Annotated in this window: 55 protein-coding genes (2 of these 55 cut by a window edge); 28 read left to right on the forward strand and 27 right to left on the reverse strand. The window is 72.4% G+C overall.

What is annotated here, in order from left to right; genetic code table 11:
- The 3 genes from AW271_RS04315 to AW271_RS04325 form a co-directional block, all read right to left on the reverse strand.
- Positions 1 to 269, reverse strand: the 5' end (the start) of a protein-coding gene (locus tag AW271_RS04315; protein ID WP_062332016.1) for an ATP synthase subunit B family protein. Its footprint begins 445 nt before the window's first position; only the first 269 of its 714 coding nucleotides appear in the window; its start codon is at positions 267 to 269; its stop codon lies off the left edge, out of view.
- 42 nt (positions 270 to 311) lie between these two features.
- Positions 312 to 764, reverse strand: a complete 453-nt coding sequence (locus AW271_RS04320; RefSeq protein WP_062332019.1) for a DUF4383 domain-containing protein — start codon at positions 762 to 764, stop codon at positions 312 to 314.
- 214 nt (positions 765 to 978) lie between these two features.
- Positions 979 to 1,488, reverse strand: a complete 510-nt coding sequence (locus AW271_RS04325; RefSeq protein ID WP_062332022.1) for a hypothetical protein — start codon at positions 1,486 to 1,488, stop codon at positions 979 to 981.
- Positions 1,489 to 1,778: 290 nt separating this feature from the next.
- On the opposite strand from AW271_RS04325, the gene AW271_RS39430 reads away from it, so the two are divergent.
- Positions 1,779 to 1,931 (forward strand): hypothetical protein, encoded by a 153-nt coding sequence (locus AW271_RS39430; RefSeq protein WP_157553892.1) that lies wholly within the window; start codon positions 1,779 to 1,781, stop codon positions 1,929 to 1,931.
- An 18-nt stretch (positions 1,932 to 1,949) separates the two neighbouring features.
- Complete coding sequence (locus AW271_RS04330) at positions 1,950 to 2,453, forward strand: hypothetical protein (protein ID WP_062332026.1); 504 nt, start codon at positions 1,950 to 1,952, stop codon at positions 2,451 to 2,453.
- On the opposite strand, the gene AW271_RS04335 is transcribed toward AW271_RS04330, so the two are convergent.
- The gene (locus AW271_RS04335; RefSeq protein ID WP_245652915.1) at positions 2,402 to 3,028 is read right to left on the reverse strand and encodes an alpha/beta hydrolase; all 627 of its coding nucleotides are present in this window, start codon (positions 3,026 to 3,028) and stop codon (positions 2,402 to 2,404) included. The genes AW271_RS04330 and AW271_RS04335 overlap by 52 nt on opposite strands.
- A gap of 37 nt (positions 3,029 to 3,065) precedes the next feature.
- The gene (gene map / locus AW271_RS04340) at positions 3,066 to 3,833 is read right to left on the reverse strand and encodes a type I methionyl aminopeptidase (RefSeq protein WP_062332029.1); all 768 of its coding nucleotides are present in this window, start codon (positions 3,831 to 3,833) and stop codon (positions 3,066 to 3,068) included.
- Between the two features lie 65 nt (positions 3,834 to 3,898).
- Between map and AW271_RS04345 the strand changes: the two genes are divergently transcribed.
- Together AW271_RS04345 and AW271_RS04350 are read left to right on the forward strand one after the other, a co-directional pair.
- Positions 3,899 to 4,153 carry a helix-turn-helix domain-containing protein gene (locus tag AW271_RS04345; RefSeq protein WP_062333087.1) on the forward strand — a complete coding sequence of 85 codons (255 nt, stop codon included), beginning with the start codon at positions 3,899 to 3,901 and terminating at the stop codon, positions 4,151 to 4,153.
- Between the two features lie 165 nt (positions 4,154 to 4,318).
- A complete protein-coding gene (locus tag AW271_RS04350; RefSeq protein WP_062332032.1) occupies positions 4,319 to 4,813 on the forward strand; it encodes a hypothetical protein in 495 nt (164 codons plus the stop codon).
- 87 nt (positions 4,814 to 4,900) lie between these two features.
- On the opposite strand, the gene AW271_RS04355 is transcribed toward AW271_RS04350, so the two are convergent.
- The 8 genes from AW271_RS04355 to AW271_RS43075 all read right to left on the reverse strand — a co-directional run bounded on the left by AW271_RS04355 (position 4,901) and on the right by AW271_RS43075 (position 16,984).
- Positions 4,901 to 7,255, reverse strand: coding sequence for a Tex family protein (locus AW271_RS04355; protein ID WP_062332035.1), 2,355 nt, complete (start codon positions 7,253 to 7,255; stop codon positions 4,901 to 4,903).
- The gene (locus AW271_RS42780) at positions 7,240 to 9,033 is read right to left on the reverse strand and encodes a WD40 repeat domain-containing protein (RefSeq protein ID WP_062332038.1); all 1,794 of its coding nucleotides are present in this window, start codon (positions 9,031 to 9,033) and stop codon (positions 7,240 to 7,242) included. Before AW271_RS42780 ends, AW271_RS04355 begins: the two co-directional genes overlap by 16 nt.
- A 29-nt stretch (positions 9,034 to 9,062) precedes the next feature.
- Positions 9,063 to 9,989 carry an NADP-dependent oxidoreductase gene (locus AW271_RS04365; RefSeq protein ID WP_062332041.1) on the reverse strand — a complete coding sequence of 309 codons (927 nt, stop codon included), beginning with the start codon at positions 9,987 to 9,989 and terminating at the stop codon, positions 9,063 to 9,065.
- Between the two features lie 115 nt (positions 9,990 to 10,104).
- On the reverse strand, positions 10,105 to 12,360 hold the full coding sequence (locus tag AW271_RS38230) for a glycosyl hydrolase family 18 protein (protein ID WP_083976061.1): 2,256 nt from the start codon (positions 12,358 to 12,360) through the stop codon (positions 10,105 to 10,107).
- Positions 12,361 to 12,485: 125 nt separating this feature from the next.
- Positions 12,486 to 13,058, reverse strand: a complete 573-nt coding sequence (locus AW271_RS04375; protein WP_062332044.1) for a TetR/AcrR family transcriptional regulator — start codon at positions 13,056 to 13,058, stop codon at positions 12,486 to 12,488.
- Positions 13,055 to 13,831, reverse strand: a complete 777-nt coding sequence (locus AW271_RS04380) for an SDR family NAD(P)-dependent oxidoreductase (RefSeq protein WP_062332047.1) — start codon at positions 13,829 to 13,831, stop codon at positions 13,055 to 13,057. The genes AW271_RS04375 and AW271_RS04380 overlap by 4 nt, the downstream gene beginning before the upstream one ends.
- A 27-nt stretch (positions 13,832 to 13,858) precedes the next feature.
- Positions 13,859 to 15,448 carry a RecQ family ATP-dependent DNA helicase gene (locus tag AW271_RS04385; protein WP_062332050.1) on the reverse strand — a complete coding sequence of 530 codons (1,590 nt, stop codon included), beginning with the start codon at positions 15,446 to 15,448 and terminating at the stop codon, positions 13,859 to 13,861.
- 30 nt (positions 15,449 to 15,478) lie between these two features.
- A complete protein-coding gene (locus AW271_RS43075; RefSeq protein ID WP_062332053.1) occupies positions 15,479 to 16,984 on the reverse strand; it encodes an IclR family transcriptional regulator domain-containing protein in 1,506 nt (501 codons plus the stop codon).
- Between the two features lie 95 nt (positions 16,985 to 17,079).
- Here AW271_RS43075 and AW271_RS04395 point away from each other — a divergent pair, with 95 nt between their 5' ends.
- The 7 genes from AW271_RS04395 to AW271_RS04425 are packed head-to-tail and all read left to right on the forward strand — an operon-like array spanning position 17,080 to position 23,596.
- Positions 17,080 to 17,892 (forward strand): CoA transferase subunit A, encoded by an 813-nt coding sequence (locus AW271_RS04395; RefSeq protein WP_062332056.1) that lies wholly within the window; start codon positions 17,080 to 17,082, stop codon positions 17,890 to 17,892.
- Positions 17,889 to 18,647 carry a CoA-transferase subunit beta gene (locus AW271_RS04400; RefSeq protein ID WP_062332059.1) on the forward strand — a complete coding sequence of 253 codons (759 nt, stop codon included), beginning with the start codon at positions 17,889 to 17,891 and terminating at the stop codon, positions 18,645 to 18,647. Before AW271_RS04395 ends, AW271_RS04400 begins: the two co-directional genes overlap by 4 nt.
- Entirely contained in the window at positions 18,640 to 19,383 is a 744-nt protein-coding gene (pcaH, locus tag AW271_RS04405) for a protocatechuate 3,4-dioxygenase subunit beta (protein ID WP_062332061.1), read from the forward strand. Before AW271_RS04400 ends, pcaH begins: the two co-directional genes overlap by 8 nt.
- Positions 19,380 to 19,925, forward strand: coding sequence for a protocatechuate 3,4-dioxygenase subunit alpha (gene pcaG / locus AW271_RS04410; RefSeq protein WP_218007933.1), 546 nt, complete (start codon positions 19,380 to 19,382; stop codon positions 19,923 to 19,925). The genes pcaH and pcaG overlap by 4 nt, the downstream gene beginning before the upstream one ends.
- Before the next feature lie 14 nt (positions 19,926 to 19,939).
- Entirely contained in the window at positions 19,940 to 21,367 is a 1,428-nt protein-coding gene (locus AW271_RS04415) for a lyase family protein (RefSeq protein WP_157553893.1), read from the forward strand.
- Positions 21,348 to 22,448 (forward strand): bifunctional 3-oxoadipate enol-lactonase/4-carboxymuconolactone decarboxylase PcaDC, encoded by a 1,101-nt coding sequence (gene pcaDC / locus AW271_RS04420; protein WP_062332067.1) that lies wholly within the window; start codon positions 21,348 to 21,350, stop codon positions 22,446 to 22,448. Before AW271_RS04415 ends, pcaDC begins: the two co-directional genes overlap by 20 nt.
- Positions 22,445 to 23,596 carry a 4-hydroxybenzoate 3-monooxygenase gene (locus AW271_RS04425; RefSeq protein WP_062332070.1) on the forward strand — a complete coding sequence of 384 codons (1,152 nt, stop codon included), beginning with the start codon at positions 22,445 to 22,447 and terminating at the stop codon, positions 23,594 to 23,596. The genes pcaDC and AW271_RS04425 overlap by 4 nt, the downstream gene beginning before the upstream one ends.
- Positions 23,597 to 23,623: 27 nt before the next feature.
- Here the strand turns inward: AW271_RS04425 and AW271_RS04430 are convergent, their stop codons facing one another.
- Positions 23,624 to 24,388 (reverse strand): class I SAM-dependent methyltransferase, encoded by a 765-nt coding sequence (locus tag AW271_RS04430; RefSeq protein WP_245652916.1) that lies wholly within the window; start codon positions 24,386 to 24,388, stop codon positions 23,624 to 23,626.
- Between the two features lie 71 nt (positions 24,389 to 24,459).
- On the opposite strand from AW271_RS04430, the gene AW271_RS04435 reads away from it, so the two are divergent.
- From AW271_RS04435 to AW271_RS04460, 6 genes are all read left to right on the forward strand, one after another.
- A complete protein-coding gene (locus AW271_RS04435) occupies positions 24,460 to 25,002 on the forward strand; it encodes a CGNR zinc finger domain-containing protein (RefSeq protein WP_062332076.1) in 543 nt (180 codons plus the stop codon).
- A 66-nt stretch (positions 25,003 to 25,068) separates the two neighbouring features.
- Positions 25,069 to 26,013 (forward strand): Ppx/GppA family phosphatase, encoded by a 945-nt coding sequence (locus tag AW271_RS04440; RefSeq protein ID WP_062332079.1) that lies wholly within the window; start codon positions 25,069 to 25,071, stop codon positions 26,011 to 26,013.
- Between the two features lie 255 nt (positions 26,014 to 26,268).
- The gene (locus AW271_RS04445; protein ID WP_275935747.1) at positions 26,269 to 27,057 is read left to right on the forward strand and encodes an SAM-dependent methyltransferase; all 789 of its coding nucleotides are present in this window, start codon (positions 26,269 to 26,271) and stop codon (positions 27,055 to 27,057) included.
- 577 nt (positions 27,058 to 27,634) lie between these two features.
- Positions 27,635 to 27,967, forward strand: a complete 333-nt coding sequence (locus tag AW271_RS39435) for a hypothetical protein (protein WP_169806279.1) — start codon at positions 27,635 to 27,637, stop codon at positions 27,965 to 27,967.
- Positions 27,968 to 28,298: 331 nt separating this feature from the next.
- The gene (locus AW271_RS04455) at positions 28,299 to 29,051 is read left to right on the forward strand and encodes an FHA domain-containing protein (protein WP_062332088.1); all 753 of its coding nucleotides are present in this window, start codon (positions 28,299 to 28,301) and stop codon (positions 29,049 to 29,051) included.
- 14 nt (positions 29,052 to 29,065) lie between these two features.
- The gene (locus tag AW271_RS04460) at positions 29,066 to 29,491 is read left to right on the forward strand and encodes a hypothetical protein (RefSeq protein ID WP_062332091.1); all 426 of its coding nucleotides are present in this window, start codon (positions 29,066 to 29,068) and stop codon (positions 29,489 to 29,491) included.
- Positions 29,492 to 29,594: 103 nt separating this feature from the next.
- Here the strand turns inward: AW271_RS04460 and AW271_RS04465 are convergent, their stop codons facing one another.
- Both AW271_RS04465 and AW271_RS42785 read right to left on the reverse strand, forming a co-directional pair.
- A complete protein-coding gene (locus tag AW271_RS04465; RefSeq protein ID WP_062332094.1) occupies positions 29,595 to 30,479 on the reverse strand; it encodes a helix-turn-helix domain-containing protein in 885 nt (294 codons plus the stop codon).
- A gap of 235 nt (positions 30,480 to 30,714) precedes the next feature.
- The gene (locus AW271_RS42785) at positions 30,715 to 30,846 is read right to left on the reverse strand and encodes a hypothetical protein (protein WP_275477740.1); all 132 of its coding nucleotides are present in this window, start codon (positions 30,844 to 30,846) and stop codon (positions 30,715 to 30,717) included.
- Positions 30,847 to 30,972: 126 nt separating this feature from the next.
- On the opposite strand from AW271_RS42785, the gene AW271_RS04470 reads away from it, so the two are divergent.
- Genes AW271_RS04470 through AW271_RS04485 form a run of 4 tightly spaced genes read left to right on the forward strand, consistent with a single transcriptional unit; the run spans position 30,973 to position 37,151 of the window.
- On the forward strand, positions 30,973 to 31,380 hold the full coding sequence (locus AW271_RS04470) for a PH domain-containing protein (RefSeq protein ID WP_062332097.1): 408 nt from the start codon (positions 30,973 to 30,975) through the stop codon (positions 31,378 to 31,380).
- 31 nt (positions 31,381 to 31,411) lie between these two features.
- On the forward strand, positions 31,412 to 35,164 hold the full coding sequence (locus AW271_RS04475; protein ID WP_062332100.1) for a glycoside hydrolase family 38 N-terminal domain-containing protein: 3,753 nt from the start codon (positions 31,412 to 31,414) through the stop codon (positions 35,162 to 35,164).
- Positions 35,161 to 35,688, forward strand: coding sequence for a DUF7158 domain-containing protein (locus AW271_RS04480; RefSeq protein WP_062332103.1), 528 nt, complete (start codon positions 35,161 to 35,163; stop codon positions 35,686 to 35,688). The genes AW271_RS04475 and AW271_RS04480 overlap by 4 nt, the downstream gene beginning before the upstream one ends.
- A 50-nt stretch (positions 35,689 to 35,738) precedes the next feature.
- On the forward strand, positions 35,739 to 37,151 hold the full coding sequence (locus AW271_RS04485) for a WS/DGAT/MGAT family O-acyltransferase (RefSeq protein WP_062332106.1): 1,413 nt from the start codon (positions 35,739 to 35,741) through the stop codon (positions 37,149 to 37,151).
- A gap of 627 nt (positions 37,152 to 37,778) precedes the next feature.
- On the opposite strand, the gene AW271_RS39440 is transcribed toward AW271_RS04485, so the two are convergent.
- The 4 genes from AW271_RS39440 to AW271_RS39450 all read right to left on the reverse strand — a co-directional run bounded on the left by AW271_RS39440 (position 37,779) and on the right by AW271_RS39450 (position 39,564).
- Positions 37,779 to 38,117, reverse strand: a complete 339-nt coding sequence (locus AW271_RS39440) for a hypothetical protein (RefSeq protein ID WP_157553895.1) — start codon at positions 38,115 to 38,117, stop codon at positions 37,779 to 37,781.
- A gap of 405 nt (positions 38,118 to 38,522) precedes the next feature.
- Entirely contained in the window at positions 38,523 to 38,837 is a 315-nt protein-coding gene (locus AW271_RS39445) for a hypothetical protein (protein ID WP_157553896.1), read from the reverse strand.
- Between the two features lie 21 nt (positions 38,838 to 38,858).
- Positions 38,859 to 39,200 (reverse strand): hypothetical protein, encoded by a 342-nt coding sequence (locus AW271_RS04490; RefSeq protein ID WP_062332109.1) that lies wholly within the window; start codon positions 39,198 to 39,200, stop codon positions 38,859 to 38,861.
- Positions 39,201 to 39,300: 100 nt separating this feature from the next.
- Positions 39,301 to 39,564, reverse strand: a complete 264-nt coding sequence (locus tag AW271_RS39450; RefSeq protein ID WP_157553897.1) for a hypothetical protein — start codon at positions 39,562 to 39,564, stop codon at positions 39,301 to 39,303.
- A 176-nt stretch (positions 39,565 to 39,740) separates the two neighbouring features.
- Here AW271_RS39450 and AW271_RS04495 point away from each other — a divergent pair, with 176 nt between their 5' ends.
- Together AW271_RS04495 and AW271_RS04500 are read left to right on the forward strand one after the other, a co-directional pair.
- A complete protein-coding gene (locus AW271_RS04495) occupies positions 39,741 to 40,667 on the forward strand; it encodes an ATP-binding cassette domain-containing protein (protein WP_062332112.1) in 927 nt (308 codons plus the stop codon).
- Positions 40,664 to 41,413: an ABC transporter permease gene (locus tag AW271_RS04500; RefSeq protein ID WP_062332115.1), complete on the forward strand. Its 750-nt coding sequence runs from the start codon at positions 40,664 to 40,666 to the stop codon at positions 41,411 to 41,413. Before AW271_RS04495 ends, AW271_RS04500 begins: the two co-directional genes overlap by 4 nt.
- Here AW271_RS04500 and AW271_RS04505 read toward each other — a convergent pair.
- The gene (locus AW271_RS04505) at positions 41,397 to 44,474 is read right to left on the reverse strand and encodes an AfsR/SARP family transcriptional regulator (protein ID WP_062332118.1); all 3,078 of its coding nucleotides are present in this window, start codon (positions 44,472 to 44,474) and stop codon (positions 41,397 to 41,399) included. The genes AW271_RS04500 and AW271_RS04505 overlap by 17 nt on opposite strands.
- Before the next feature lie 75 nt (positions 44,475 to 44,549).
- Between AW271_RS04505 and AW271_RS04510 the strand changes: the two genes are divergently transcribed.
- Complete coding sequence (locus tag AW271_RS04510; protein ID WP_157553898.1) at positions 44,550 to 44,960, forward strand: hypothetical protein; 411 nt, start codon at positions 44,550 to 44,552, stop codon at positions 44,958 to 44,960.
- On the opposite strand, the gene AW271_RS04515 is transcribed toward AW271_RS04510, so the two are convergent.
- The 3 genes from AW271_RS04515 to AW271_RS04525 are packed head-to-tail and all read right to left on the reverse strand — an operon-like array spanning position 44,954 to position 48,162.
- Entirely contained in the window at positions 44,954 to 46,588 is a 1,635-nt protein-coding gene (locus AW271_RS04515; protein WP_062333091.1) for a serine/threonine-protein kinase, read from the reverse strand. The genes AW271_RS04510 and AW271_RS04515 overlap by 7 nt on opposite strands.
- Positions 46,589 to 46,612: 24 nt before the next feature.
- Positions 46,613 to 47,434, reverse strand: coding sequence for an ABC transporter permease (locus AW271_RS04520; RefSeq protein ID WP_062332126.1), 822 nt, complete (start codon positions 47,432 to 47,434; stop codon positions 46,613 to 46,615).
- Complete coding sequence (locus tag AW271_RS04525; RefSeq protein ID WP_218007934.1) at positions 47,431 to 48,162, reverse strand: ABC transporter ATP-binding protein; 732 nt, start codon at positions 48,160 to 48,162, stop codon at positions 47,431 to 47,433. Before AW271_RS04525 ends, AW271_RS04520 begins: the two co-directional genes overlap by 4 nt.
- Before the next feature lie 101 nt (positions 48,163 to 48,263).
- Here AW271_RS04525 and AW271_RS42790 point away from each other — a divergent pair, with 101 nt between their 5' ends.
- Positions 48,264 to 49,358, forward strand: coding sequence for a zinc-binding dehydrogenase (locus tag AW271_RS42790; RefSeq protein WP_062332132.1), 1,095 nt, complete (start codon positions 48,264 to 48,266; stop codon positions 49,356 to 49,358).
- On the opposite strand, the gene AW271_RS04535 is transcribed toward AW271_RS42790, so the two are convergent.
- From AW271_RS04535 to AW271_RS04545, 3 genes are read right to left on the reverse strand one after another with little or no spacing between them, the layout of a single operon-like run.
- Positions 49,330 to 49,902 carry an HD domain-containing protein gene (locus tag AW271_RS04535; protein ID WP_062332134.1) on the reverse strand — a complete coding sequence of 191 codons (573 nt, stop codon included), beginning with the start codon at positions 49,900 to 49,902 and terminating at the stop codon, positions 49,330 to 49,332. The two genes, AW271_RS42790 and AW271_RS04535, sit on opposite strands and share 29 nt — an antisense overlap.
- A complete protein-coding gene (locus AW271_RS04540; protein ID WP_062332137.1) occupies positions 49,899 to 50,735 on the reverse strand; it encodes a hypothetical protein in 837 nt (278 codons plus the stop codon). Before AW271_RS04540 ends, AW271_RS04535 begins: the two co-directional genes overlap by 4 nt.
- A complete protein-coding gene (locus AW271_RS04545) occupies positions 50,735 to 51,898 on the reverse strand; it encodes a low temperature requirement protein A (RefSeq protein WP_062332141.1) in 1,164 nt (387 codons plus the stop codon). Before AW271_RS04545 ends, AW271_RS04540 begins: the two co-directional genes overlap by 1 nt.
- Before the next feature lie 79 nt (positions 51,899 to 51,977).
- Between AW271_RS04545 and AW271_RS04550 the strand changes: the two genes are divergently transcribed.
- From AW271_RS04550 to AW271_RS04560, 3 genes are all read left to right on the forward strand, one after another.
- Entirely contained in the window at positions 51,978 to 52,523 is a 546-nt protein-coding gene (locus tag AW271_RS04550) for a transcriptional regulator (RefSeq protein ID WP_245652917.1), read from the forward strand.
- Between the two features lie 5 nt (positions 52,524 to 52,528).
- A complete protein-coding gene (locus tag AW271_RS04555; protein WP_245652918.1) occupies positions 52,529 to 53,845 on the forward strand; it encodes a PEP/pyruvate-binding domain-containing protein in 1,317 nt (438 codons plus the stop codon).
- An 81-nt stretch (positions 53,846 to 53,926) separates the two neighbouring features.
- Positions 53,927 to 55,815, forward strand: the 5' portion of a protein-coding gene (locus AW271_RS04560; RefSeq protein ID WP_062332150.1) for a catalase. Its footprint extends 367 nt past the window's final position; 1,889 of the gene's 2,256 nt are visible here — the first part of the coding sequence; it begins with the start codon at positions 53,927 to 53,929; its stop codon lies beyond the right edge, outside the window.

Raw genomic sequence — 55,815 nt, forward strand, 5'->3', positions numbered from 1 at the left:
TGGAGCACGCCGTGGACGGGGCTGTCGGGCTTGCCGCTCTCGGTCATGCCGGACAGGTCGTCGGCCCACTGCCGCAGGCTCCGCGCGGCTCGCCGGGTCTGGGAGTCGGCCTCGTCGCGGACCCGTCCGCGCAACTGGTGCGCGGCCTGGCCCGCCTGGGTCCTGATCTCGTCGCCGACCTGGCGGGCCTGCTCCTTCGCCGTCCGCGCGGTGTCCGCGGTGGCCTCCTTGGCGCGGCCGACGGCGCCGGGGGTGGTCTGTTCACTCATGAGGGCTCCTGCGTCGTAAGTGGATCTCATCGAGGGACGCCTCTAGGCGCGGCCGCGTGTGCCCTCGCCCGCACGGGAGAGGACGACGCCGAGGGTGACCATGCCCAGGCCCAGTACGAGGTGCAGCCAGTTGTCGGCGGTGTTGAGAGGGACGAAGTTGGCGTCGCTCTCGTGTCCGACGAGGAGGCCGTACACCAGCAGGAGCAGGTAGACGACGCCGCCGCCGATCAGGAACGCCCGGGAGGCGGCCCAGGAGCGGTAGGCGGCGATGCCGGCCAGGCCGAACAGCAGATGCACGATGTTGTGCAGGATCGACACCTGGAAGACGCCGAGGAGCAGCGCCTCGGAGTGGTGCCCGGCGAATTCCATCGCCTCGTAGTTCGTGGTGACGCCCGGCACGAAGCCGAGCAGTCCCACCAGCAGGAAGACCACACCCGTGATGAGGGCGGCGCGGCGCAGCGGTAAGCGGGTGCGGGGGGAGACAGAGGTGTTCACGAGTCCTCCTACGACATGACGTCGATCGGACGGTCTCGACAGCGCGACTGATGTGCTGGTCCCCGAGCGCTACCCGGCGATGTCGGCCTCAATCGTCATGGCCCACATCCACCGGGCGGAGACCCGCCGCCAACACCGACCGTTCGGCGGGGCGTCTGGCGTAGCCGCGGAGGGGGTTCCGCGCTGTACGCCAGACAACTTCGCAGGTGGTGGGTCAGGACGGGAAGTCCTTCGGGTTGACGCCGGACGTGCGGGCGTTGCCGCCCTTGACGGGGTTGAGGGTGAGGGTCCAGATGGTCGACTGGGTGGCGGTCGTGCTGAACCTCAGGCGGTCGTTGAAGCGCTGGTAGGAGGCGCTCTTGGTGAACTTGCGCTTCGACGTGCTGAACCGGTAGCCGGTGGTGAAGTAGACGGTGTAGTTGCCGTCGTCGACCCGCTTGAAGCTCGCGGTCGACTTCGCGCGGACGTACAGGCTGAACGCCTTGGTCTTGCCGCGGACGAGCGTGACGACGCCGTCCTTGGCGGTGCCGTTCTTGATCTTCAGGACGCCCTCTCCGCCGCTGACGCGGTCGTAGAGGACCTTCCCGTTGCCCGGCCGCGCCGCGGCGGCGGTCTGGGAGACCGTGGCCGACTCCTGGACGGAGGCGGCGGCCGGCGTGACGGCGTAACCGGTCAGGAGAGCGGATGTCAGGATCGCTCCCGCGAGGGGACGTAATGAGAACATTGCGCCAGAATGGCGAAGTTCGGTCGGCCGGTCAACGCGCTTTCGGCCCGGGGAAACGCCCGGCCTGAACACGGAAACGACCTGCCCGGCGCGAGATTCTCGTAGGCCCACCTGCTCTGTCCTGCGCCGGAAATCCGCCGGGAAACAGGCACGGGCAGGACATCTCCCGGGTTCTCCGCGACAGCGGAAAAGATCGTCCGAACGGTGATCAACTCGTCGATCCATGGGCAGTACCGACGACCGTCGTCGTCCCGGGAAGTGGTCGGCGTTTCCGTCCGGAGGTGTCTGACATGGCCGTTTTCGAGCTGATCTGCTACCTGATCGCGTTCGTCCTGTTCATCCTGGCCGCGCTCAACGTCGGCGCGCGTTTCAACCTGGTGGCGGCGGGGCTCGCGGCGGCCGTCCTGCCGACCCTGGTCGACGCGTTCAACGCCCTGAGCTGAGCCGCTACGCTCGTCGGCGTGCTGACGCGGCTCCTTCGTCCCTGGTCCCTGATCGCGCTGGTCGCCGCCGTGGTGCCGATCGGTCTGCTGGCTCACGGCGAGGGGGGCGGATCGGTTCCGCCGATGCCCGTCGGCATGGCCGGCACGATCTTCCCGGGCAGCGGCCATCGGGGCCTGCTCTTTCCCGTGGACGTCTTCCTCATCGGCGTCATGCCGCTGCTGGTGGCGGTGGCCCTGCTGGTGCGGTCGCGGACCCCGGCCGTCGTGGTCGGGGTCGTCTGCGGGCTGCTGGGGCTGGGCCATCTCGTGGAGCTCGTCGACGCGTTTCCGTCCACCCTCGAACTGGCCGGTCTGCCCGCCGACGAGACCGCGGGCAGCCAGGCCGACGACTACTTCGGCACCCGCCCGGACGGCGCCTTCTGGGCGCTGGCCGTGGTCGCCTACGGGCTCATCGTGGCCGCGCTGCTGCGTCAGCCGGGCAGGAACGAGAGCACGAAGCCGGCCGCCAGGTCGTGCCAGTAGCGGGGGTCGCGCACCATCGCGTGGTTCTCCCCGGGCACGTCGAGCACCTCGACGTCGCGCGTCACCTCCCGGGCCCGCCCGGCGTAGTAGTGGGTGGCCCGGGGGGAGGTCATGCGGTCGTCGGTGCCGTGGGCGAGCAGCAGCCGCCGGTCTCTGAGCTGCTCGACCGGCTCTCCCTTGGGCAACCACGGCGCCAGCGCCGCGACGCCCCGCACGTTCGGGTGCCCGGCGGCGCGCAGCGCCGTGCGGCCGCCCATCGAGTGGCCGACCATGACGACCGGGACGTCGATCCCGTGCGCGAGCCGCGCCTGCTCCAGCACCCGCTCGACGTCGGCCACGGGGGAGGCGGCCGGGCCGTTCCAGCCGCGGACCCGGTAGCGCACCCGCCAGACCGCGACTCCGCGCCGCGCTCCGGCGTTCCGGATCGCCCAGGCGAACGGCACCATCCGCAGGACGGCCAGTTGCCACGCGCTCGTCGGGCCGGGCCCGACCTCGCGGCCGCCGTGCAGCACCAGCGTGACGAGCCGGGTCGCGCCCCGGGCGGGATGGATCGTCGTGTACGGCATGCTCTCCATGACATCTCATTCGGAGCGGTGCCCCGAACGGACGGGTCTAGACGAGGGTGAGCACGCGGGGGCCGTCGTCGGTGATCGCGACGGAGTGCTCGACGTGGACGGCCCGGCTGCCGTCGACGGTGTGCAGGGCCCAGCCGTCCTGGGCCGTCACGTAGCGGTCCCTGCCCCCGGCCGTGAACATCGGCTCCAGGGCCAGCGTCATCCCGGCCTTCAGCACCAGCCCTCTGCCCGGCCGGCCCTCGTTGGCGACGTGCGGGTCCTCGTGCATGTGCCGGCCGATGCCGTGGCCGCCGAAGTCGTGCGGGATGCCGTAACCGGCGGCCCGTCCGACCGCGCCGATCGCCGCGCCGATGTCGCCGAGCCGGTTCCCCGGGACGGCGGCGGCGATGGCCGCCTCCAGCGCCTTCTCCGCCGTGGCGACGAGCCGCTCGTCGGCCGGGTCGGCGGGGCCCACGATGACGGTGAACGCCGAGTCGGCCGCCCAGCCGTTCAGGTAGGCCCCGCAGTCGATGGAGACGACGTCGCCCTGGCCGATCCGGTAGCCGCCGGGGATGCCGTGCACGATCACGTCGTTCACCGAGGCGCAGATGACGGCGGGGAAGGGGGTCGGCGCGAAGCGCGGCTGGTAGTGCAGGAAGGCGGGCTTGGCGCCGCTGTCCCTGATGACGGTCGCGGCGATCTCGTCGAGCTCGACGAGCCGCACGCCGGGGGTGATCGCCTCCCGGACGGCCCGCAGCGCCCTGGCCACCACCCGGCCGGCCTCGCGCATGGCGTCCAGTTCGGCAGCGGTCTTGATCTCAACCATGGTGTACTCCCGTGGATCCAATACTTATACCGGTATTGTTATCACGTGTTGCTATGATCGCGTGCATGGTCCGACCACCGCTCACCGAACTCGACCACGAACGCGGCAACCGCCTGGGCGCCCTCCTCCGCCAGGCCCGCGGCGACCGCAGCATGACCGACGTCGCCGCCACCGCCGGCATCAGCCCCGAGACCCTCCGCAAGATCGAGACCGGCCGGGTCCCGACCCCGGCGTTCTTCACCATCGCCGCCCTCGCCGCCGCCCTGGGCATCTCCCTCGACGTCCTCGCCGAGATCACCACAGCGGAGCGCGCCGCCTGACCCCCGCCCGGCGCGGGCCTCCGGAGAAGTGGCCCGCCGCCGGAGTGGCCCGGGGTGTTCGCGCAGGTCGCGGCGGTCTTCCCGGGGCGGCCGGGCCGGGCGTCAAGCGGCTCGCAAGGTGGCCGTCCGACGGTGGCGTCGACTCACTCTGCAGGAGGAAGCGCGATGTCCCCGTACAAGAAGATCGCCGTCGGCGTGGCCGCCCTCGCGGCCCTGGTGTTCGCCGCGCCCGCCCAGGCCGCCGACGAACCCGGCAAGCTGACCGTGCGCCTGACCGTCACCGAGCTCAAGAACAGCAACGACTGCCGGGTGCTCACGGTCGGCAAGGTCGGCATGACCCACGCCCAGGCGCAGTACCTGGTCGACAACGGCGCGACGGCCCGGGTGGAGATCTGGGGGGAGGACGCCGTCTACGACAACCGCATGTACAAGGGGCCCAAGGCGACCCTGAGCGCGATCTCGGACAAGAACGGGGGCGGGCTCTTCATCGTCTCCGACCTCACCCTGTTCTGCGCGAAGTACCTCGACGAGGACGACATCCCGGTGTACGACACCGGCGACGAGGTCTACACGAAGATCATCTTTGAGGCGCCCGGCTACCCGAAGATGACGAAGAGCTCGAACGTCGTGCACGGCTCCTACGGGCTGTTCGGCACCTGATCCACCAGGTCGATCAGCCAGGCAGGGCGAGCCGGAACGGCGCGACGTCCGGGAACGTCGCGCCGGTCGTCGGCGGAGTGGCCCGGGTCAGCGCTTCTTGCGGCCGCCGTCGTCGGTCAGGCCCGCGCGGCGCAGCGCCTCGGCCATCGCGCCGCCCGGAGGCGGGGACGACTGGCGGCGGTCCTGCTGGCGCGGCTGGCGGTCCTGGCGGGGCTGCCGTTCGCCGCGTTCCTGGCGGGGGGCCTGCTGGCGGGCCGGTTCGTCCTGCAGGCGCAGCGTCAGGGAGATGCGCTTGCGGGGGATGTCGACCTCCAGCACCTTCACCTTGACGATGTCGCCGGGCTTGACGACGTCGCGCGGGTCCTTCACGAAGGTGTTCGACATGGCCGACACGTGGACCAGCCCGTCTTGGTGCACGCCGACGTCGACGAAGGCCCCGAACGCCGCCACGTTGGTGACCACGCCTTCGAGGATCATGCCCTTCTGCAGGTCGGAGATCTTCTCGACGCCCTCGCGGAAGGCGGCCGTCTTGAACGCCGGGCGCGGGTCGCGGCCGGGCTTCTCCAGCTCGCCGAGGATGTCGGTCACCGTCGGCAGGCCGAACACGCCGTCGACGAAGTCGGCCGGCTTCAGCGACCGCAACGCGGTGGTGTTGCCGATCAGGGTGCGCAGGTCGCCGCCGGTGGCGGTGAGGATCTTGCGGACCACCGGATAGGACTCGGGGTGCACGCTGGAGGCGTCGAGCGGGTCGTCGCCGCCGGGGATGCGCAGGAAGCCCGCGCACTGCTCGAACGCCTTCGGGCCCAGGCGCGGCACCTGCTTGAGCGACGACCGCGAGCGGAACGGGCCGTTGGCGTCGCGGTGCTGCACGATGTTGTCGGCCAGCGTCGAGCCGATGCCCGACACGCGCGTCAGCAGCGGGGCCGACGCGGTGTTCACGTCGACGCCGACGGCGTTCACGCAGTCTTCGACCACCGCGTCGAGCGAGCGGGAGAGCTTCTGCTCGGCCAGGTCGTGCTGATACTGCCCGACGCCGATCGACTTCGGGTCGATCTTGACCAGTTCGGCCAGCGGGTCCTGCAGCCGGCGGGCGATCGAGACCGCGCCGCGCAGCGACACGTCGAGGCCGGGCAGTTCCTGCGAGGCGAACGCCGACGCCGAGTAGACCGACGCCCCCGCCTCGGAGACCATGATCTTCGTCACGCCGGGCATCAGCGCGACCAGCTCGCCGGCCAGCTTGTCGGTCTCGCGCGAGGCGGTGCCGTTGCCGATCGCGATCAGCTCGACCCCGTGCTTCTGGCACAGCGCCCCGAGCACCGCCATCGACTGGTCCCACTGCCGCTTCGGCTCGTGGGGGTAGATCGTGGCGGTGTCGACGACCTTGCCGGTCGCGTCGACCACGGCCACCTTCACGCCCGTGCGCAGGCCCGGGTCGAGGCCCATCGTCACGCGCGTGCCCGCGGGGGCGGCCAGCAGCAGGTCGCGCAGGTTGGCCGCGAACACCCGCACCGCTTCGTCCTCGGCCGCCTGCCACAGGCGCATCCGCAGGTCGATGCCCAGGTGCACCAGGATGCGGGTGCGCCAGGCCCACCGCACGGTGTCGGAGAGCCACTTGTCGCCCGGCCGGCCCTGGTCGGAGACGCCGAACCGGGTGGCGATGCGCACCTCGAACGTGCTCGGGCCCTCCTGCGGCTCCTCGGGCTCCAGCGTGAGGGAGAGCACCTCCTCCTTCTCACCCCGGAACATCGCCAGGATGCGGTGGGAGGGCAGCTTGGCGAACGGCTCGGCGAAGTCGAAGTAGTCGGAGAACTTGGCCCCCGCCTCCTCCTTCCCCTCGCGGACGGCCGAGATCAGCCGGCCCCGGCTCCACATCGACTCGCGGAGGGTGCCGATCAGGTCGGCGTCCTCGCCGAAACGCTCGATCAGGATCGCGCGGGCCCCTTCGAGGGCCGCCGCGGCGTCGGCGACGTTCTCGCCGACGAAGCCGGCCGCCACCGTCGCGGGGTCGAGCGCGGGGTCGCCGAGCAGCTTGTCGGCCAGCGGTTCGAGGCCGGCCTCGCGGGCGATCTGGGCCTTGGTGCGGCGCTTCGGCTTGTAGGGGAGGTAGATGTCCTCCAGCCGGGCCTTCGAGTCGGCCGCCATGATCTGCGCCTCGAGCGCGTCGTCGAGCTTGCCCTGCGACCGGATCGACTCCAGGATCGCGGCGCGGCGCTCCTCCATCTCCCGCAGGTAGCGCAGCCGCTCCTCCAGCGCGCGCAGTTGCGCGTCGTCGAGCATTTCGGTCGCTTCCTTGCGGTAGCGGGCGATGAACGGCACCGTCGCGCCGCCGTCGAGCAGATCGACGGCCGCGGCGACCTGCCGCTCACGTACGCCGAGTTCCTCGGCGATCCGCTGGTTGATCGACTGGATCACGATCTTCCTTCTCCCTAGGCTCCGGCCCATTCTGCCGGACCGGCGTGCCCGCCGAGCCTGGTCGGCCACAGCCGGGTGGTGCAGTCGTCCGAGGTGGTGGCCAGCAGGTGGCCGTCGGGGTGGAAGGCGGCCCCGTTGACGGCGGAGGTGTGGCCGGTGAGCACGCTCAGCTCCGCGCCGCTCGCGGTGTCCCAGATCCGGACGGCCCGGTCGCCGCCCCCCGTGGCCAGCAGCTCGCCGGTGGCGTCGAACGCGACCGCCCGCACGTCGGAGGCGTGGCCGGTCAGCTCGCGCGCCGCGCCGGTCCGCCGGTTCTCCAGCCGGACCGCGCCGCCCGGCAGGGCGGTCGCCACGAGGTGGCCGCACGCGGCCGTGGCGCCCACCACGAGGTCGTCGCCCGCGAAGACGGCGCTGAGGCCCGGCTGCTCGCTCAGCTGACGGCCCATCACGGTGTCCCACACCCGGACCGTGCCGTCGGCGGCCGCGGTGGCGATGGTGTCGCCCGACGGATGGAAGGCGACGCAGGTCACCGGCCCGGTGTGCCCGATCAGGGGCTCGCCGAAGGAACGCCGTGTGCCGGGGTCCCAGAGCCGTACGGTGTGGTCGGCGCAGGCCGCCGCCAGCAGGTGGCCGCCCGGGTGGAAGGCCACCACCGGGCCGCCGGGCAGCGGGTCGCCGATCGGGTCGCGGGTCACCGGGTCCCACAACCGGACCGCCCGGTCGGCGGTGGCCAGCAGGTGGCCGCGCGGGTGGAAGGCCACCCCGTGGACCGGCGCGTCGTGGCCGGTCAGCCGCCGGGCGACGACCGCCGAGGTCATCCGGGTCTCCAGCTCGTCGACGCGGGCGGTGAGCCGGCGGACGAGGTCGTCGCGTTCTTCGAGGCGGCGGTGCAGGTCGTCGCGGACCCGCCGGGCCACCGCGTGGGCGTGCTGGAGGGTCACCAGCGAGCGGCGCAGCCGGGCGACCCGGTCGGCCGGCTCGTCGTCGGGCAGCCCCTCCACCCGCCACCGCCGGACCTCGCCCCGGTCGTCGACGCCGGCCAGGAGCGACCGGCCGAGGGCCACCGCCTGGACCGCCCCCGTGTGGCCGCTCACCCGGGCGAGGGGGGCGGCGCTCAGGTCGTACAGGGAAATGGAGTCGTCCCAGTTCACGGCGGCCAGCACGTCGCCTCGGGCGGCCAGCCCGGACACCGGCTCCGGCGTGATCACCTCGTCGTCGACGCGCGCGAGGCGGTCGGAACCGACGATCACCAGCCGTCCGGCGAGGAAGGCGACGCCCTCGCCAGGGACGGGGTCGCCGGCCGGCTGGCCGGTGCCGGCGTCCCACAGGCGGACCGTGCCGTCCTTGGCGGCGGTGGCCAGCAGGTGCCCGGCGGGGTGGAAGGCCAGTTCGACGATCCGGCCAGTGTGCCCGGTCAGCGGGTCGCCGACCGGCATCCGCGTCACCGGGTCCCAGAGGCGGACCGTGTGATCCCAGCCCGCGCTGGCCAGCAGGTGGCCGTCGGGGTGGAAGCCGACGGCGGTCACGAGGTCGTCGTGGCCCTTCAGCTCGCCGGCCGGCACCCCCGACAGGTCCCACAGGCGGACCACGCCGTCGTCGCCCCCGGAGGCCAGCAGGTGGCCGTCGGGGTGGAAGGCCAGGGTCATCGTGTACGAGGCCCCGCGCATCTCCACGCCCGTGGAGTAGCGGATCAGGCCCGTGTCGTCGGAGGTGGCGATCAGCTCGCCGCCGGGATGGAGGGCCACCCCGGCGACGGGGGCGGAATGGCCGGTCAGCGGTTCGCCGAAAGGCGTGACTCTAAGGCGCATATGACCGGCAGCATTCCAGATTGTCAGGATTACGGCAGGAGAACGAGCCGTCCCCGCAGTCCGCCCTCGGCCATCCGCGTGTGCGCGGCGGCGGCCTCGGTCAGCGGATAGGTCGCGGCGATCCTGACCCGGACCCTGCCCTCGTCCACCAGCGCCACGAGCGCCTCCAACTGCTCGCGGGCCGAGTGGGCCCACATGACCTGGGACTTGACGCCCCGGCCCTCCTCCGGCGCGCCGTCGACGACGACGGCCACGAACGCGCCGCCGTCGCGCACGGCGTCGTGGGCGGCCTGCACCAGCTTGGCCGGGTCGACGGCCGCGTCGACGCCCTCGGGCAGCAGCTCGCGGACCTTCGCGACGTCGTCGACGACGTACTGCGCGCCGAGCGCCCGCAGGTCCTCCTCGTCGGTGGAACGCGCCAGCGCGACGACCGTGAGGCCCCGGAGCGCGGCCAGCTGCACCAGCATGCCGCCCACGCTCCCGGCCGCGCCGGTGACCAGCAGGGTCGAGCCCTCCGGCAGGCCGAGGAGGTCGAGGCACTGCCACGCGGTCAGGCCCGGCAGGGGGAGTCCGGCGGCCCGTTCGGCGGGCCACCCGGCGGGCGCGGGGGCGATCTCGTCGACGGCGACGACCGCCTGGTCGGCGTACGGGCCGAAGTCGCGGTTGAAGCCGCCCCACGTCGAGGCGGCCAGGACGCGGTCGCCGACCGCGACGCCGGTGACGTCCGGGCCGAGGGCCTCCACGACGCCGGCGACGTCGCAGCCCATGCCGGTCTGCTCCCGGGCCGGGGCGCCGTGCATGAGCAGGCCGCCGCCGCGGATGAACAGGTCGACGGGGTTGACCGCCGCCGCCTCGACCCGGATGCGGACCTGGCCGGGCCCCGGCTCGGGAGCCGGCGCCTCCACGGTCTCGAGGGCCTCCGGGCCCCCGTAGTTCCTGACGACCACCGCGCGCATTGGTTCTCCTCCAGTGAGTCCGGGGGTCCCGAAGCTGATGATCGTAGTAGATATTTCAACCAAAAGATCAGAAAAGGAACCCCGGGCGAAACGCCCGGGGTTCCCGATTCACCGATTAGGCGAGGCCGTTTTTCATGGCCGTGATGAGTTCGCCGTTGCTCGTGTCACCGCTGAGCTCCCAGAAGAAGGAACCGCCGAGGTTCTGGTCCTTCGAATAGGTCATCTTCCCGGTGATCGTGGACGGGGTGTCGTAACTCCACCAGTTGCTGCCGCACTTGGCGTAGGCGGTGCCCGCGATGGTGCCGGTGGGCGGGCAGGTGTTCTTCAGGACCTTGTAGTCCTCGTTGCCGGCCTCGTAGGTGCCGGGCGCGGCGCCGGTCGCGCTGCCGCCCGGGGTGGCCTGGGTGACGCCGGTCCAGCCTCGGCCGTAGAAGCCGATGCCGAGCAGCAGCTTGGACGCCGGCACGCCCTTCGACTTGAGCTTCTGGATCGCGTTGTCGCTGTAGAAGCCGGCCGTCGGGATCCCGGCGTAGCTGTGCAGCGGCGAGTGCGGGGCGGTCGGGCCCTGCGCCGCGAAGGCGCCGAAGTAGTCGTAGGTCATGACGTTGTACCAGTCGAGGTACTGCGCCGCGCCGCCGTAGTCGGCCGCGTCGATCTTGCCGCCGGTGGTGCCGTCGGCGGTGATGGCCGCGGTGACCAGGTAGTTCTGGCCGAAGCGGGTGCGCAGAGCCTGCATCAGGTTCTTGAAGGACGCGAAGCCGGAGGCGTCACAGGACAGGCCGCAGGCGTTCGGGTACTCCCAGTCGATGTCGATGCCGTCGAACACGTCCGCCCAGCGCGGGTCCTCGACGAGGTTGTAGCAGGAGTTGGCGAAGGCGGTCGGGTTCTGCGCGGCCTGGCCGAAGCCGCCCGACCAGGTCCAGCCGCCGAAGGAGAACAGCACCTTGATGTTCGGGTACTGCTGCTTGAGCTTGCGCAGCTGGTTGAAGCTGCCGCGCAGCGGCTGGTCCCACGTGTCGGCCACGCCGTCGACGCTCTCGGCGGCGGTGTAGGCCTTCTCGTAGTCGGCGTAGCTGTCGCCGATGGTGCACTGCCCGTTCTGGACGTTGCCGAAGGCGTAGTTGATGTGGGTCAGCTTCGCCGCCGAACCGCTCGTGACGATGTTCTTCACGTGGTAGGCGCGCTGGTAGACGCCCCACTGGACGAAGTAGCCGAGCAGCTTCTTGTTCCCGCCCGTCCCCGTCTGCGAGGTGGTGCCGGTGACGCTGCCCGACAGGCCCGACTGGTTGTTGGCGGCGTCGCGGGCGCGGACCTGGTAGGTGTACGCCGTGTTCGCGGCGCGGCCGGTGTCGGTGTAGCTGGTGCCGGTCACGGTCGTGACGAGAGTGCCGCCCCGGTAGACGAGGTAGCCGGTCACGCCGACGTTGTCGGTCGAGGCGGTCCAGCTCAGCGAGACCGAGTTGCTGGTCACGCCGGTCACCTGCAGGCCGCCGGGCGTCGAGGGCGCGGTGGTGTCGGGGCCGCCCGTCCCCGAGGTGGTGCCGGTGACGCTGTTCGACAGGCCCGACTGGTTGTTGGCGGCGTCGCGGGCGCGGACCTGGTAGGTGTACGCCGTGCTGGCGGCGCGGCCGGTGTCGGTGTAGGTGGTGCCGGTCACGGTGGTGACCAGGGTGCCGCCCCGGTAGATCAGGTAGCCGGTGACGCCGACGTTGTCGGTCGAGGCGGTCCAGCTCAGCGAGACGCTGCTGCTGGTCACGCCGGTCACCTGGAGGTTGCCGGGCGTCGAGGGCGCGGTGGTGTCGCCGCCGCCGGTGCCGCCGGTGACCTGCACGGCCGCGACGATGGCGTAGTTGGCCCCGCCGTTCATGTTGAACTGCACGTTGAGCTGGCCGTCGGAGACGGTCGCGGTGTAGGTGCGGTCGCAGGCGGTCAGCGCGCCGCAGGAGGCGAACACGTCGAACGCCGAGGCGACCACGGTGTTCTCGATCCGGATGTCGAACTTCCGCTGCCCGGCGGCGTTCGCCCAGTCCTCGACCATCTTCAGGGTGACCTGGTAGGTGCCGTTGGCCACGTCGAACTTGTAGCCGCCCCACCCGCTGAACAGCTGGTAGTTCTGGTAGAGCGCGTCGTCGGTGGTGCCGGCGATCGCGCTGCCCGTGGAGCCGGCCCCGTAGGACGTCTCGTGGCCCCAGGTGCCGCTGGTGTACGCCTTGTCGGCGAGCCAGGCGTTGCCGCCGCCGTCGGTCAGGGCCGGTCCGTTCGCGTTGGCCCGGAGGGGCACGGTCACCGCGCCGTACGCCGCGGACTGCGCGAACATCAGTGGCAGGATCAGCGCACCGATCGCCAGTAAGAGGGTCAGGACTCTTCTCATCGAGCTACTCCACGTCCGGGGGGAAGGGGATGCGGCGGGACGCGCCGGGAACAGGGGGTTCCCGTCCAACTAATAGGAAGCTTTCCTTTTAATTAGGGCGAACGTAACCCGCGTCACAGATCCCGTCAATGGGCGCGCAGGGAACGCCAGATCGGGCCGGGCAGTGCGTCGGCGGCGGCGTCCAGGTCGAGGCCCGGCGCGCCCGCCAGCACCCGGCGCGTGGTCTCGGCGAGTGGCCCGATGAGCAGCATCTCGATCAGCGCCGGGGGCAGGTCGGCGATCTCCCCGGCCGCGACGCGCGGCCGGAACCAGGCGGTCAGCCGGTCGAGCAGCGGCGCCTTGCGGGCCGCGACGGCGGCGGCGTGCGGCTCGATGAGCGGAGCGGCGTGGATGAACCGGGCCCGCGCGGTCGCGTCGCGGGCGAAGGACAGGTAGGCGCGCACGATCGCGCGCACCCCCTCCTCGGTGCCCTCCGCCCGTTCGGCCGCCTCGATCAGGCGGGTCAGCAGGTCGTCCATGCACTCGGAGTAGAGCGCGGCGGCCAGCCCGTCGAAGCTGCCGAAGTGGTGGTAGAGGCTGCCCACGCTGACGCCGCTCCGCGAGGTCACCGCGCGCAGGGTGAAGTCGCCGTCGGTGAACGCCGTGAGGGCCGTGTCGAGCAGCCTGCGGATCGTGGCCTCGCTGCGGGCCTGCCTCACGCGACTCCCGACAGTTTCCCGGCCTGCTCCCACAACCGCAGGCCGAGGTCGCGGTCGACGGTCAACGGGATCTCCTTCAGCCCGTCGTAGTAGCGGCCCGTCGTGGACCCCGCCGTCAGCGCGACCACCGGGGCCGCGCCCTGGTCGGGAGTCTTCCAGAACCGCTTGGCCGCTCTGAGCAGCAGCCCGACCGGCCCGCCCCGCGCGCCCAGCCCGGTGTTGATCACCCCGGGGTGCACGGCGTCGATGGTGACGCCGCGCGTCCGCCAGCGCTCGGCGAACAGCGGCAGCAGGGCCGCGTTGCAGAGCTTGGTGTCGGCGTAGGTGCGCAGCGGGTGGAAGTCGAGGCCGTAGGCGGTGCGGGCGGGATCGGCCTTCCCCTTCACGTAGAGGCCCGCGCTGACCTGCACGACCCGCGTCAGGCGCTCTTCGAGCAGCCGGTTCAGCGTGTACGGGGCCAGGTGGTTGACCGCGAACGCCTCCTCCAGCCCGTCGGCCGTGCGGGTGAGCTTCGAGGGCCACAACCCCGCGTTGTGCACCAGCACGTCGATGCGCGGGCAGACCTCGGCCAGCCGCTCGGCGACGCTCCGCATGCCGGCGACGGCCGACAGGTCGCCGACGACGAGCTCGGCCTCGCCCGGCAGCGAGCGCACCGCCTGTTCTCCCCGCGCGGCGTCGCGCGCGACGACGACCACCCGATGTCCCCGCCGCGCCAGCTCGGCGCAGACGGCGTATCCGATTCCCCGGTTTCCTCCGGTCACCACCACGTTCATGGCGGGAGTATAAATTAGAGCACTTCTCTAAATCTTCTTCAGCAGGCCGTCGACGGCGGCCAGGGCCAACGTCTTGTAGCCGACCGAGTCGAACAGCACCGTCACCCGGTCGGGGTCGGCGCTCATCACCGTCCCGGCGCCCCAGGCGGTGTGCTCCACCTTCGACTGGAGCGGGAACGGGCCGTCGCCCACCTCCTGGACGACGCCCCGGCAGGTGTCGCAGGTCCCGCACGAGCGGCCGTACGGCTGGCCGAAGTACTCCAGCAGGAAACGGCGGCGGCAGCCGGTCGTCTCGGCGTAGGCGCGCATCATGTCCAGGCGCGACTCGTCGACGCGGTGGCGCACCTCGTCGAGTTCGACCGCCTTCTCGACCGCCCGCTCGGCGGTCAGCCGCTTGCGGGTCCAGCGCAGCTCGCCCGGGACCAGCGCGCCCGCCCGCTCCAGCAGGTTGGCCAGGGCGGTCAGCCGGGTGGTGCCGACGCCGAGCAGGTCGCGCAGCTCCCCGGCCGGGACCAGCCCGCCGTGCTCGCGGACCAGCACCGCGATGCGCAGCAGCAGGTCGGGGTCGGCCCGGCCGCCGGTCTGGAACCGGCGCAGGCCCAGGTCCTCGGGGCGGTAGAACAGCACCGCCTCGGCGGGCCGGCCGTCGCGTCCGGCGCGGCCGATCTCCTGGTAGTAGGCGTCGGGCGACTCCGGCGGGCCCGCGTGCAGCACTCGGCGCACGTCGGCGCGGTCGATGCCCATGCCGAAGGCCGAGGTCGCCACGACCACGTCGAGCTCCCCGGACGCGAACCGCGTGTGGGTGCGGTTGCGGTCGGCCGTCTTCAGCCCGGCGTGGTACGGCTCCGCCCGCTTGCCCTCCAGCAGCGCGCAGTACTCCTCGGCGTCCTTGCGCGTCGGCACGTAGATCAGCGTCAGCCCGTCGCCCGCCAGCGTGTATTCGACCAGGGCGCGGCGCCGGTCGTCCTCGCTGGTGAAGCGCCGGGCCGACAGGGTCAGGTTCGGCCGGTCGAAGCCGCGCACGATCTCCACCGGGTCCCGCAGCCCCAGCGACCGGACGATCTCGGCCCGCACGTTCGGCGCCGCCGTCGCGGTCAGCGCCACCACCGGCGGATGGCCCAGCTTCTCGATCACCTGGCCGAGCCGCAGGTAGTCGGGCCGGAAGTCGTGCCCCCACGACGACACGCAGTGGGCCTCGTCGATCGCGATCAGCGACGGCCGGGCCGCCGCGAGCCGCTCGACCACCTCGGGCTTGGCCAGCTGCTCCGGCGACAGGAACACGAACTCGGCCGTCCCGGCGGTGACCTGGTCGAGGCCCTTGTCGACCGACTGCGTCGAGTTGACCGCCACCGCGCCGGTGCCCGCCTTCAGCAGGCTCATCACCTGGTCGCGCTGCAACGCGATCAGCGGCGACACCACGATCGTCGGCCCGTCGAGCAGCAGGGCGGGCACCTGGTAGACGGCCGACTTGCCGCCCCCGGTCGGCATCACCAGCAGCACGTCGCGCCCGGCGACCAGATGCCGCATGGCCTCCTTCTGACCGGGCCGCAGCCCCTCCCAGCCGAACACGCGCCGGGCCGTCGACCCGAGCCGGAATCTCGCGAGCGCTCTCCTCATGGCCGCCCTCTATGCCCCGCAAGGGGCGGTTCAGGCCGGTCGGGGCGGGGTTCGTTCGCCGACCAGGGCCAGATCGGTCTCCACGGCGTGCGCGGTGGCCCGGAGGTGGGCGAGCAGACCTGGCCTGACCTGGCCGGTCGTGGCGACGTTCACCGCCGCGACCACCCGGCCGGCGCGGTCGCGGATCGGCACGGCCAGCGCCCGCAGCCCCTCTTCGAGCTCGTCCTCGACGATCGCGTGGCCGTCGGCGCGGGCCTTGCGGACCAGCGCCCGCAGCCGTTCGGGATCGGTCACGGTGTGCGGCGTCAGCGCCGTGAGCTCGCCCGGATCGGCGTCGTCGGTCAGCAGGACCCGGCCCATCGACGTGGCGTAGGCCGGGAACCGGGTGCCGACCGTGATGTCCACGCTCATGATCTTGTACGCCGGCGCACGCGCCACGTACCGGATGTCGGTCCCGTCGAGCACCGCCACCGACGCCGACTCGCCCACCGCCTCGGCCAGCGCGACCAGGTGGGGCGTGGCCAGCTCGCCCAGGGTCAGCGACGACAACCGGGCGTGGCCCAACTCCAGCACCCTCGGCAGCGCGACGAACCGGTTGCCCGCCTTCACCGCGTAGCCGAGTTCGACCAGGGTCAGCAGCGCCCGCCGGGCGGTCGCCCGCGCCAGCCCGGTGGCCTCGGCCACCTCCGAGAGCGTGCCGCCGAGCGCGGTCAGCACCGCCAGCCCCCGGGCCAGCGACTGGACCGGGGTGTCGCCGGGGATCTCGATCGGCGCCGGCGGCGCGGGCGTGGTGACGGCCAGCAGGTGTTCCATCCGGGCGGTGTCGAGCCGGGGGAGGGCCAGCGCGGCCAGCGACTCGACGGTGTGGCGGCTGCGGTGGGAGACCACGCTGACCGCGCACGCCACCCGGCCGCGTGCGCGCACCGGCACCGCGACCGCGATCAGGCCCGGTTCGATCAGCTCGTCGTCGCGGGCCCAGCCCGCCGCGAGCGCGGCCCTGGCCCGGTCGCGGAACTCCGGCTCGGCCGCCGGGTCGGCGGGCACTACGGTCTCCGGCCGGGCCGCCCGCCAGCGGGCCCACCCGGCCTCGGTCCACTCGGCGGCCATCAGCGCGCCCGCCGCGCAGCGTTCGGCCGGCACCAGGTCGCCCACCCGGAAGGTCAGCGAGCGGCTGCGCCGCCGGGGGAGCTGGGTGACGAACCGGACCGCCGTGCCGTCGGCCACCGCCAGCGACACCGACTCGTCGAGGTCCTCGGCGAGCCGGGCCGCCTCCGGGGCCAGCGCGTCGGGGACCCCGCTGCCCGACAGGTAGGTGTTCCCGACGGCCAGGACGCGGGGCGTCAGCCGTACCGAACGATCGGGCCCGGCCGGACGGGCCAGGCCCATCGCGACCAGCGTCGCCAGCACCCGGTCGACGGTCGAGCGGGCCAGCCCGGTGGCGCGGGTGAGCTCGCTCGGGCGGCACGGCTCGCCGTCCGCCATCGCCCGCAGCACGGCGAGCCCGCGCTCCAGCGGCCCCACGACAGCCTCGGTCATTGACACACGTCCAAAGGGGGTAGCAGACTCCTGAACTACGTCAAATGTGAACAATAGTTCATCAGGCGAACAAGTCCACTCCGAACAGGGAGAACATGGCGGAGATCCGTAGCCTGCGGGACGCGGTGGCCGGGCTCGTGCACTCCGGCGACACCGTGGCGATGGAGGGGTTCACCCACCTCATACCCTTCGCCGCCGCGCACGAGATGATCCGGCAGCGGGTGACCGATCTCACCCTCGTCCGGATGACCCCCGACGTCATCTACGACCAGCTCATCGGCATGGGCGCGGCCCGCAAGCTGGTCTTCTCGTGGGGCGGCAACCCCGGCGTGGGCTCGCTGCACCGCTTCCGCGACGCCGTCGAGAACGGCTGGCCGCGCCCCCTCGAACTCGACGAGCACAGCCACGCCGGCATGGCCAACCGCTACGTCGCCGGGGCCTCGCGGTTGCCCTTCGCGGTGCTGCGCGGCTACCGGGGCAGCGACCTGCCGTCGCGGTCGGCGACGATCTCGACCGTGGTGTGCCCCTTCACCGGCGAGGAACTGGCGGCGGTCGCCGCGATCAACCCCGACGTGACCGTCATCCACGCCCAGCGCGCCGACCGCGACGGCAACGTGCAGTTGTGGGGTCTGGTCGGCGTCCAGAAGGAGGCCGCGCTGGCCGCCTCCCGGGTGCTCGTGACCGTCGAGGAGATCGTGGACGACCTGACGCCCGCCCCCGGCGCGGTGGTGCTGCCGTCGTGGACGGTCGACGCGGTGGCCCTGGCCCCCAACGGGGCCCACCCCTCCTACGCGGCCGGCTACACCGTCCGCGACAACGGCTTCTACCAGTCGTGGGACGCCGTCTCCCGCGACCGCGACGCCTTCCTGCGCTGGATGGACGAGAACGTCCTGGAGGAGGCCCGATGACCTGGACCTCCGACGAGCTGATGACCGTCAACGCCGCCCGCGCCCTGGCCGGGGCCCGGACCTGCTTCGTCGGCATCGGCCTGCCCAGCGCCGCCGCCAACCTGGCCCGCCGCACCATCGAACCCGGGCTTGTGCTCATCTACGAGTCGGGCACCCTCGGCTCCAAGCCGTCGCGGCTGCCGCTGTCGATCGGCGACGGCGAGCTCGCCGACACGGCCGACGCGGTCGTGTCGGTGCCGGAGATCTTCAACTACTGGCTGCAGGCCGGGCGCATCGACGTCGGCTTCCTCGGCGCGGCCCAGGTCGACCGGTACGCCAACGTCAACACCACCGTCATCGACCGGGGACCGGGCCGTCCCGAAGGCCGGCTGCCGGGCGCGGGCGGCGCGCCGGAGATCGCGGCCAGCTGCGGGAAGGTGCTGCTCGTGCTGCGCCACTCGCCCCGGAACCTGGTCGGCGAGCTCGACTTCGTCACCACCGTCGGGCACGGCGACGGGCCCGGGTCGCGGGCCCGGCTCGGCCTGCCCGGGGCCGGCCCGGTCGCCGTGATCACCGATCTGGGGATCATGCGCCCCGACCCGGAGACCGCCGAGCTCACCCTCACCGACGTGCACCCCGGCACCACCGCCGGCCAGGCCGTCGCCGCCACCGGCTGGCCGCTGGCCGTCGCCGGCGACCTGCGTGTCACCGAACCCCCCACGGAGGCGGAGCTGACCGCGTTGCGCCGCCTCGCCCAAGGAGCACCCGATGCCTGAACCGCTGTCCCAGGAGACCATCTCCCGGGAGATCGCCGAGCTGGCTGCCAGATCAGACGGCGGCGACCACCCCTCGCGCGACTACCCGCCCTACCGCTCCAGCGGCCTCCGGCACCCGCACCGCCCGCTCGTCGCCCCGCCCGAGGCGTACGCGGAACTGCGCGGCCCCGTCTTCGGCGTGAGCGACGTGACCCCGCTCGACGCCGACCTCACCCGGCAGCACGCCGGGGAGCCGCTCGGGGAGCGCATCACCGTGACCGGCCGGGTGACCGACCGCGACGGCCGCCCGGTGCGCGGGCAGCTCGTGGAGGTGTGGCAGGCCAACGCCTCCGGCCGCTACCCGCACCTGCGCGACCAGCACCCCGCGCCGCTCGACCCCAACTTCAGCGGCACCGGCCGCTGCCTCACCGACGCCGACGGCCGCTACGCCTTCACCACGATCAAGCCCGGCGCCTACCCGTGGAAGAACCACGTCAACGCCTGGCGGCCGGCCCACATCCACTTCTCGGTCTTCGGCACGGCCTTCGCCCAGCGCCTGGTCACCCAGATGTACTTCCCGGGCGACCCGCTGTTCCCGTACGACCCGATCCTCCAGTCGGTGACCGACGACAAGGCCCGCGAGCGGCTCGTCGCGGCCTACGACCACGAGCTCTCCCGGCCCGAGTGGAGCCTGGGGTACAGATGGGACATCGTCCTCGACGGCCCGTCGGCGACCTGGATGGAGGAAGGCCGATGAGACCCACCCCTTCGCAGACCGTGGGCCCGTTCTACGGCTACGCCCTGCCCTTCCGCGGCGGCGGCGACCTGGTCCCGCCGGGCCGCCCGGGGGCGGTCGCCGTCCACGGGCACGTCTACGACGGCGCGGGCGACCCCGTCCCCGACGCGCTGCTGGAGTTCTGGCAGGCCGACGAGGCCGGGAACCTCGACGGGAAGCCGGGCTCGACGCGCCGCGACGAGGTCGACGGCTCCTTCGCCGGACGCGACGGGGTGACCTTCACCGGCTTCGCCCGCGTGGCCACCGACCTCGACGGACACTGGACCCTCCACACGGTCCGCCCCGGCGGGCCGCCCTACATCGCGGTCTGCGTGTTCGCCCGCGGCCTGCTGCACCACCTGTACACCCGCGTCTACCTGGAGGACGCCGGCGACGCGCTGCTGACGTCCCTCCCCGCCGACCGGCGCGCGACCCTGGTCGCCGCCCCCGAGCGGGACGGGGTGTACCGGTTCGACATCCGCCTCCAGGGCGAGGGCGAGACGGTCTTCCTCGACCTGGGCTGAACCCGGAGGCTCACGTGATCACCGGTGACGGCCTTCTCGGCCCGGCCTGGTCCGGCGCCCCGATCGACGGGGCGACCGCCGACCCGGCCGTCCTCCGCGCCCTGATCGACGCGGAGGCGGCCCTGGCCCGCGCCCAGAACCGCCCCGACCTCGCTGACGCCATCACGTCGCTCGCCGACGAGGCCTCCGGGCCCGGGGCAGCGAGCGCTGCGGCCGGCCGCGATGGGGACCCGGACGTTCCGGCCGGGGCCTGGCGCGATGGGCTCCACCTGGCCGGACATAGCGGTGGGAATCCCGTGATTCCGCTGGTCAAGGCGTTGCCCGAGGGGGCGCACGACGGCGCGACCAGCCAGGACATCCTGGACACCGCGCTCATGCTGGTCGCGGCGCGGGCGCGGCGGCTGATCCTGCCCGACCTCGCCTCGGCCGCCGGGGCCCTCGGCGAGCTGGCCCGGGAGTACCGGGACACCCCGATGCCCGGCCGCACCCTCACCCAGCACGCCGTGCCGACCACGTTCGGCCTGAAGGCGGCCGGGTGGCGGTCGCTGGTGCTCGACGCCTACGAGCGGCTCGGCGCGGTCACCCTGCCCGCACAGCTCGGCGGCGCCGGGGGCACCCTGGCCACGCTGTCGGTCCCGCTCATGGAGCGGTTCGCCCGGGAGGCCGGGCTGGCGGCGCCGCTGCTGCCCTGGCACGTGCTGCGCACCCCGGTCGCCGACCTCGCCGGGGCGCTGGCGTTCTGCTGCGGGGCGCTCGGCAAGATCGCGGCCGACGTCCTGGTGCTCTCGCGCACCGAGATCGGCGAGGTCTCCGAGGGCTCGGGCGGCGGCTCGTCGGCCATGCCGCACAAGAGCAACCCCGTCCACGCCACCCTGGTCGCCGCCTGCGCCCGCCAGGCCCCCGCCCTGGCCGCCACCCTCTACGGCGCGATGGCCGCCGAGGACGAACGCCCCGCCGGGGCCTGGCACGCCGAGTGGGAACCGCTCCGCGCCCTGCTGCGCCTGGCCGGGGGAGCGGCCTTCCACACGGCCGCGCTGACGGGCGGCCTCCGGGTGCACCCGGCCCGGATGCGGGAGAACCTGTCGCTCACGGGCGGCCTGATCGTGGCCGAACGCGTCATGGGTGAGCTGTCACGGCAGATCGGCAAGAAGGCCGCGCGAGACCTCCTCGAAACCGCCTCCCGCGACGCGGCCCGCCTCCGCATGCCGCTTCGCCAGGCTCTCGAACTCGCCTGCGCGAATGCCGAAATATCCGTCGAAATAGTCGGGGCACCCGTGATCCATCCCGACCCCGAGAACGAAAGAGAAGAGCGCCCGGGGACGATTCGCCTCCAGTCCGGGCTTTTCGAGCCGACCGGCTATTCCGGTGCGGCGGGGGAACTCGTCGATCGAGCTCTCGACCGTCACCTCAAGGAGATCGCCGATGTTGAACTTCCGCGTTGACGGGCCCGCGCACGCGCCCGTGCTGATCCTCGGGCCGTCCCTGGGCACCTCGCTCCGGGTCTGGGACGCCCCGGCCGACGTCCTGGCGCGGCACTTCAGGGTCGTCCGGTACGACCTGCCCGGCCACGGCGCCTCCCCGGTCGTCCAGGGGGCGGCCTCGATGGAGGCGCTGGCCACGCTGGTGACCGGGGTCGCCGACGCCGCGGGGGCGGACGCCTTCCACTACGCCGGGATCTCCCTCGGCGGCGCGATCGGCGCGTGGCTGGCGCTGCGGCACCCCGACCGGGTGTTGTCCCTGACGATGGTCTGCTCGGCGGCCAAGTTCGGCACCGAGGAGAGCTGGCACGAGCGGTCGGCGCTGGTCCGGAACCAGGGCACCCGGGCGATCGCCGACCTCGCGTGGGGGCGCTGGTTCACCCCGGACGCCGACAAGGCCGCCGCCCAGGCCATGATCGACGACCTGCTGGCCGCCGACGACGAGGGCTACGCCCAGTGTTGCGAGGCGCTGTCGGGCTACGACATCCGGGCCGAGCTCCCGGCGATCACCGCCCCGGCCCTCGTCGTCGCCGGCCGCGACGACCCCGCCGTCCCCCCGGCGGTGGCGCGGGAGCTGGCCGACGGCATCCCGGGCGCGGCCCTCCACGAGCTGCCCGGGGCCGCCCACCTGGCCCCGGTCGAGCGGCCCGGCGCGGTCGTGGCGGCGATGCGCGCCCACCTGCCGCAGGCCGACGGGATGACGGTGCGCCGCGCCGTGCTGGGCGACGACCACGTCGACCGGGCCGTCGCGAACACCACCGGCTTCACCGCCGACTTCCAGGACCTCATCACCCGCTACGCCTGGGGCGAGATCTGGACCCGCCCGGGTCTCGACCGGAAGACCCGCAGCTGCGTCACCCTCACCGCACTGGTCGCGGGCGGCCACCTCGACGAGCTCGCCATGCACGTCAAGGCGGCGGTCCGCAACGGTCTCACGCCCGATGAGATCAAGGAAGTCCTCCTCCAGACCGCGATCTACTGCGGCGTCCCGGCCGCCAACGCCGCCTTCGCCGTCGCCCAACGCACGCTAGGGAGCCTGGAATGACCCACACCACGGTCGCGATCATCGGCGGTGGCCCGGCCGGCCTGCTGCTGGCCCGGATGCTGCACAACGCCGGGATCGACTCCGTCGTGCTGGAGAGCCGCGACCGCGCCTACGTGGAGCAGCGCCAGCGCGCCGGCATGCTCGAACAGGGCACCGTCGACGCGCTGCGCGAGTGCGGCGCGAGCGCCCGCATGGACCGCGAGGGGCTCCCGCACAACGGCATCGAGCTGCGGTTCGACCGGCGGGCCCACCGCCTCGACTTCCCGGCCCTGACCGGCGGCAGCACCGTCATGATCTACGCCCAGACCGAGATCGTGAAGGACCTGGTCGCCCTCCAGCTCGACGAGGGCGGCCCTCTCCTGTTCGAGGCCCAGGCGACCGCCATCGGCGACGGCTACGTCACGTACCGCCACGAAGGCCAGGAGAAGACGCTGACCTGCGACTTCATCGTGGGGGCCGACGGCTTCCACGGCATCGCGCGGGCCGCCGTGCCGGCGGGCAAGGTCTACGAGGCCGACTACCCCTACTCGTGGCTCGGCGTGCTGGCCGACGTCGCCCCCTCGACCGACGAGCTCATCTACGCCCACTCGCCGCGCGGCTTCGCCCTGCACAGCATGCGCTCCCCGACGGTCAGCCGCCTCTACCTCCAGGTGCCCAACGACACCGACCCCGACGAGTGGGGCGACGAGCAGATCTGGGACGAGCTCGACCTGCGGTTCGCGATCGACGGCGACTGGAAGCTGGCCCGGGGGCCGATCACCGCCAAGGCCGTCACCCCGATGCGCAGCTTCGTCACCGAGCCGATGCGCCACGGCCGCCTGTTCCTGGCCGGGGACGCCGCCCACATCGTGCCGCCGACGGGGGCCAAGGGCCTCAACCTGGCCGTCGCCGACGTGGTGGTGCTGGCGCGGGCGCTGGAGCACTGGCGGCGTACCGGAAAGGAGGACCTGCTCGGCGACTACGGCGACATCTGCCTGCGGCGGGTCTGGCGGGCCGAGCACTTCTCCTGGTTCATGACCACGATGCTGCACCTGGCCCCCGGCCAGTCCGACTACGACACCCGGCTCCAGCTGGCCCAGCTCCACCGCATCGCGACCTCCGAGGCCGCGGCGGCGGAGCTGGCGCTCAACTACACCGGGACGGTCTGAGAAATACGCCCGATATACGGCCTCTGACTACGGTAGGAACGCGCAGAGCAGCCGGTCGTCGCCCTCCTGCCACAACGTGCCGATCTCGGCGAAGCCCGCCTTGGTCAGGGCGGTCACGTGGGTCTCCAGGTGGAGCGACTCCGAGCCGTGGTGCGCGGCCATCTCGCGGCGCTTCTCGCGGTCGGCGTGGAGGGTGGTGAGCACGGGGTCCCGCTCCACCGCCGCCCACCAGTCGGCCCAGTTCTCCGGGCGTCCCCCGGGGAACCGCCGGTCGGTGGCACGGCCGGCCAGGGCGCGCTCGAGGACGGCCAGGCGGGTGCCCGCGGGGGAGGCCATCTGGTCGCCGTTGAGGAACAGCCCGCCTGGCCGCAGCACCGTGGCCAGCTCCCGGTAGAGGTCGGTCAGGGGCCCTTCCGGGAGCCAGTGGAGCGCGGTCGTGCTGACCGCGGCGTCAGCGAGGCGGGGCAGCCCCGCGGCCGCGCTCCACCCCGGGGCGCGCAGGTCGGCGTCCACGAACCGGAGCCCGTCGTAGGCGGCCTGCCCGAGGGCGGTCAGCAGCGGGTCGGTGTCGAAGCCGATCACGGTCGCCTGTGGCAGCCGCTCTTTCAGCCGGACGCCGAGCGACCCGGGCCCGCAGCCGAGGTCCAGGACCAGCGGGTCGGGCCGCCCGGCCGACTCCACCACGGCGTCGATCAGGACCGCGAAGCGCTCCTCGCGGGCGGGGTGGTAGCCCTCCTGCTGGACGTCCCAGCGGTCGAGCCACTGCCGGGCGTGGTCACGGGTGAGTGTCACGGTCATCTCCCTTGTAACTGTCGTCTAGGCTTATGTCAGTTACCGTAATCACGAAGGATGTAACTGGTCAAGTGAACTTCAACAGTCACACCGACGCCGTTGTGGCCATGTTCGTGACCCTGGTGAACGTGCTGACCCCGGGGGAGCGGCGCGGGCGGCCCTACGTCGTGCCGACGGGGCCCGAGCTGGCCGCCGAAGTGGCCGCCGCGCTGCGCGAGCGTGGCGAGGTCGCCGAGGCCGACGTGGCCGAGCTGGCGGGCTACGCCGCCGATCTGCGCGCGGCCTTCTCCGGCGACCACGACCACGCCTGCAGGGTGGTCAACCGGGTGCTCGACGCCACCGACGCCCGCCCCCACCTCAGCGGCCACGACGGCGAGCCCTGGCATCTCCACTTCCACGGCACCAGCGGCACCTGGGCCGCCAACTGGGTCGCGTCGGGGGCCACCGCGCTCGCGATCGTGCTGGGCGGGGAGTTCCACGACCGCCTGGGGGTCTGCACGGCCGACCGCTGCGACCGCGTCTTCGTGGACGTCTCCCGCAACGGCACCCGCCGCTTCTGCTCCACGGCGTGCCAAAATCGTACGAAAACCGCTGCTTTTCGGGCCAGAGGGTGACTTTTCGTCATTCCGACGGGGTAACGACGACAGGAACGTTCCGTAAAGGGCGATACCGTCATTGGCATGCGACTAGGTGTCCTCGACGTGGGTTCCAACACGGTGCATCTCCTCGTGATGGACGCACACCGTGGGGCCCGCCCCCAGCCGGCGTTCTCCCACAAGGTCGACATGAGACTCGCCGAACACATCGACGACCACCACCTCTCGGAGCAGGGGGCCGGCAAGCTCCGCGACTTCGTCGAGGAGGCGCTGCGCTTCGCCGAGGACAAGGGGTGTGAGGACCTCGTGGCCTTCGCCACCTCCGCCGTCCGCGAGGCCCGCAACGGCGAAGAGGTGCTGGCCGAGATCAAGGGCCAGACCCAGGTCGACATCCAGGTCCTCTCGGGCGCGGAGGAGGCCCGGCTGACGTTCCTGGCCGTCCGGCGCTGGTACGGCTGGTCCTCCGGCCGCCTGCTGGTCCTCGACATCGGCGGCGGCTCCCTGGAGATCGCCTCCGGCATCGACGAGGCCCCCGACGCGGCCGTCTCGCTGCCCCTGGGGGCCGGGCGGCTGACCCGCGACTGGTTCACCGAGGATCCCCCCACCCCCGAGGAGATCCGCGCCCTGCGCCGCCACATCCGGACCGAGATCGGCCGCCGGGTCGGCGACGTCACCCGCTACGGTCCCCCCGACCACGCGGTGGCCACCTCGAAGACCTTCAAGCAGCTGGCCAGGATGGCCGGGGCCGCGCCGTCGAGCGAGGGCCCCTACATCCGCCGCAACCTCAGCCACGAGGCGGTCTCGACGTGGGCGGCGCGGATGGGCGAGATGTCCGCCGACCGCCGGGCCGCCCTGCCGGGGGTGTCGGCGGGCCGGGCCGGGCAGCTGCTGGCCGGCGCACTCGTGGCGGATGCGACGATGGACCTGTTCCAGGTGCCGGCGCTGGAGATCTGCCCCTGGGCGCTGCGCGAGGGTGTGATCTTCCGGCGGCTGGACGTCCTGGGGGGTTCTGACCTCGCCCCTGAGTAAGGAATGAGAATGGTCATACCGGGCAAAACGGCCGCATGATCGAGCTACTGGGTGTCGCCGCCATGCTCGCATCGATCCTGGCGATGGCGATCACGGCGCTTTTCATCATTTCCGTCCTGATGCTGCTGGGTCTGGCGCTGATGGCACTGAGTACGAAGTTGCCGTTCCGCCGCCGCCATCGGGAAATATCCGGACACCACTTGGAGTCGCCGGAAAACAGTAGGTTCTGGGGGAGCCGACCTGACAGGAGCACCGGTGAACGACACCAAGATCGACACGACCGTCCCCCATTCGGCCCGGATGTGGAACTACTGGCTGGGCGGCAAAGACCACTACGAGGTTGACCGCGTGGCGGGCGACCAGTTCGCCACGGCGTTCCCCGACATCGTGGCCATCGCCCGGTTGTCGCGTTACCTGCTGGCGCGCATCGTCCGCCACGTCAGCGCCGAGGGCGTCGACCAGTTCCTCGACATCGGCACCGGCCTGCCGACCGTCGACAACACCCACGACCTGGCCCAGCGCATCAACCCCAAGGCCCGGGTCGTGTACGTCGACAACGACCCCCTCGTGCTCTCCCACGCCCGCGCCCTGCTGGTGGGCACGCGCGAGGGCGTGACCGACTACATGGACGCCGACCTGCGCGACCCCGCCCGCATCCTGGCCGGGGCGGCCAAGTCGCTCGACTTCGACCGCCCCGTGGCCCTGATGCTGATGGGCATCCTCGGCTACGTGGGCCCCGACGAGGGCCCCTACGACATCGTCCGCACCCTGCTGGAGCCGCTGCCCTCCGGCAGCTACCTGGCCCTGTGGGACGGCTCCAACGTGGTGACGGGCGCGGCCCTCGACAAGGCCCAGGACGACCTCAACGAGGGAGCGGGAGCGCCGTACACACTGCGGAACCACGAGGAGTTCAGCCGCTTCTTCGACGGCCTCGACCTGGTCGAGCCGGGCATCGTGCCGATCACCCAGTGGCGTCCCGACCCCGACCCCTTCGGCCCACCGTCGCCGGTCGACGCGCTGGTGGGCGTGGCCCGCAAGCCTTAGGACCTGTCCGTCGGACCCTGACGCTCGAGACCGGACGACGGTCGTCTCGACGGCGGTCATGCCCAACTCGGCGGTGCGGACTGGGCGTCGGCCGCCGGCGGCAGGCGCAGTCGCCGGCCCTGCTGCCGGCACGCGTGGGCCATCCGGTCAGCACCGGCACGCTCGACATCATCCAGAAGTACGTCGGGGCCGCGGTCCCCGCGCGCGGCCGATGCCTACCCACACCTTCGCGGCGACGCGTACGTGTTCGGCGCCGGTTACGACTCGCTCGACCACTACGTCAGGGCCCTCGGCCTCTGGCAGGCCACGCGGGGGACGGACTGCCCTTCGGCGTCGATGGCACCGTTCCACGAACCCCGTGCATGCCGGCCTCATCGCCGCACTCGGCGCCGCGGGACGGCAGCGGGAGATGCTGTCGGCGTTCCACTCGTCGGCCTGGGCTTGCTGACAGACCATGGCGGCCTCGACGGCCGGTGACGCGCGACGGGTGATGTGGGCGGCCGAGCAGTGGATCGCAGCCGGCGCCGACCGATCCGGCGGCGCACGAGCATGGCATCCAGCTGGCCTGGCGCTGGGCTTGCGCGCTCACCGGCGACGACCCGCAGACGAGGCGGCAGAGGCCGGACGACGCCTGGACGCGACCCTCCTCGACCGGCCGCGATGGGGCATCGCCTACCACCACGGACCGATCGCCGAGATGTGGCCGGCCGCCGACCTCCCGGACCGGGCCGAGGCCGCGCTCGACCGCGCCGAACGGGCCCTGGAGGCCCACCGCCGGCGCTACGCCGAAGGACTGCTCCTGCCGCTGCGGGCGCGCCTGCTCCACACTCCTGGCGAACCCGCCGACGTCGCCCGAGCCGCTGCCGAGAAGGACCGCGACCGCTCCGGTGAACGTAGGTCCCACCTCTGAGCCCGCCGCGCCGAGAGAATCCGATCGCACCGCTCGACACCGGAACGCCGCCTGCGGGCCGGCGAGGTGTCGCCTGTCGATCGCGATGAAGCCGTCCTCCGCACCTGGGCCGACCGCGTCATGGCCGACACGGTTCCGGAGCGCAGGCCATTCCCGTGCCCCCGGGGGCGGAGGTGATTCTCGCCCGAAAGGCGCGAAGCGGAATTCTGCCCCTGGCTGGTTATTCGCAGAACCAGAAATCCGATTAGACGCCGGCCGCGATTGGCCGGCCCCGAATTACGCTCTCGAATTCGATGGCGGATCGGCATAATGGCGTACAGGGGAGGTGCGCATGTCTGGTGCTCCACGTCTCATCGTCATCAGCAGGCCGATCGTCGGCGTCACTTTCGACATTCCCGACGGGCATACGGAGATCGGCAGCCTCCCGGGTTCGGCGATCAGACTGGACATGGACGGAGTGAGCCGACGGCACGCGTCTCTTGATCGTGCCGGCGATCAGGTGGTTCTGAACGATCTCGGATCCCGCAACGGAACCAGGGTCAACGGCCAGAAGATCGGCAGGGCCTACGCGCTGCGGCCCGGAGACCGATTACAAATCGGTCTGGTGGAGTTGCAGTTTCTGCATGCGACCGCCCCTGCCTCGCCCGGCTCTTACGGATTCGGTGACGTACACGGTCCGGTCAACGCGGGCCGTGGCACGCAGTATGTCGGCGGACACCATCAGATCGCCGGGCGGGACATTTACGGCGACGACTACGCCATTCACGTAGACGGCGAATCCGACCCGATGGATGAGGTATTCGGAGGCCGCGGATTCGGTCGTGTCCTGGCGGCCCTGGGATGGATCGTCGCCCTCACCGGGTTCGGCATCTGGATGGCCCTGATCCTTGGGACCATGACGGGGGTCTTCCCGTCCGGCCCACGCGAGAATCCGTTCGCGCGGGAGGTGCTGGGCATACCGATGCCGATCGCCGGGTTCGGCCTGGCGGCGGCCGGAGGGATACTCGCCGGGATCGGCTCGTCCATGTCCAAGGCCGCCCGCAAGCGTTACGAGCGGAGAAATCGCCGCCGGCGTCCACACTAGAGGGAGAGATCGAAATGGCGGAGGAGACGTACCGCTTCGGGAATGTCACCGGGCCGGTGAACGCGGGCAGCGGAACGCAGAACGTGGGCGGGATCCACCAGCGGGCCGGACGGGACATCTACTCCGGAACGGGTCATCAGGTGGTGAACCAGGAACTGCACGCCGATCTCGACCGTCTCCGGCAGGCTCTCGGGGAACTGAAGCTGACCTCGGCCGAACGCCGGAGCGCGAACCGGGAACTGACCGCGGTGGAGGAGGCGATCCGGCGCGAGGAGCCGGACAGGCAGGAGGCCGGTCGCCATCTCGAGGTATTCGTGTCGGGGCTCGAGCGGGCCGGAGCGCTCGCCGGGGCCGGTACGGCACTGATCGACGCGGCGGCCAGGATCGCCGCCTGGCTGGGGCCCTTCGGTTACGCCGTGCTCGCCCTGCTCGGCCTCTGAGCCGCCGACGCGGTGAGGCGCGGCCTCTGCGCGGCTCCGGCATCGCGTCCGGGGAAGTGCGGACCGGCAGGCGCGCTGGATCGATGGCCGCAAGGAAAGCAGGTCAGAGGTCGTCCATGCAGCGCCGCAGGATCTCGCTCGTCGCGGTGGCCGGCTCCGCCTCGGTGCCGGCCTCGTTGAGCAGGTGCAGGTAGGGCTGCACCTCGTGGTCCTTGGTCAGGTACTGCGCGTCGCCGAGCCGCTCCAGGTAGATCACGTCGGGCAGGGCGCCCTGCGCCAGCCGCAGCAGCGTCACCGGCCCGATGCCGCGCGAGACGTAGCCCGAGTCGAGCGGGACGACCTGGAGGGTCACGTTCGGCAGCCGGCTCATCTCGTCGAGGTGGCGCAGCTGCTCGCGCATCACGGCCGGGCCGCCGATCGTGCGCCGCAGGGCCGCCTCGTCGACGACCGCCCACAGCTTCACCGGGGCGGCGCCGACCAGGATGCGCTGGCGCCGCATGCGCAGTTCGACGCGCTTGGCGACCTGGTCCTCGTCGTAGACGCGGTGGGCGTGGGAGACGACCGCGCGGGCGTAGCCGGGGGTCTGGAGGAGGCCGGGGACGAACTGGATCTCGTACGTGCGGATCAGCGCCGCGTCCTGCTCCAGGCCCAGGCACGCCTCGAACCAGTCGGGCACGACCTCGCGCAGCGGATGCCACCAGCTGGGCTCGTTGGCCCGCCCGGCCAGAATCATGATCGCCGACCGTTCTCTGTCGTCGGTGACGCCATAGAGGGTGAGCAGGTCGGCCACGTCGCGGGGCTTGAAGGTGGCCTGGCCCGTCTCCAGGCGGCTGATCTTCGACGCGGAGGCGCGGATGGCGAAGCCGGCGTCCTCCCGGGTGATCTGCCGCGTCTCGCGCAGCTCCCGCAACTGCCCGCCGACGAGCATGCGCAGGGCGGTCGGGCCGGAGGTGCGGACATCCTCGCCGGCTCCGTGAACAGGCGGCATCGCTCTTGATCCCCCAGACGCTGGCCAGCACGAACGGACCCGGCGATCGTGCCATGCCGGGCGGCACTCAGTATGACATTTCATGTCTTTTTCCGGTCGTGTCGGTAAATCGCCGACGAGATACCCGATGAATAACGGGGAATGGCCGGAAGAATGTGCCGGTTTCCGGCGGCCCGTCCGGTCGATGAGGGGAGCCCGGCGGACCGTCAAGAGGAGGGAGATCTCCCGGAGCGCGTCAGTCGCGTTCTTCGGTGAGGGCTTCCAGCATCTCGGTGAGATGGGCGACCTGCGTCTCCAGCCCCCTGACCCGCGCTTCGAGCTCCGCGACTGTCACCTGCTGGTACGCGCTGGCGATCTGCCTGCTCATGGTGCCTCCGGCGGGCGGAATATCGACTCGCACGCCGGGCGGCGCGCACATTCATCACTCACTTCCCTGTATATCCCGCTTCGCACCTAGGGAAGGCAAAGTCTCCCGCCGCAGTAACCTGCGGGGATGAACGTCTGGCAGGTCCCCACCAAAGTCGTCGCCGCGAAGGCCGCCGGAACCCTGATCTGCTTGCTCCTGGTCGTCTACGGCCTGCTCGCCGACGACCTGCGCGCCCTCATCCTCTCCGGCGTCGCCACCCTCGTGCTGGCCGCGTTCACGGCCCGCGACGTCGTCGCGCGCGTGCGCCTGAGCGCCGACCAGGGCGGCATCACGGTGGTCGAGGGCTTCGCCGGCCGCCGCCGCATCGCCTGGGACGAGATCGAGCGCATCAAGGTCGACGAACGCGCCCGCTACGGCCTGCGGTCGACCATCCTCGAGATCGACACCGGCGACGACGTCCACCTGTTCAGCCAGTACGACCTGGGCGAACCGGTCGTGCCGGTGGCCGAGGCCCTGATGCGTCTGCGCCCGTGACCGAAACCTCCCCATGTGTGATCATGGCCGCATGCGGATCGCCGAGATCGCCGGAACGGAACTGTTCGCCGAGGGGCCGCGCCAGATCGTCCGGGTGACCCTCGAAGAGGGCGCCCCGGCCGAGGTGGTGATCACCGGCGACGCGACGGGGTCCGCGACGGGCACGGGCGTGGTCGAGGTGCCCGTCGAAACCGGCAGAGCGCCGGGCGAGACCGCAGCGATCACGGTGACCGTGGGCGGCGACGAGCGGAGCGCCGAGTTCGTGGTGGCCGAGCCGGGCTGGACCGTCTGGATGGTCTCCCACTTCCACTACGACCCCGTCTGGTGGAACACCCAGGCCGCCTACACCACCACCTGGGACACCGCCGGCGAGGCCGCCCAGGCCAGCCGGTCGGCCTTCCAGCACGCGGGCTTCGAACTCGTCCACCTCCACCTGGAGACCGCGCGCCGGGAGCCCGGCTACAAGTTCGTGCTGGCCGAGGTCGACTACCTCAAGCCCTTCTGGGACGCCTGCCCCGAGCAGCGCGCCTACCTGCGGCGGCTCATCGAGGAGGGCCGCGTGGAGATCATGGGCGGCACCTACAACGAGCCCAACACCAACCTGACGAGCGCCGAGTCGACGATCCGCAACCTCATCCACGGCGCCGGCTTCCAGCGCGACGTGCTGGGCGGCGACCCCCGCACCGCCTGGCAGCTCGACGCCTTCGGGCACGACCCCCAGTTCCCCGGCCTGGCCGCCGCGGCGGGGCTGACGTCGAGTTCCTGGGCCCGGGGGCCGTTCCACCAGTGGGGGCCGATGCTGGGGGGCGGCGATCCGCGCCGGATGCAGTTCCCGGCCGAGTTCGACTGGGTCGCCCCGTCGGGCGACGGGGTGCTGACCCACTACATGCCCGGCCACTACAGCGCCGGGTGGTGGATGGACTCCTCGACGACCGTCGACGAGGCGGCCGAACAGGTGCACACCTGGTTCCTGGCGCTGAAGCAGGTCGCCGCCACCCGCAACGTGCTGCTGCCGGTCGGCACCGACTACACGCCGCCCAACAAGTGGATCATGGACATCCAGCGCGAGTGGAACGCCCGCTACGCCTGGCCCCGGTTCGTCTGCGGGCTGCCCAAGGAGTTCTTCGCCGCCGTCCGGGCCGAGCGCGCGGAGTTCCTGCCGCAGACGCGCGACATGAACCCGGTCTACACCGGCAAGGACGTCTCCTACGTCGACACCAAGCAGGTGCAGCGCCGGGCCGAGGTCGTCGTCGCCGACGCCGAGAAGTTCGCCACCCTCGCCTCGGTCACGAAGCGGGCCGACTACCCGTTCGCGCTGATGGACAAGGCGTGGCGGCAGCTCGTCTACGGGGCCCACCACGACGCGATCACCGGGTCGGAGTCCGACCAGGTCTACCTCGACCTGCTGACGGGGTGGCGGGAGGCGTACGAGATCGGCTCTAAGACCCTCGACGGCGCGTTGGCGGTGCTCGGCGCGGGGCTGAGCGGGGTGGTGGTCTGGAACCCGTCGTCGTGGCCGCGCACCGACGTCGTCCGGGTACGCCTGACGCTGCCGCCCGGCTGGCGCGGGATCGCCGAGCCGGTGGTGGTCGAGAACGCGGTCGTCGACGACGAGGGCTTCCTCGCCGAGGCCGACGTCGTGTTCCTGGCGGAGGACGTGCCGCCGCTCGGCTACCGGACCTTCTCCTTCACGCCCGGCGTGAACGCCGGGTGGTTGCCCGCCGGGGGCGTCTCGATCGCCAACGAGACCCACGCCGTCACCGCCGACCCGTCTCGGGGCGGCGGCGTGTCGAGCTGGGTCACCGGCGGGCGCGAGCTGATCCAGCCCGGCCAGGTGGGCAACGAGCTGGTCGTCCACGACGAATACCCGGCCCATCCGAAATTCCATGAAGGGCCCTGGCACCTGGTGCCCAAGGGGACCCGGACGGGCTCGTCGCAGAGCGCCGCCGAGGTGGTGGCCGAGCGGTCGGCCGCCGGGGAGCGGCTCGTCGTGCGCGGGGCCTTCGGGCCGGTGCGGTACGTCCAGGAGATCACCCTCTGGCACGGCCTGACGCGCGTCGACCTGGTCACCCAGCTCGACTTCGACGGGGCCGACCAGCTGGTCCGGCTCCGCTGGCCGGTGGCGGTCGATCACGCCCTGCCGGTCAGCGAGGTCGGGAACGCCGTGGTCGGACGGGGCTTCGCGCTCATCGACGCCGACACCGCCGACCATCCGTGGACCCTCGACAACCCCGCCCACAACTGGTTCGCCCTGTCGGCCACCTGCCGGATCGGCGGGCGGCCCGTCGGCGTGGCCGAGATCGTCGCCGGGCCCGACGTGCCGGTGCCGGCCCTGCGGGCGCTGGCGGTCGCGCTGGTCAAGCAGGGGGTGACGGCCACGGTCTCGCGCGCCGACGGCCCCCGCTACGGCGACCTCGCGGTCGACTCCAACCTGCCCGACGTCCGGATCGCCGTCGGCGAGACGCCCTGGCCGAAAGGCTGGCACCCGGCCGCCAGGCCGCTCACCGAGGTCTGGGTGCCGAGCGCCGACCTGACGGCGGCCGACGCGCTCCCGGTCCTGTCGATCGCCGCCGCCGACGTCGACGCGCTCATCGACGACCTGGCCGACGCCGTCGTCGAGGTCGGCGGGGAGAGCTACGAGCCCTACACCGTCGGGATGATCAACCGGGGCGTGCCCGGCTTCGCCGTCGAGCCCAACGGGGCCCTCAACCTGTCGCTGCTCCGGTCGTGCACGGGCTGGCCGTCGGGCATCTGGATCGACCCGCCGCGCCGGACCGTGCCCGACGGCAGCGGCTTCCAGCTCCAGCACTGGACCCACCGCTTCGAGTCCGCCCTCGTGGCGGGCCCCGGCGACTGGCGCGCGACCGGGCTGGTCCGGGAGGGCCACGACGTCAACCACCCGCTGATCGCCCGCGACCAGGGCGTGCGGGGCGAAGCCGCCGCCGAGTCGCTGCTGGAGGTGCCCCCGAACCTGGTGCTGACCACCCTGAAGCCCGCGGGCAACCCGATCGCGACGGGCCGGCTGCCGGGCCCGGTCTCCGGCCTGACGATGCGGCTGTACGAGCCGCATGGGCGTACCGAACAGATCGACCTGCCCGGATGGCGGCGCACCGACCTGCTGGAGACCCGCGAGCTGCCCGGCGGGCCGGTGACCGGCATGGACGTCGTCACCTACACGCGCGACGCCGAGGGCGGCGGGGCGGCCCCGGGGGCCGAGCCGTGCCAGCCGGTGTTCACCCGCTACTGGCTGCACAACACCGGCCCCGCGCCGGTCGGCGACCTGCCGGTCGCCGTGCACCTCACCGCCGAGACGGTGACCGTGGCGTCGTCGCTGACCAAACAGACGATCCACGGCGTGGTCACCCTCGACGGCGCGCAGACCCGCGCGTTCACCCTGACGCCGGGCGCGTTCACGGCCTGGCCCAACGAGGGCTGGACGACGGCCCGCCTGGAGTTCGACGGCCAGACCTTCGAGGACCGCCTCGGCCCGGCCACCCTGGAGGCGACGACGGAGCGCCTCCACGTCGCGGTGCGCGCGGGCGAGCGGTCGGCGATCGTGGTCCGGGTGACCTGCGACGCGCCGGTCCAGGCCCAGCTGATCAGCCCGTGGCACACCTACGACCTGCTGCCCGAGTGGCACACCGGCCTGGGCCCCGGCAACCACGAGCTGCGTTTCCCGGTCGTCGGCGGCCACACTCCGGGCACCTGGTGGGCCCTGGTCAAACTCGCGAGCGCCGGGCGGGTCCACTACACCGAGCCGGTCACCGTCGAGGTGCTCCCGTGATCGCCGCGACCGTCGGCGACGAGGTCGTCTCGGTCGCCGAGGTCGACGAACGGCTCTCGCTCCTGTACGACGGCCCGCTCGCCCCCCGGCTCCCGCACCCCGCCTCGCCCGAGGGCCGCAACCTGCGCCGCTGGCTGGTCCAGCTGATGACGATGGAACGGGTGGTCGCCCAGGAGTGCGACCTCGGCGGGGAGGCCGTCCCGGTGACGCTGCCGGTCGCGCTGCGGACCGGGGGAGTGGTCGCCGCCGTGCTGGCCACCCCCGCCGGGCAGGCCCTGTTCGCCCGCGTCGAGGCGGCGGTCCCGCCCGGCGAGGTGCGCGGCTACTACGACCGCAACCGCGACCGCCACCCCGGCCGGTTCGCGGAGGAGTCGCCCCGGATCGAGGCGCAGCTCGTCCAGGCGAGAAGGGAAACCCTGTTCGCCCGGTGGCTGGAGGGACGGCACCGTGAGAAGGTCACCCTGATGCCCGGTTTCGAGCATCCCGGCGACCCGCGCCAGCCGGATGCGACACACCGTCACTGACTCGTGCATTTCATGACTCGCCGCGCCCCCGGATGGGCAATGATCCCTGCATGGGACGGCAACTCAGCGCGCTCGACGCACAGTTCTTGAACTTCGAAACGGCCACGAACGTGGCGCACATCGCCAGCCTGGCGGTTTTGGAGGACGCGTCGGTCACGCGGGCCGGGATCATCGGCCTGCTCCGCTCCCGCCTCCACCTGGCGCCCCCGCTGAAGCGCCGGTTGGTCCGCGTCCCCTTCGGCCTCGACCACCCGTACTGGGACGAGTCGAAGGACGTCGACTTCGACTACCACGTGCGCGAACTGGCCCTCCCGGCCCCCGGCGACGACCACCAGCTGGCCGAGCAGGTGGCCCGCCTGCACGCCCGCCGGCTCGACCGCCACCGGCCGCTGTGGGAGATGTACCTGATCCACAACCTGGAGGGCGGCCGGTCGGCCGTCTACACCAAGGTCCACCACGCCGCCATCGACGGCATCGCCGGCGCCGAGGTGCTGGCCACCCTCATGGACGTCACCCCCGAGCCCCGCGAGGTGCCGCCCTCCGAGGAGCTCGCCGTCGTGGCCCCCGAACCGGCGATCATGCTGAGCCGGGGCGTCGAACGTTTCCTCGACAGCCCCCAGGCGCTGCTGCGGTTCGTGGCCGGGGCGATCCCGAGGCTCGACGAGATCCCGGTGGTGTCGCAGATCCCCGGCACCGGCATGGTGTCGCGCTTCATCCGGGGCGCGGGCTGGCCCGGCGACACCGGCTCGGTGCTGCCCGACCTGCCCAGGCTGACCGTGCCCGCGACCCCGTTCTCCGGCCCGGTCTCGCCCCACCGCCGCTTCGCCTTCGGCCGCCTGCCGCTCCCCGAGGTGAAGAAGGTCAAGAACGAGCACGGCGTGACCGTCAACGACGTCGTCATGGCCGTGGCCGCCACCGCGCTGCGCCGCTGGCTCTCCCAGCGCGACGAGCTCCCGGTGGAGCCGCTGGTCGTCGGCATCCCGTTCTCCTCCAACGTCCGCCCCGAACTCGGCAACCAGGTGCTGCTGGCCACCACGACGCTGCCGACCAACGTCTCCGACCCCGAGACCCGGCTGCGCATGATCAGCGCCAACATGGCGACGGTCAAGGAGCGCTTCTCGGTCGCCCCGGCCCGCTGGCTGCTCGACTTCAGCCAGGCCATGCCCGCCGCGCTCAGCGGCCTGGCCGACCGCGCGGCCTTCCGGCTGGCGTCGGGCACGGTGTCGGCGATGAACCTGATGGTGTCGAACGTGCCGGGCCCGCAGCTGCCGCTGTACATCCTCGGGTCGCGGATCGTCGCCCACTACCCGCTGTCGGTGATCACCGACGTGAGCGGCGGCATGAACATCACGGTGTTCTCCTACGACGGCTTCCTCGACGTGGGGATCGTGGTCGACCGCGAGATGGTCCCGGACGTCTGGGACTTCATCGACTACATGAAGGACGCCCTCGCCGAGCTCTAGATGATGAGTCCAAGGCGTAGCCGCGGAGATAGGGCGAGGGTGCCCACGCTCGCACTGTACGTGAAGGTTGATGACCTGCTGAAGGCATCTCCAGGCCCGGCACCCTGGCGGCCGGAGAAGGGAAGCCGGCCTCGCCGACCTCTCGGTTCGCGGGAGGTGCGCGCGTGAGGTGGAAGCCGGAGTTCATCCGGGGCGACCAGGCGCGCGGCCCCGGCGACGAGCCTCGCCCTGAGCGGGTCATGCCCCTGTCACCTGCACGAACGGCAACGGGGCCGGGTTGGTCGTCCGACCACAGAGGCAAGCCGGAGAACCGGCGCGTCCGCGGTCCATGTAACGGTGCCGGCCGGGTCACCCAGGCACCGGCGGGATCGCGGTGAACGGGCCGGCGCCCGACCCGGGCACGCGGGGGACGATCGGCGACGCCGAGTGGAAGAAGCTCCAGGACCGCGCCACCCGTTCGATCCCGAGGTGGTGCGCGAGCGCCTGGCCGCCCGGGAGCAGCGCAGCAAGAGGCGCTGGAGCTGACGCGGGCCGCACACGAACGGCCCCGCCTCCCGGGGGCGGCGGGGCCGTTGCGGCACGCTCGCGGGTCGCCGCCGACGTGCCGGACTCTGCCTACGTGAGCGCTTACCGAGGGGCGAGTGACCCCGGCCCCATGTCCTCGTAGGTGATGGAGCTCGTGTTCACGTAGGCCGACGGGTCGGTCTTGGACGATCGGCCGCCACCGTCGTAGTACTTGTTCGGACCGTAGCGCCACGCGCAGCCGCTCTGGACGCAGAACTGGGCCTTCAGCCGGAACATGCCCGTGGTGAGTCCGTTGTCGCAGTCGATCCAGGCCGTACGGAGGTCAGACGACCAGCCCTTGTTGCACGTGGGCGCGGCATGCGCAGGACCCGGAGTGACCAGCGTGACGCCACCTACGAGCACGAGGGTCGCGGCGGCACGGGCGAATCTTCCTAACTTCATGCAGTGTCCGTTTCTGGGAGCTTGAGGCATAAAAGATTACGTTTGGTAATGTTGATTGTTATATGTGGCTAGAAGGGGATCAAGGGTGGCTGATTTGCCCAGTTGTGCCACATTGACCCGATGTCGGACATTCGCCTCGCGTGGCGATCAGGGTCGGCGCTCCCCGCCGCCGGCCGTCGACCACACCCGGATCGATCGATCCCGCCGCCGAGCTCGACCTGATGGCACCGGGTGCGGGCCACGTCGTCATCGGCTGAACGCGGAAAACGCCCGCCTCCACGAAGGGGGAGCGTCTTTTCGCTTCCGGGCGAGGCCCTCACCGCATGCCGAAGGTTCCGTAGTCGCGCGATTGCGAGGCGGTCCGGAAAGAGGAGTTCCGCTATCCGAGAGTCCCCGCACGAGCGGTCAGTTCCAGTTTGTGGCGTCGAATCCGAGGTCAGCGTTGCTGGTACCGGGCGGGACCTCGATATCTGGGCCTTCACAAGTTGCTCGGCCGTACAGTCCGGCGTACATGATCCAGGTCTGGTCGTCGTTGTTGACGACCGACCGCGCGGTACCGCCGCCGGGGATACGACCGCAGTTGCCCCACCAGGGCTTGTAGTGGGAGGTCATCTCCCCCTGGAAGTTGGCTGGGGGGTAGAAGCTGAGGGTGAGCCGTCCGGCCGGACGGTTCTCCGGTGGGGCCGTGTCCTCCAGGAATGCGAAGCTGCCGGGTGCCATCGGCCCTCGTCGATCGGCTGATCAGCGCGATTGCCGGTCATCGAGCGGGACGGGCTCGTCGGGGGCGTAACGCCAATCCGGCTCGGCGCCGCTCACGATGAAGTTCATGAGCTGACGCCACTGGGCCCTCTCCTCCGGAGGGGTGGTCGGAAACGGCAGCCGGTAACGGGCGAGCAGGTCGAACCGGTGGAGCTCGAAGGCGCTCCTGAGATGCTCTTCATATTCCGTGGCCGCCGAGATGGCCGAAACATACAGCAGATAGCGAGCGGCATCCCGCCGAAGAAACAGACGAGCCCCGCCGACATCGACGATCCGGTGGTGTACGCGACCAAGGCGCCGCCGAACCCGAAAGCGACGAACCACAGCGACAGGACGAGCGAGAACTCCAGCGTGGCACGCGCGTCCTCCACATCCTCGATCATGTCTCGCGGGAGAACGTAATAGAGGCCCGGCCACAGGATGATCAGGTCGGCTCCATACCGCCGCATCGGTAGAGCTCTGCGGCGCGCAGGACGTTGCCCAGGCGCGTGGGCAGAACATGCCGCTCGTCGGGATAGACGCGAAAGACGGCGAGGTCGGCGTTCTCCGCCTGCCGGGCCAAGGAGACGAACAAGGTCAGGCGCGTCAGCGGATATCCCTCGAAGAGCCGGTTGATGTTCCGCCAGAAGAGGCGGCGAAATAGCCCACCAGCACGACGAACTGAACCGTGAGGGATTGGGCGTTCCACCAGGCGACCAGAGTCGCGAATCCGTCTCCCTGTACCAGCACGGGGAGAAAGGGCAGGTCGAGAGATCGCGGTTCTTCTCGGAGCTCATGGGCCACCCCCAGACCGGGTTATCGCCAAGCCCCCGGTGTCAGCACGGCGACGGCCTCATGTCAGCGCCGCCCCGCACCGTATGACCCATGAACGGTTCCGCGATCGCGGCCACGGGGCTGCGCAAGGCATACAGAGACAAGGTCGTGCTCGACGGCATCGACCTCGACGTCCGGGCCGGCACGGTGTTCGCGCTGCTCGGACCCAACGGCGCGGGCAAGACCACCACGGTCAACGTGCTGACCACGCTGCTGGCCCCCGACGCCGGCACGGTGCTCGTCGCCGGGCACGACGTGACCACCGAGACCCGGGCGGTGCGCGCCGCGATCGGCGTGACCGGCCAGTTCGCCTCGGTCGACCTTCTCCTCACCGGCGAGGAGAACCTCCAGATGATGGCCGACCTGCTGCGGCTGCCGCGGGCGGAGGGGCGGCGGCGCGTCTCGGGGCTGCTCGACCGGTTCGACCTCACGCAGGCGGCCGGCCGGCCCGCCGCCTCCTACTCCGGCGGCATGCGCCGCAAGCTCGACCTCGCCATGACGCTGGTCGGCCGGCCGCAGATCATCTTCCTGGACGAGCCCACGACCGGCCTCGACCCCCGCAGCCGCCGCACCATGTGGGAGATCATCCGCGAGCTGGTGGCCGACGGCACCACCATCTTCCTGACCACCCAGTACCTGGAGGAGGCCGACCAGCTGGCCGGGCGGGTCGCCGTGCTCGACCACGGCCGCCTGGTCGCCGAGGGCGCCCCGGCGGAGCTCAAGCGGCGGGTGCCCGGCAGCCACGTCCGGCTCCGGTTCGCCGAGCGGCGCGACCTCGACGCCGCGGCGCGTGTCCTCGACGGCGCGACCCCGGACGACGACGAGCTGACCCTGCGGGTGCCCGGCGACGGCGGCGTGCGTTCGCTGCGCGCCCTGCTCGACCGCCTCGACGCGCACGGCGTCGAGGTCGGCGAACTGTCCGTGCACACCCCCGACCTCGACGACGTCTTCCTCTCCCTCACCGGCGGTGCACGATGAGAACCCTGTCCGACTCCACGACCATGCTGCGCCGCAACGTCCGGCACGCCGTGCGCAACCCGATCTCGGTCATCAACGCCCTGCTGCTGCCGGTCTTCCTGATCTTCCTGATGGTGTACGTCCTGGGCGACGGCTTCGACGTCGGGGTGGACTACATCGACTACGCCACCCCCGGCCTGATCATCATGACCATCTGCTACGGCGTCACCTCGACCACGGTCGCCGTCAACACCGACATGACGACCGGGTTCATCAACCGGCTCCGCGTCATGGACGTCTCCCGCGCCGCCGTCCTGAACGCCCACGTGATCGTGACCACGCTGCGCAGCCTGCTGGCCATCGCGGTGGTCGTCGGGATCGCGTTCCTGATGGGGTTCGCGCCGGCGGCCGGGCCCGTGGAGTGGCTCGGCGCGATCGGCGTCGTCGTGCTGACGGTGGTGGCGGTGGCGTGGCTGGCCGTCGCGTTCGGGCTGGCCGCGAAGACCCCGGAGAGCGCCGGGATCATCGCCGCCCCGCTGATGCTGCTGCCGTTCCTGAGCAGCGCGTTCGTGCCCGCCGAGCGGATGGGGCCGGGCGTGGCGCAGTTCGCCGCCTACCAGCCGTTCAGCTCCGTCATCGAGGCCCTGCGCGGGTTCCTGGCCGGGACCCCGGCGACCGGCGCGGCGGTGGCGGCGGCCGCCTGGTGCGTGGGGATCGCGGTGGTCAGCTATGTCTGGGCGCGGGCCACCTTCACGAAGCGAGTGTGACCTCCGCCAGCTCCCGCCAGTCGCGCCGCCCTCCCTCGTGGACCGCCTCGGTGAACCCCTGGTCGCCGAGGCGGTCGCGCGTCTCGGCGGAGATCCGGGCGACGTCCGGCAGCGAGTGGTCGGGGGTGCCGCGCACGGCCTCGGCCGCGCCGAGCAGCCGCGCGGCCTGTTCGTGCTCGCCCCGGCGGAGCGCGAGGTCGGCGAGCCCGATCAGCATGGTGGCGATCATCGGCGGATATCCGGCGGCCACGGCCACCCGGAACGCCTCGGCCCGGTAGCGGCGGGCCTCGGCGAGGTCGTCGGCGAGGGCGCCGTGCGCGTCCATGGCCAGCGCGCGGATCCAGCCCATCGGGTCGTCGTCGCCCAGCAGCGTCTCGGCCGAGGCCAGCTGCCGCAGGGCCTCGTCGTGGTCGCCGCGCCAGCGGGCCAGCTGGCCCTTCGCCACGGCGAGTTCGGCCAGCACGTTGGGCCACGCGATGCCGCCCGCCCGCCGCTGCGCCTCGGCCATCGCGGCCGCGCAGCGGTCCTCGTCGCCGAGCAGCCAGTAGAGCTGGGCCTGCCGGGCGCGCAGGCCGACGACGTCCTCGATCGCGCCGACCTCGGTCAGCGCGGTGACCGCCTCCTCGTAGTGGGCGCACGCCCGCTCGAACGCGCCCTTCATGGCGAGCCGGTCGGCCACGAACGCCAGCGCCGACGAGACGCCCCACCGGTCGCCGACCTCGCGGAACCCGGCGAGGGCGATCTCCCCGTCGGTGTCGACGCCGGTCTCGTCGCCGCCGATCGACAGCCGCAGCCGGGCCCGGCTGAGCCGGGCCTGCGCGCGCACCCACGGGTCGTCGTCGAGGGTCAGCGGGTCGAACGCCGACAGGAACTCGGCCGGCTCGCGCAGCATGCGCTCCAGCGGTTCGATGAAGCCGAGCATGGGGTGCCGGTGGCCGCCGCGCCGGGCCAGCCGGTGGGCCTCCAGGATCCACTTCTCGGCCTGGAAGTGGTCGCCGCCGAGCCCGGAGGTTACGAACACCGTGACGATCGTGTACGCCAGCGCCCGCACCTCGTCGGACACCTCGCCCGGCAGCGAGGCCGCCGCGAGGCTCAGCTCGGCGCCCTCGGCCCGGTGCCCGCCCAGATACCAGTACCAGCCCGCCGCCGCGGCCAGCCGCATCGCCTCCTCCGCGCGGCCGTCGGCGATGGCCCCGCGCAGGGCGGCCGAGACGTTGTCGTGCTCGGCCTCCAGCGCGGCCAGCCAGTCGAGCTGCCCGGCCCCCCGCAGGTGGGGGTCGGCCGTCTCGGCCAGTTCGGTGAAGTAGGCGAGGTGCGCCAGCCGGGCCGCCTCGGTCTCCCCGGCCTCGGCGAGCCGGTCGGCCGCGTACTCGGCGATGACGCCCAGCATCCGGTAGCGGGGCGCGCCGGCGCCGTCGGCGAGCACCAGCGACTTCTCCACCAGCGCGGTCAGCAGGTCCTCCTCGCCGCAGACCCGCACGGCCGCCTCCAGGCTCGCGCCGCCCGCGAACACCGACAACCGCCGCAGCACGCCGCGCTCGTCGTCCGACAGCAGGTCCCAGCTCCAGTCGACGACCGCGCGCAGCGTCCGGTGGTGCGGCAGCGCGGTCCGGCTGCCGCCCGTCAGCAGCCGGAACCGGTCGTCGAGGCGGCGGGCCAGCTGCTCGACCGACATGGTGCGCAGCCGGGCCGCGGCCAGCTCGATCGCCAGCGGCATGCCGTCGAGCGCCCGGCAGATCCGGGCCATGGCCGCCAGGGTGGGTTCGTCGTCGCCGACGTCCTGGCGCACCAGGGCGGCGCGGTCGCGCAGCAGCCGTAGCGCCGCGTCGGAGGCGAGCGGCTCGACCTGCCAGAGCACCTCGCCGGTGATGCCGAGCGGCTCGCGGCTGGTGGCCAGGATGCGCAGCCGCCGGCACTCGCCCAGCAGCCGGTCGGCGAACGCGGCGGCGGCCTCGATCACGTGCTCGCAGTTGTCCAGGACCAGCAGGATCTCGCGGTCGCGCAGCGCGGTGACGAGCCGGTCGACCGGCTCCCCGGCCCGCACCCCGCCGAGCAGGGCCTGGTCGCGCAGGCCGATCGCGGTGAGCGCGGCCTGCGCCAGGTCGCCGCCCGGCCGCAGCGGGGCCAGCTCGACCAGCCACACCCCGTCGGGCAGGCCGGGCAGCAGGCTCCGCGCGGTCTCGGTGGCCAGCCGGGTCTTGCCCGTGCCGCCCATGCCGGTCAGGGTGACCAGCCGGTGCCCGGCCGCCAGGGCGGCGACCCCGGCGAGCTCGTCGTCCTTGCCGACGAAGCTCGTCAGCTCGGCGCGCAGGTTGGTGGCCCGCCGCTCGCCGCCCGCCTCGCCCCGCAGGACGGCGGTGTGCAGGGCGGTCAGCTCGGCCGACGGGTCGACGCCCAGCTCGTCGGCGAGCCGTTCGCGGGTGCGCTGGTAGAGGGTGAGCGCCTCCGCGCCGCGCCCCGCCTCGGCCAGCGCCCGCATCAGCGCCCCGACGAAACCCTCGCGCAGCGGGTGGGCGGCCACCAGGCCGGTCAGCTCGGTGACCAGCTCCGCGCCGTGGCCGAGGCGCAGGTCGGCGTCGATCCGGTCGCCGAGCGCGGCGAGGTGCAGCTCGTCGAGGCGGGTGACGGCGGCGTCGAAGGTCTCGCTGCCGCGCAGCGCGACGTCGGCCAGGGCCGGGCCGCGCCACAACCCCAGGGCCGACCGCAGCAGCTCGGCCCGCGCCGGGGGTTCGGCCGTGCGGGCCTGGGCGACCAGGCGCTCGAACCGGGCGGCGTCGACCGCGTCGGGGGCCACGGCCAGCCGGTAGCCGCCGGAGTCCGCCTCGACCGTCCCGTCCGGGAGCACCCGGCGCAGCCGGGACACCAGGGCCTGCACCGCGTTGATCTCGTCGGCGGGCGGCCGCTCGCCCCAGATCCAGTCGACCAGGCGCGAGCGCGTCACGATCCGGCCGGGCTCCAGGGCGAGCGCGGCCAGCAGGCCCCGCAACCTGGCTCCGGGAACCTCCACCACGGAACCGGCCTCGTTCCGGACCTCGAACGGCCCGAGCAAGTCAACGCGCACAGGGCAGTATCGCCCAGAACCCGACCAAGCCACTCGCAAGGGTGCTCCAAGTCGCGATCTCTACCGTCGGGGTCCATGAAGAAGAGATTGATCGCCGCCGGTCTGACCGCCCTCGCCCTCGCGGCCGGCAGCCCCGCCCAGGCCGCCGCCGGCATCCACTGGGGCCCGGTGAACTCCACGAACGGCCGCGCCCAGGCCGACGTCCGCATCACCCCGTTCACCGCCCAGACCTTCGTCGTCTACGGCAAACTGCGCGACCGCTCGCCGTCGCACTGCGCCTACATCCGGGCGCGTTTCCACTACACGGGCGGCGGCACCGGCTGGAGCCGGGCCAGGACGACGTGCTCGGCGACGTCGTTCCGGCTGGGCTCCGACGGCCAGGTGAAGCGCGTCGACGTGAAGGTCTGCCTGTACGCGGCCAGGAAGACCTCCCGCTGCTACGTCGAGAAGATCACCCCGGAGATCATCGCGAACTGGCCTCAGTAGGCGAAGTAGGTCCCGTCGCCCGACTTCCCGGGCACCGCGCCCACGCAGCGGTAGGAGTGGTCGCCCGCCTCGAACGCCTCCTTGGTCGGCGGCAGCACGCTGGGCGACCACTGGTCGGCCGTCACCTTCCGCGCCGTCCCCTGCCGGGACGCCAGCAGCGTCGCCATCGAGCAGAGCTTGGCGACCGTGGGGTGCTTCTCCAGGGTGTTGCCGTTCCAGGTGACGGCGTCGGCCGGCATCGGCGCGATGGCGTAGGTCTCCCACGCGTGCTGCGCCTCGCACCCCACCCGGGGGGCGGTGACCGCCCCGGCCAGGCTGAGGATGCTCTCCCAGCACTCGGGCACCTTGACGCACGCCGCGCCCGCGAGGGCCTTGGCCGCCGCGCAGTTCTCCGTGTACGTCGCCACGTCGGCCGGGATGCCGACCGCCGCCTTCTCGGCCTTCCCGGCGTCGTCGCCCTGCGGGGCCGCGCCGTCGTAGGTCGCCGGGGGGTCGGCGCGCTGCCCCTCGATGACCCAGTAGGCGATGCCGCCGCCCAGCAGCAACGCGAAGAACACCGCCGCGATGACGAACCCGACCGGCGAGGTCCGCCGCGCCGGCGGGGGCGGCGGCGGGCGGTAGCCGGGCGGCCGGGTGGCGGCGTGGTGCTGCACCGGCCCGTGGTGCGGGCTGACGGTGTGCGGGCCGACCGCGCCGGGCCCGCCGACCCGGACGTCCTGGAACGGCGGCCGCAGCGGCGGCGGCTGGTAGGGCGGGGGAGCGGGCACCGGGGCGACCGGCCGCGCGGCGGTCGCGTTGCCGTCGGCGTCGAGCGTCGCCAGCGCGTCGCGCAGTTCGGCGGCGGTCTGGGTGCGCTGCGCGGGGTCGGTGACGAGGGCGTGCCGGAGCACGTTCAGCAACCCCTGCGGCACCCCCGGCACGTCGGGCACCGGCTGGCGGTGCAGCGCCATGATGACCGCGATGTTGGCCACGCCGGTGGCCGGGAACCGCGGCGGCCGCCCGTTCAGCAGCGCGTAGAACGTCGCCGCGAGCGAGTAGACGTCGCCCTGCGCGGTCGGCTCGACCAGCTCGAACGCCTCCGGCGGCGCGTAGGCCGGGGTGAGCGACTCGCGGGTGACCGACAACTCGGCGCCCTCGCCCTTGGACGGCATGGTGGCCAGCCCGAAGTCCGACAGCGCCACCTGGCCGTAGCCGTTCATCAGGATGTTCGCCGGCTTGATGTCGCGGTGCAGCACCCCGTTGGCGTGCGCGGCGGCGACCGCGTCGGAGATCTTGATCCCGATGTCGCGCACCTCGCGTACCGAGAACGGGCCCCGGTCCTTGAGCCGGTCGGCGAGGCTGCCGCCGGGGCACAACTCCAGCACCATGAACGGACGCCCGTCGCCGAGCACCCCCGCGTCGTAGACGTCGGCGACGTTGGGGTGCCCCGACAGGGCCCCGGCCGAGGTGACCTCGCGCATGAAGCGCCGCCGGTCACGGTCGTTGACCAGGACCCTGTTGTCGATCTTCAGTGCGACCTCGCGGCCGACGGCGAGCTGCCGGGCCCGATACACGATGCCGAACCCGCCCTGGCCGAGGATGCCGAGCACCTCGTACCCCTGGACGAGCGGGGCGCTCGCCTCACTCATGATCCGGGACATTACCGTAGAAGTTCACTCTCCGAAGCGGGACAACCGCCCTTTGGACCGGGCGTGCCGCAGCGTCGCGCCGTAGAGCCACAACGCCGCCGCGACGTAGCCGACGTCGAGCGCGGCGGCCACCGCGAGCGTGTCCCACGGGACGGGCGCGCCCCCCAGCACCGCCCGCATGCCCTCGAACACGTGGCTGGCCGGAACGGCGCCCGCCAGCCACTGGAGCGGCTCGGGCAGCACCGAGACCGGGTAGAAGACGCCCGCGACCGGCTGGAACACGAACACCAGGCTCCACGCGACGACCTGCGCGCCCTCGCCGAACCGCAACACCGCCGAGATCGCCACCAGCGCCAGCGCCCAGCCGAGCACGAGCAGCACCGCCATGAACGGGATCAGCCCGATCCCGACGGTGAACAGCCCGAACCCGTAGAGCACGTAGGCCAGCGTCACCATCACCGCGAGCCCGCCCGCGATCTTGATGAGCGAGAAGAGCACCAGCCCCGTGACGTACTCGCCCGCCGTCACCGGGGTGACGTGCAGGTTGATGAGGTTGCGGCTCCAGACGTCCTCCAGGAACCCGATCGCCACCTCGTTGGAGGCCCGGTGGAGCACCTGCCAGAGCAGGACCGCGCCCAGCAACATCGACACCACGAAGGGCACCTTGTTGGCCTGGAGGAACAGGGTGACGTACCCCCACACCACCAGTTCGATGACCGGCCAGAACAGGATCTCGAACACCCGGATCGGGCTGCGCCGCATCGCGGCCAGATCGCGGTAGACCACCCCGGCGATCCGCCGCCGCCGGGCCCTCGTGCTGTGCGGTTCGAACGCGATCGCCGTCACGCCGGCACCCCCTCACGCGCGACCTTGAGGAACACCTCTTCGAGGTCGACGACCCCGAAGTGGGCCGCCAGCTCCGCGGCCGACCCGCTGGCCACGATCCGCCCGGCGGCCAGGAAGTGGATGGTGTCGCACATGCGCTCCACTTCGAGCATGTTGTGCGAGGTGATGAGCAGCGCCGTCCCGGTCTCCCGCGCGACCGAGACCAGCAGGTTCCTGATCCGCTCCCCGGCGTCGGGGTCGAGCGCCGCCGTCGGCTCGTCGAGGATCAGCAGCTCGGGATCGTTGAGCAGCGCCTTCCCGAGCTGGACCCGGGTGTGCTGCCCCGACGACAGGTCGGAGGTCCGCCGCTTCAGCAGCGGCCCGATCTCCAGCAGCTCCGCGACCTCGGCCACCCGCCGCCGGGGGTCGCGCAGCCCGTAGAGCCGCGCGAACGAGTTCAGCACCTCCCGCACGTGCAGCACCCCCGGCAACCCGAGATAACTGGCCGAGAAGTTCACCCGGCTCAGCACCTCGGTCCGGTGCTTCTGCAGATCGAGCCCGAACATCGACACCCGGCCGGAATCGGGGGTGACGAGCCCGAGCAGCATGTGGAGCGTGGTCGACTTCCCGGCCCCGTTGGGCCCGAGCAGCGCGGTGATCTCCCCTTCGCCGACGGACAGATCCACCCCGTCGACGGCCTGAACCGGCCCGAAGCGTTTGGTCAGGGATTGGGCTTCAAGAATGGCCACTTGGCCAACGATCCGTCGCGGCCAAGCACCGCCGCAACGCATTTTCACCGACCGCGCGTCGGTCACCGGGACCGGGCGGGTCGTCCGGATGGAATCGGATCATGAACCAGACGTTCCTCGGTGTCGGCTACACGCGCGACCACGCCGGGCTGCCCCTTGAGGCGGTCCCGGTCACCGTTCCCGGGCCGGAGCCCGACCAGGTGCTGATCCGGGTCGCCGCCTCGTCGCTCAACCCGCTGGAGTACAAGCTCGCCGAGCTCAACTTCCTCGGCCGCACCCCTCCCGTCGCCCTCGGGTTCGACCTCGCGGGCGTCGTGGCGGGGGTGGGCGGCGACGTCACCGGCCTGGCCGCCGGCGACGCGGTGGTGGCCATGGCCGACCTGGACGGCGACGGCGGCTGGGCGGCGACCGGCGGGGGTTCCTTCGCCCTGGCCCGCCGGTTCCTCACCGTCCGCAAGCCGCCGTCGCTGGGTTTCCGCGACGGCGCGGCGTTGCCGATGTGCTTCCTGTCGGCCTTCGCGGGGCTCTACGGACGGGTCCGGCCCGGGGACGTCGTCTACGTCCCCGGCGGGGGCGGCGGGGTCGGGCATCTGGCCGTGCAGATGGCGGCCCGGACGCTGGACGCCGCGATCGTCGTCAGCAGCGGCGGCGGCCCCGAGTCGATCGAGCTGGCCCGGCGGTCGGGCGCGCACCACGTCTTCGACTACAAGCACGACGACATCGCCGCCGAGATCGGGAGGCTGACCGGCGGCCGGGGCGTCGACCTCGTCTTCGACGCCACCTACGACGAGGGGAGCTTCGCGGCGACCGCGGCGACCGTCCGGCGGGGCGGCGACTGGGTCGTGCTCGGCGTCGGGCCCGGCCGGACGACCCGCGTCGCCGAGACCCGCAGCCCGGTCGACGGGATCCTGGCCGAGCGCGGGGCCCGGCACGTCAACGTCAACCTGCTGCGCTACTTCTCCGAACCGGAATTGCTCGACGACGAGGCGCGCGGCTTCCTCGGGCGCGGCATGGAACTGGCGATGGAGTGGGCGGACCGGGGGCTCGTGGTCCCGCACGTCGGGCAGACCATCGAGAGCGGCGTGGACGCCGTCAACGCCGGCCTGCGCACGCTGAAGGCCGGAGGGGGCGTCCACGGGAAGATCGCGGTGATCGTGGACCGGGACCTCACACGAGGCGATGCCCGTAACGGGTGACGAGGGGCGCCAGGTCGGGCTCGCCGAACCGGGCCCGCATCGCGTCGAAGCGCTCGACCTTGTCGGAGCCGAAGCGGCCGATCCGGGCGGCGAAGGCGGTCGCCGTGAAGAAGGCGGGCGGATCGGACTTGCTGTGGAACTTGTCGGCGTACATGACGAGCGCCTCCTCGCCCGTCTCCGCGACGTAGTCGCCGAGCGGGATCGGCAGGTTCTGCGCCACGATGTCGGCCCGGCGCAGGCCCACGCCCGTGTGACAGGAGGCGAACCGCCGGATCGCCTCCGGCATCCCGGCCTCGGCGAGCAGTTCGTGCCCCAGCACACCGTGGCGCACGTAGGGGGCGTCGCCGAGCCGGTAGACCCCGATGTCGTGGACGAGGCACCCGGCCCGCACCAGGTCGGCGTCGAGCTCCTCCGCGCACCGCGACAGCAGCTGCTCCGCGATGGCCCACACGATCTCGCAGTGGGTGTGCACGACCTCCAACGCCTCCGGCGAGGGCGCGTGCGCGCGGTGCAGCGCGCGGATCTCCCGATCGGTCGGGATCATCGTTTCATTCCCCGGACGACCGGCAGCCCGCCGCCGGCGTCGAGGACGAGCCGGTCGCCGAGCGGCCGGGCGAGCGTCACGGTCGCCGTGGCCGTCTTCAGGGCCAGCGGGCACGCCCCGTCGCCGCCGGTCGGCGACGACTCCACGCCGACCACCACCACCCGGTCGGTCTCGTGGACGAGGACCTTCTCCACCGTCTCGCACATGCCGAAGCCGTAACGCACGAGCAGGTCGCGGCCCCGCACGAGGTCGAAGGCCATGATCCGGGCGGGATCAGCACCCGTCGGGCGCGGCGTGACGACCGAGGGGTCGACGGCCACCCGGAAGAAGGGCTGGTCGAGCCCTTCGGCGGTGAAGCGCCACGCGGGGGCCTGGATCGTGCCGCGGCTGGTCTCCATGGGCACCGAGCCCAGCGTCACGTCCGTGAAGACCAACTGGCGGCAGCCCTTGGCCGGGCAGGGGTCCTCGATGAGGTGGGAGCTGCCGCTGACCTCGGCGTACGCGGCCGCCGCGGAGACGAGCGGGACGTGGGAGACCGTTCCGTCGGGCCAGCGGACCGGCGCGGGGGAGGGGGCCTGCGAGGGCGGCGTGACGGCCAGCCGCCACGCCTTGTTGTGGGCGCTGCGGTTGGCCCAGGAGGGCAACCGGCCGGTGATCCACCCGTAGGGGTTCAGCACCCCCAGCGGCACGAAGCCGGTGCGCCAGGCCCGGTCGTCGGCCGACCCCTGCCACTGGGCCGCCACCTGCCGGGCCCGGCCCTCGAAGTCACCGGTGGAGTCGCAGGAGACCAGGAGCAGCACGAAGGACAGGCGCAGGAGCAGGTTCCGGCTCATCAGGCGAGTATGCGTGACGCGCGGTGCTCCGCCGCCAGCATCGTCACCAGAACCAGCACCAGAAGCGCCAATTGGGCCGTCGCCGACCACAGGCCCGCCGCCGCCGTCGCCAGGGCGGCCGCCGCCGCCAGGCTCCTGATCGGGGTCTGCCGCAGCGTGAGCACCCGGCGGAACCAGAAGTCGCCCGCCAGGTAGAGGGCGACCCCGAGGCCGAGCATGATCGCCGCCGACGGCTTGAGCGGGTCGAGGGGGTGGCCGATGACCTTCTTGATGCCGCCGGACACCGCGACGACGCCCAGCAGGATCGGGATGTGCCCGTAGAAGTAGGCGCCCAGGATCATCCGCGTCCGGGTGACCGGTTCGGCCGCCGCCAGGGCGTGCTCGGCCCTCGTCTCGTCGTCGCCGCCGAAGTAGGCCCACCACAGGCACGCCGCCAGGCACAGGCCCAGCGCGCCCGCGAACCCGAGGCCCAGGTCGACGGTCAGGTCGGCGGCACCGATGCCGATCGCGAGCATCGACTCGCCGAGGACGACGATCACCAGCAGGCCGTGCCGCTCGACCACATGGGCCGCGCGCAGGGTGAAGCCCCGCTGGCCGATGAAGTAGGGGCTGCCCCAGAGCAGGACCAGCGCCGCCGCCCACAGCAGGTAGTCGTACGGCGCGGGCGTGAAGGCCGCCACGCCGATGAGCGCCGTGGCCGCCAGGTTGAACGGGATCACCCGCACGATCGCCCGGGTGGCCTGCAGGTAGAGCGCGCCGTGCACGACGACCAGCAGCAGGTAGCCGACCGCGAAGGCGGGGCCGCCGCCGTCGAACGTGGACGGGATCGCCAGGGCCATGAGGAGGAAGCCGGTCATGCCCAGCAGCACCAGGACGCGCCGCGCGGGGCGTACCGGCGGGACGACGTTGAGCAGCCAGACGTAGCCGGAGTACATCCACCACATCACCCCGAACACGAGCACGACCTGCAGCGTGCTCTCGCCGATGGTGACGGCGGGGTGGCCGGGCGCGGGCGTCTCCAGGCCGGTGACCAGGAGGTGGGTCAGTTGGGTGACGGTGAAGACGAAGACGAGGTCGAAGAAGAGCTCGAGCGTGGAGACCCGTAACTCGGGCTCGGGGGCGCTCTGTTCGGCGGGTTCGGCGAACCACGCGGGAAGCCGCATATCAGAAGATTGTCAGGTAATCGAGTAATCATGCAATCAGATGTTCAGAACATCTGGATGGTCTCAGTATGCTCGTCGGGTGCTGACCCTCCACACCCTGCGCTGCGCCGGTTCCACCACCCTCGCGCGGCTGGCCGAGATCGCCGGCCGGGCCGAGCCCGGCGTCGAGTCGGAGCTGATCGACCTGGCCGTGGCCGGGCTGGTGACGTTCGAGCCGGGCCCCTTCGGCGGGTGGAGCATCACGCCGGCGGGCCGGGCCGCCCACGCCGCGTGGATCGCCGACGAACTCGACGCCGCCGGGACCCGGCCCGAGGTGGCGGGGGCGCTCGACCGGTTCCTGCCGCTCAACGCCGAACTGCTCGACCTGTGCGCGGCGTGGCAGCTGCGGCCCGACGTGCGGGTGCTCACGCTGCTCGACGACCTCGACCGGCGGGCCGAGCCGGTCTGCGCCGACCTGACCGGGGCGCTGCCCCGGTTCGGCCGCTACCGCGTGCGGCTCGCCGAGGCGCTGGCGCGGGTGCAGGCGGGGGAGACCCGCTACGTGACCGACGACCTGGCGTCCTACCACGTCATCTGGTTCCAACTGCACGAAGACCTGCTGCTCACGCTCGGCCTCCCCCGGTGAGGTGGGTGCGTCCCCTCGACTCGGGGATGCCGGCCGAGGTGGTCGGCGGGAAGGCCCACGGGCTGGGCGTGCTGACCCGGCTCGGGCTGCCGGTGCCGCCCGGGTTCGTCATCGGCGCCGACGCCTGCCGCGCCTACCTGCGCGACGGCCGCCTGCCCCACGGCCTCGCCGGCGAGGTGCGGGCCGCCGTCGCGGGGCTGGCCGCCGCCGAGGTGTCGGTGCGGTCGGGCGCGAGCGTCTCGATGCCCGGCATGATGACGACCGTGCTCGGCCTGCCCGCCGACCCGGTCGGGCCCCTCCTCGACGCCGTCGCCGAGGTCTTCGCGTCGTGGCACACCCCCCGCGCCCGGACGTACCGGGACCTGAACGGCATCCCCCACGACCTCGGCACCGCCGTGACGATCCAGGCCATGGTGTACGGCGACCGCGACCCCCGCAGCGGAACGGGCGTCGCCTTCACCCGCGACCCGACCACGGGCGCGCCCGTCCTCTTCGGGGACGTCCTGTTCGGGCGGCGGGGCGACGCGGTGGTGTCCGGCCGGGAGCCGACCGTCCCGCTGGGCGAGCTGGCCGCGCGGGAACCGCGCGTGTGGGCCGGGCTGACCCGCGCGGCGGCGCGCGTCGAGGGCCACTACCGCGACGCCTGCTACCTGGAGTTCACCTACGAGAGCGGCGACCTGTGGTTCCTCCAGGTGCGCCCCGGCCGCTTCACCGGCGCCGCCGCCGTCGTCGTGGCGGCCGACCTGGCCGACGAGGGCGTCATCGACCGGGCCGAGGCGCTGCTCCGGGTCGCCCCCGCCGACCTGAAGCGGGTCGCCCGCGTCACGGGCCCGGCCGACGTCGTCGCCCGGGGGCTGGGCGCCTGCCCGGGCGTCGCCACCGGACGGGTCGCCACCAGCGCCGACGCGGCGGTCCGGATGGCCGCCGCCGGGCCGGTCGTGCTGGTGCGGCCGGAGACCTCCCCGCTCGACCTGCGCGGCATCGCGGCCGCCGCCGGGATCGTCACCGCCCGGGGCGGCCCGGCCAGCCACGCCGCCGTCGTCGCCCGCGCGATGGGCCGGCCCGCCGTGGTCGGCGCGGCCGGGCTGGTCGTGGCGGCGGGGTCGGTCCGCGCCGGCGACCGCACCATCCCCGAAGGCGCGCTCGTCACGATCGACGGCACCGGCGGCGAGGTGGCCCTGGGCGAGCCCGCCGTCACCGAGTCGCTCGCCGACGCCCACGTCCACCGTCTTCTCGGCTGGGCCGACGAGGTCTCGGGCGACGCCTCCGACCGGCCCGGCCCCGACCGGCTGCGGGCGGCCCAGGCCGTGTTGAGACAGTGATTCGGTCATTTTCGTCCCTTGTGTCGCGTGCCGGTCACGGAGCGTGGGCAGGTCACCGGGCACCGCCTGTGAGGGGACATCGTGAACAAGAGGGAAAACCCGGTCGCCAAGGCCGTGGACAAGGTCATCGACGCGATCTCCGACCACGGCGGGGAGGAGATCCCGGGCCGGCCGGGCAGCCTGCCGCCGCAGGTCGCCGAACCGGTCGAGCCGCGCGGCCCGCTGCCGCCCAAGCCCGACCAGCGCGGCCCCGACCCGTTCACGCCGACCGGGCAACCCTCGGGTGAGACCACCGAGAGCCGGGCGCAGGGCGGCGCCTACCTGACCACCGCGACGGGCACCGAACTACCCGACACCGACCACTCGCTCAAGGCCGGGCCGCGCGGGCCGGTGCTGCTGCGCGACCACCACCTGCGTGAGAAGATCACCCACTTCGACCACGAACGCATCCCCGAACGCGTCGTGCACGCCCGGGGCGCGGCCGCCCACGGCGTCTTCCGCGGCTACGGCACCGCCGCGCAGGTCACCAAGGCCGCGTTCCTCGCCAAGGACGTCGAGACGCCGGTCTTCGTGCGGTTCTCCACCGTGCTGGGCTCGCGCGGCTCGGCCGACGCCGTCCGCGACACCCGGGGCTTCGCGACCAAGTTCTACACCTCCGAGGGCGTCTTCGACCTGGTCGGCAACAACATCCCGGTCTTCTTCATCCAGGACGCGATCAAGTTCCCCGACGTCATCCACGCCGGCAAGCCGCACCCCGACCGGGAGATCCCGCAGGCGCAGAGCGCCCACGACACCTTCTGGGACTTCGTCTCGCTGCACACCGAGGCGACCCACCACACGATGTGGAACATGTCCGACCGGGGCATCCCGAGGTCGTACCGGATGATGGAGGGCTTCGGCGTCCACACCTTCCGGCTGGTCGCCGCCGACGGCGGCACCGTGCTGGCCAAGTTCCACTGGAAGCCGAAGGCGGGCGTGCACTCCCTGGTCTGGGAGGAGGCCCAGATCGTCAACGGCGTCGACCCCGACTTCCACCGCCGCGACCTGGCCGACGCCATCGAGGCGGGCGCCTACCCGGAGTGGGAGTTCGGCATCCAGGTCTTCCCCGACTCCCCGGACCAGACGTTCGAGGGAATCGACCTGCTCGACCCGACGAAGATCGTGCCCGAGGAGCTCGCGCCGGTGCAGCCGATCGGCCTGCTGACCCTGAACGCCAACCCGGTCAACTTCTTCGCCGAGACCGAACAGGTCGCCTTCCACGTCGGGCACCTGGTGCCCGGCATCGACGTGACCGACGACCCGCTGCTGGCGGGCCGCCTGTTCTCCTACCTCGACACCCAGATCAGCCGCCTGGGCGGGCCGAACTTCGTCCAGCTGCCGATCAACCGGCCGCACTCGCCGGTCAACGACATGCTGCGCGACGGCATGCACCAGACCGCCGTGCACACGGGGGTCGCGCCCTACCGGCCCAACTCGCTCGACGGCGGCTGCCCGTTCCAGGCGTCCGGCGGCTACGTGGAGGTGCCGGTCCCGGTCGAGGCGGCGGCTCGTGGACGGGTGGCGCCCGCCTCCTACGACGACCACTTCAGCCAGCCGCGCCTGTTCTGGCTCAGCATGTCGCCGGTCGAGCAGGCGCACATCATCGCGGCGTACACCTTCGAGCTGAGCAAGGTGTTCGAGCAGGCGATCAGGGAGCGGCAGCTCCAGGTGCTGGCGCGGGTCGACCCCTACCTGTGCGAGCAGGTGGCGTTCGGTCTCGGCCTGCCGGTCCCCGAGGGCAAACCCGAGGTGTACGTCGAGCCGAGCCCCGCGTTGTCGCAGGTCGGCCGCCAGTGGCCGACGACGGGCCGGATCATCGGCATCGTCGCCGGCGACGACCTCGACGCCCTGCGCACGGTCCGCCGGACGGTCCTCGACGGCGGCATGACGCCGCTGGTGATCGCGCCCGCGGGCGGGGTGCTGCCCGGCCC

The sequence above is a fragment of the Herbidospora sakaeratensis genome (assembly GCF_001570525.1).
In the GTDB taxonomy this organism is placed as follows: domain Bacteria; phylum Actinomycetota; class Actinomycetes; order Streptosporangiales; family Streptosporangiaceae; genus Herbidospora; species Herbidospora sakaeratensis.

Coding starts and splice junctions, on each gene's coding strand:
- pcaG (WP_218007933.1), top strand. CDS start 19,380: ATGAGACCCACCCCTTCGCAGACCGTGGGCCCGTTCTACGGCTACGCC.
- AW271_RS04440 (WP_062332079.1), top strand. CDS start 25,069: ATGCGACTAGGTGTCCTCGACGTGGGTTCCAACACGGTGCATCTCCTC.
- AW271_RS04500 (WP_062332115.1), top strand. CDS start 40,664: ATGAGAACCCTGTCCGACTCCACGACCATGCTGCGCCGCAACGTCCGG.
- AW271_RS04335 (WP_245652915.1), bottom strand. CDS start 3,028: ATGGAGAGCATGCCGTACACGACGATCCATCCCGCCCGGGGCGCGACC.
- AW271_RS04355 (WP_062332035.1), bottom strand. CDS start 7,255: ATGGGCCGGAGCCTAGGGAGAAGGAAGATCGTGATCCAGTCGATCAAC.
- AW271_RS39430 (WP_157553892.1), top strand. CDS start 1,779: ATGGCCGTTTTCGAGCTGATCTGCTACCTGATCGCGTTCGTCCTGTTC.
- AW271_RS42790 (WP_062332132.1), top strand. CDS start 48,264: ATGAACCAGACGTTCCTCGGTGTCGGCTACACGCGCGACCACGCCGGG.
- AW271_RS04455 (WP_062332088.1), top strand. CDS start 28,299: ATGTCTGGTGCTCCACGTCTCATCGTCATCAGCAGGCCGATCGTCGGC.
- AW271_RS39445 (WP_157553896.1), bottom strand. CDS start 38,837: ATGGCACCCGGCAGCTTCGCATTCCTGGAGGACACGGCCCCACCGGAG.
- AW271_RS04365 (WP_062332041.1), bottom strand. CDS start 9,989: ATGCGCGCGGTGGTCGTCAGGAACTACGGGGGCCCGGAGGCCCTCGAG.
- AW271_RS04535 (WP_062332134.1), bottom strand. CDS start 49,902: ATGATCCCGACCGATCGGGAGATCCGCGCGCTGCACCGCGCGCACGCG.
- AW271_RS04325 (WP_062332022.1), bottom strand. CDS start 1,488: ATGTTCTCATTACGTCCCCTCGCGGGAGCGATCCTGACATCCGCTCTC.
- AW271_RS04385 (WP_062332050.1), bottom strand. CDS start 15,448: ATGAGGAGAGCGCTCGCGAGATTCCGGCTCGGGTCGACGGCCCGGCGC.
- AW271_RS04510 (WP_157553898.1), top strand. CDS start 44,550: ATGAAGAAGAGATTGATCGCCGCCGGTCTGACCGCCCTCGCCCTCGCG.
- AW271_RS04540 (WP_062332137.1), bottom strand. CDS start 50,735: ATGAGCCGGAACCTGCTCCTGCGCCTGTCCTTCGTGCTGCTCCTGGTC.
- pcaH (WP_062332061.1), top strand. CDS start 18,640: ATGCCTGAACCGCTGTCCCAGGAGACCATCTCCCGGGAGATCGCCGAG.
- AW271_RS38230 (WP_083976061.1), bottom strand. CDS start 12,360: ATGAGAAGAGTCCTGACCCTCTTACTGGCGATCGGTGCGCTGATCCTG.
- AW271_RS04515 (WP_062333091.1), bottom strand. CDS start 46,588: ATGAGTGAGGCGAGCGCCCCGCTCGTCCAGGGGTACGAGGTGCTCGGC.
- AW271_RS04495 (WP_062332112.1), top strand. CDS start 39,741: ATGAACGGTTCCGCGATCGCGGCCACGGGGCTGCGCAAGGCATACAGA.
- AW271_RS04350 (WP_062332032.1), top strand. CDS start 4,319: ATGTCCCCGTACAAGAAGATCGCCGTCGGCGTGGCCGCCCTCGCGGCC.
- AW271_RS04485 (WP_062332106.1), top strand. CDS start 35,739: ATGGGACGGCAACTCAGCGCGCTCGACGCACAGTTCTTGAACTTCGAA.
- AW271_RS39440 (WP_157553895.1), bottom strand. CDS start 38,117: ATGAAGTTAGGAAGATTCGCCCGTGCCGCCGCGACCCTCGTGCTCGTA.
- AW271_RS04545 (WP_062332141.1), bottom strand. CDS start 51,898: ATGCGGCTTCCCGCGTGGTTCGCCGAACCCGCCGAACAGAGCGCCCCC.
- AW271_RS04475 (WP_062332100.1), top strand. CDS start 31,412: ATGCGGATCGCCGAGATCGCCGGAACGGAACTGTTCGCCGAGGGGCCG.
- AW271_RS04400 (WP_062332059.1), top strand. CDS start 17,889: ATGACCTGGACCTCCGACGAGCTGATGACCGTCAACGCCGCCCGCGCC.
- AW271_RS42780 (WP_062332038.1), bottom strand. CDS start 9,033: ATGCGCCTTAGAGTCACGCCTTTCGGCGAACCGCTGACCGGCCATTCC.
- pcaDC (WP_062332067.1), top strand. CDS start 21,348: ATGTTGAACTTCCGCGTTGACGGGCCCGCGCACGCGCCCGTGCTGATC.
- AW271_RS04470 (WP_062332097.1), top strand. CDS start 30,973: ATGAACGTCTGGCAGGTCCCCACCAAAGTCGTCGCCGCGAAGGCCGCC.
- AW271_RS42785 (WP_275477740.1), bottom strand. CDS start 30,846: ATGAGCAGGCAGATCGCCAGCGCGTACCAGCAGGTGACAGTCGCGGAG.
- AW271_RS04460 (WP_062332091.1), top strand. CDS start 29,066: ATGGCGGAGGAGACGTACCGCTTCGGGAATGTCACCGGGCCGGTGAAC.
- AW271_RS04380 (WP_062332047.1), bottom strand. CDS start 13,831: ATGAACGTGGTGGTGACCGGAGGAAACCGGGGAATCGGATACGCCGTC.
- AW271_RS04395 (WP_062332056.1), top strand. CDS start 17,080: ATGGCGGAGATCCGTAGCCTGCGGGACGCGGTGGCCGGGCTCGTGCAC.
- AW271_RS04465 (WP_062332094.1), bottom strand. CDS start 30,479: ATGCCGCCTGTTCACGGAGCCGGCGAGGATGTCCGCACCTCCGGCCCG.
- AW271_RS04345 (WP_062333087.1), top strand. CDS start 3,899: ATGGTCCGACCACCGCTCACCGAACTCGACCACGAACGCGGCAACCGC.
- AW271_RS43075 (WP_062332053.1), bottom strand. CDS start 16,984: ATGACCGAGGCTGTCGTGGGGCCGCTGGAGCGCGGGCTCGCCGTGCTG.
- AW271_RS04425 (WP_062332070.1), top strand. CDS start 22,445: ATGACCCACACCACGGTCGCGATCATCGGCGGTGGCCCGGCCGGCCTG.
- map (WP_062332029.1), bottom strand. CDS start 3,833: ATGGTTGAGATCAAGACCGCTGCCGAACTGGACGCCATGCGCGAGGCC.